Source organism: Rhizobium sp. HT1-10, from assembly GCF_049472505.1.
In the GTDB taxonomy this organism is placed as follows: Bacteria; Pseudomonadota; Alphaproteobacteria; order Rhizobiales; family Rhizobiaceae; genus Rhizobium.
On the sequence record NZ_JBCEBQ010000008.1, the window covers coordinates 113,656 to 170,980 of the forward strand.

General features: G+C 61.1%; 53 protein-coding genes and 1 tRNA gene (2 of these 54 running past the window's edge). 12 read left to right on the forward strand and 42 right to left on the reverse strand.

Annotation, left to right across the window (positions count from 1 at the left end; all coding sequences use genetic code 11):
- The 12 genes from glmS to pcsA all read right to left on the reverse strand — a co-directional run.
- Positions 1 to 1,034: the 5' portion of a glutamine--fructose-6-phosphate transaminase (isomerizing) gene (glmS, locus tag VH564_RS19265; RefSeq protein WP_423341480.1), read on the reverse strand. The gene continues 793 nt to the left of window position 1, outside the view; the window shows 1,034 of its 1,827 coding nt (coding positions 1-1,034); it begins with the start codon at positions 1,032 to 1,034; its stop codon lies beyond the left edge, outside the window.
- Positions 1,035 to 1,143: 109 nt separating this feature from the next.
- Positions 1,144 to 2,505, reverse strand: coding sequence for a bifunctional UDP-N-acetylglucosamine diphosphorylase/glucosamine-1-phosphate N-acetyltransferase GlmU (glmU, locus tag VH564_RS19270; protein ID WP_423341481.1), 1,362 nt, complete (start codon positions 2,503 to 2,505; stop codon positions 1,144 to 1,146).
- A 98-nt stretch (positions 2,506 to 2,603) separates the two neighbouring features.
- Positions 2,604 to 3,350 carry a FadR/GntR family transcriptional regulator gene (locus VH564_RS19275; protein ID WP_423341482.1) on the reverse strand — a complete coding sequence of 249 codons (747 nt, stop codon included), beginning with the start codon at positions 3,348 to 3,350 and terminating at the stop codon, positions 2,604 to 2,606.
- 12 nt (positions 3,351 to 3,362) lie between these two features.
- Complete coding sequence (yjfF, locus tag VH564_RS19280) at positions 3,363 to 4,331, reverse strand: galactofuranose ABC transporter, permease protein YjfF (RefSeq protein WP_423341483.1); 969 nt, start codon at positions 4,329 to 4,331, stop codon at positions 3,363 to 3,365.
- Entirely contained in the window at positions 4,328 to 5,371 is a 1,044-nt protein-coding gene (locus VH564_RS19285) for an ABC transporter permease (protein WP_423341484.1), read from the reverse strand. The genes yjfF and VH564_RS19285 overlap by 4 nt, the downstream gene beginning before the upstream one ends.
- Positions 5,368 to 6,891, reverse strand: coding sequence for a galactofuranose ABC transporter, ATP-binding protein YtfR (gene ytfR, locus VH564_RS19290; protein WP_423341485.1), 1,524 nt, complete (start codon positions 6,889 to 6,891; stop codon positions 5,368 to 5,370). The genes VH564_RS19285 and ytfR overlap by 4 nt, the downstream gene beginning before the upstream one ends.
- Before the next feature lie 119 nt (positions 6,892 to 7,010).
- Positions 7,011 to 7,973 (reverse strand): galactofuranose ABC transporter, galactofuranose-binding protein YtfQ, encoded by a 963-nt coding sequence (ytfQ, locus tag VH564_RS19295; RefSeq protein ID WP_423341486.1) that lies wholly within the window; start codon positions 7,971 to 7,973, stop codon positions 7,011 to 7,013.
- A 143-nt stretch (positions 7,974 to 8,116) separates the two neighbouring features.
- The gene (locus VH564_RS19300) at positions 8,117 to 9,190 is read right to left on the reverse strand and encodes a BMP family ABC transporter substrate-binding protein (RefSeq protein ID WP_423341487.1); all 1,074 of its coding nucleotides are present in this window, start codon (positions 9,188 to 9,190) and stop codon (positions 8,117 to 8,119) included.
- A gap of 45 nt (positions 9,191 to 9,235) precedes the next feature.
- The gene (locus VH564_RS19305; protein WP_423341488.1) at positions 9,236 to 10,156 is read right to left on the reverse strand and encodes an ABC transporter permease; all 921 of its coding nucleotides are present in this window, start codon (positions 10,154 to 10,156) and stop codon (positions 9,236 to 9,238) included.
- Positions 10,153 to 11,247: an ABC transporter permease gene (locus VH564_RS19310; protein WP_423341489.1), complete on the reverse strand. Its 1,095-nt coding sequence runs from the start codon at positions 11,245 to 11,247 to the stop codon at positions 10,153 to 10,155. The genes VH564_RS19305 and VH564_RS19310 overlap by 4 nt, the downstream gene beginning before the upstream one ends.
- Positions 11,237 to 12,811 (reverse strand): ABC transporter ATP-binding protein, encoded by a 1,575-nt coding sequence (locus tag VH564_RS19315; RefSeq protein WP_423341490.1) that lies wholly within the window; start codon positions 12,809 to 12,811, stop codon positions 11,237 to 11,239. The genes VH564_RS19310 and VH564_RS19315 overlap by 11 nt, the downstream gene beginning before the upstream one ends.
- 188 nt (positions 12,812 to 12,999) lie before the next feature.
- On the reverse strand, positions 13,000 to 13,725 hold the full coding sequence (pcsA, locus tag VH564_RS19320) for a phosphatidylcholine synthase (protein WP_423341491.1): 726 nt from the start codon (positions 13,723 to 13,725) through the stop codon (positions 13,000 to 13,002).
- Positions 13,726 to 13,928: 203 nt separating this feature from the next.
- On the opposite strand from pcsA, the gene VH564_RS19325 reads away from it, so the two are divergent.
- Positions 13,929 to 15,140, forward strand: coding sequence for a UbiH/UbiF family hydroxylase (locus tag VH564_RS19325; RefSeq protein WP_423341492.1), 1,212 nt, complete (start codon positions 13,929 to 13,931; stop codon positions 15,138 to 15,140).
- Here the strand turns inward: VH564_RS19325 and VH564_RS19330 are convergent.
- Complete coding sequence (locus tag VH564_RS19330) at positions 15,108 to 16,070, reverse strand: AEC family transporter (protein ID WP_423341493.1); 963 nt, start codon at positions 16,068 to 16,070, stop codon at positions 15,108 to 15,110. The two genes, VH564_RS19325 and VH564_RS19330, sit on opposite strands and share 33 nt — an antisense overlap.
- 47 nt (positions 16,071 to 16,117) lie before the next feature.
- Complete coding sequence (locus VH564_RS19335; RefSeq protein WP_423341494.1) at positions 16,118 to 16,870, reverse strand: cytochrome c biogenesis CcdA family protein; 753 nt, start codon at positions 16,868 to 16,870, stop codon at positions 16,118 to 16,120.
- A 193-nt stretch (positions 16,871 to 17,063) separates the two neighbouring features.
- Between VH564_RS19335 and VH564_RS19340 the strand changes: the two genes are divergently transcribed.
- The 5 genes from VH564_RS19340 to VH564_RS19360 all read left to right on the forward strand — a co-directional run bounded on the left by VH564_RS19340 (position 17,064) and on the right by VH564_RS19360 (position 20,963).
- Positions 17,064 to 17,139, forward strand: a tRNA-Lys gene (locus VH564_RS19340).
- Positions 17,140 to 17,724: 585 nt separating this feature from the next.
- Positions 17,725 to 17,880, forward strand: coding sequence for a hypothetical protein (locus tag VH564_RS19345; RefSeq protein ID WP_423341495.1), 156 nt, complete (start codon positions 17,725 to 17,727; stop codon positions 17,878 to 17,880).
- A 306-nt stretch (positions 17,881 to 18,186) separates the two neighbouring features.
- Positions 18,187 to 20,133 (forward strand): acyltransferase family protein, encoded by a 1,947-nt coding sequence (locus tag VH564_RS19350; protein ID WP_423341496.1) that lies wholly within the window; start codon positions 18,187 to 18,189, stop codon positions 20,131 to 20,133.
- A gap of 347 nt (positions 20,134 to 20,480) precedes the next feature.
- Positions 20,481 to 20,735: a GlsB/YeaQ/YmgE family stress response membrane protein gene (locus VH564_RS19355; RefSeq protein ID WP_423341497.1), complete on the forward strand. Its 255-nt coding sequence runs from the start codon at positions 20,481 to 20,483 to the stop codon at positions 20,733 to 20,735.
- Between the two features lie 24 nt (positions 20,736 to 20,759).
- Positions 20,760 to 20,963, forward strand: coding sequence for a hypothetical protein (locus tag VH564_RS19360; protein ID WP_423341498.1), 204 nt, complete (start codon positions 20,760 to 20,762; stop codon positions 20,961 to 20,963).
- A 112-nt stretch (positions 20,964 to 21,075) separates the two neighbouring features.
- On the opposite strand, the gene VH564_RS19365 is transcribed toward VH564_RS19360, so the two are convergent.
- The 5 genes from VH564_RS19365 to cysG form a co-directional block, all read right to left on the reverse strand.
- Positions 21,076 to 21,888, reverse strand: coding sequence for a ferredoxin--NADP reductase (locus VH564_RS19365; protein ID WP_423341499.1), 813 nt, complete (start codon positions 21,886 to 21,888; stop codon positions 21,076 to 21,078).
- Between the two features lie 203 nt (positions 21,889 to 22,091).
- Positions 22,092 to 22,604, reverse strand: a complete 513-nt coding sequence (locus VH564_RS19370; RefSeq protein ID WP_423341500.1) for a DUF934 domain-containing protein — start codon at positions 22,602 to 22,604, stop codon at positions 22,092 to 22,094.
- Positions 22,605 to 22,614: 10 nt separating this feature from the next.
- Positions 22,615 to 24,285: a nitrite/sulfite reductase gene (locus tag VH564_RS19375; RefSeq protein WP_423341501.1), complete on the reverse strand. Its 1,671-nt coding sequence runs from the start codon at positions 24,283 to 24,285 to the stop codon at positions 22,615 to 22,617.
- 8 nt (positions 24,286 to 24,293) lie between these two features.
- The gene (locus tag VH564_RS19380; protein ID WP_423341502.1) at positions 24,294 to 24,608 is read right to left on the reverse strand and encodes a DUF2849 domain-containing protein; all 315 of its coding nucleotides are present in this window, start codon (positions 24,606 to 24,608) and stop codon (positions 24,294 to 24,296) included.
- A 1-nt stretch (position 24,609) separates the two neighbouring features.
- A complete protein-coding gene (cysG, locus tag VH564_RS19385; protein WP_423341503.1) occupies positions 24,610 to 26,052 on the reverse strand; it encodes a siroheme synthase CysG in 1,443 nt (480 codons plus the stop codon).
- Positions 26,053 to 26,337: 285 nt separating this feature from the next.
- Here cysG and VH564_RS19390 point away from each other — a divergent pair, with 285 nt between their 5' ends.
- Both VH564_RS19390 and mazG read left to right on the forward strand, forming a co-directional pair.
- On the forward strand, positions 26,338 to 26,886 hold the full coding sequence (locus VH564_RS19390) for a nucleoside deaminase (protein WP_423341606.1): 549 nt from the start codon (positions 26,338 to 26,340) through the stop codon (positions 26,884 to 26,886).
- 28 nt (positions 26,887 to 26,914) lie between these two features.
- The gene (mazG, locus tag VH564_RS19395) at positions 26,915 to 27,748 is read left to right on the forward strand and encodes a nucleoside triphosphate pyrophosphohydrolase (RefSeq protein ID WP_423341607.1); all 834 of its coding nucleotides are present in this window, start codon (positions 26,915 to 26,917) and stop codon (positions 27,746 to 27,748) included.
- 271 nt (positions 27,749 to 28,019) lie between these two features.
- Here the strand turns inward: mazG and hflX are convergent, their stop codons facing one another.
- From hflX to dusB, 7 genes are all read right to left on the reverse strand, one after another.
- Complete coding sequence (gene hflX / locus VH564_RS19400) at positions 28,020 to 29,420, reverse strand: GTPase HflX (protein WP_423341608.1); 1,401 nt, start codon at positions 29,418 to 29,420, stop codon at positions 28,020 to 28,022.
- Between the two features lie 18 nt (positions 29,421 to 29,438).
- Entirely contained in the window at positions 29,439 to 29,681 is a 243-nt protein-coding gene (hfq, locus tag VH564_RS19405; RefSeq protein WP_003539403.1) for an RNA chaperone Hfq, read from the reverse strand.
- A gap of 264 nt (positions 29,682 to 29,945) precedes the next feature.
- Positions 29,946 to 31,310 (reverse strand): sigma-54-dependent transcriptional regulator, encoded by a 1,365-nt coding sequence (locus VH564_RS19410; RefSeq protein WP_423341504.1) that lies wholly within the window; start codon positions 31,308 to 31,310, stop codon positions 29,946 to 29,948.
- Positions 31,300 to 33,573 carry an ATP-binding protein gene (locus VH564_RS19415; protein ID WP_423341505.1) on the reverse strand — a complete coding sequence of 758 codons (2,274 nt, stop codon included), beginning with the start codon at positions 33,571 to 33,573 and terminating at the stop codon, positions 31,300 to 31,302. Before VH564_RS19415 ends, VH564_RS19410 begins: the two co-directional genes overlap by 11 nt.
- 256 nt (positions 33,574 to 33,829) lie before the next feature.
- The gene (ntrC, locus tag VH564_RS19420; RefSeq protein WP_423341506.1) at positions 33,830 to 35,281 is read right to left on the reverse strand and encodes a nitrogen regulation protein NR(I); all 1,452 of its coding nucleotides are present in this window, start codon (positions 35,279 to 35,281) and stop codon (positions 33,830 to 33,832) included.
- Positions 35,278 to 36,435 (reverse strand): two-component system sensor histidine kinase NtrB, encoded by a 1,158-nt coding sequence (locus VH564_RS19425; RefSeq protein ID WP_423341507.1) that lies wholly within the window; start codon positions 36,433 to 36,435, stop codon positions 35,278 to 35,280. Before VH564_RS19425 ends, ntrC begins: the two co-directional genes overlap by 4 nt.
- Entirely contained in the window at positions 36,432 to 37,427 is a 996-nt protein-coding gene (dusB, locus tag VH564_RS19430) for a tRNA dihydrouridine synthase DusB (protein WP_423341508.1), read from the reverse strand. Before dusB ends, VH564_RS19425 begins: the two co-directional genes overlap by 4 nt.
- Before the next feature lie 174 nt (positions 37,428 to 37,601).
- Here dusB and VH564_RS19435 point away from each other — a divergent pair, with 174 nt between their 5' ends.
- Together VH564_RS19435 and VH564_RS19440 are read left to right on the forward strand one after the other, a co-directional pair.
- On the forward strand, positions 37,602 to 38,810 hold the full coding sequence (locus VH564_RS19435) for a bifunctional 2-C-methyl-D-erythritol 4-phosphate cytidylyltransferase/2-C-methyl-D-erythritol 2,4-cyclodiphosphate synthase (protein WP_423341509.1): 1,209 nt from the start codon (positions 37,602 to 37,604) through the stop codon (positions 38,808 to 38,810).
- Positions 38,807 to 39,307, forward strand: a complete 501-nt coding sequence (locus tag VH564_RS19440; RefSeq protein ID WP_423341510.1) for a CinA family protein — start codon at positions 38,807 to 38,809, stop codon at positions 39,305 to 39,307. Before VH564_RS19435 ends, VH564_RS19440 begins: the two co-directional genes overlap by 4 nt.
- Here VH564_RS19440 and VH564_RS19445 read toward each other — a convergent pair.
- From VH564_RS19445 to VH564_RS19515, 15 genes are all read right to left on the reverse strand, one after another.
- Positions 39,298 to 39,744 (reverse strand): type II toxin-antitoxin system RatA family toxin, encoded by a 447-nt coding sequence (locus tag VH564_RS19445; protein WP_423341511.1) that lies wholly within the window; start codon positions 39,742 to 39,744, stop codon positions 39,298 to 39,300. The two genes, VH564_RS19440 and VH564_RS19445, sit on opposite strands and share 10 nt — an antisense overlap.
- A 9-nt stretch (positions 39,745 to 39,753) precedes the next feature.
- Complete coding sequence (locus VH564_RS19450; protein ID WP_423341512.1) at positions 39,754 to 40,347, reverse strand: AAA family ATPase; 594 nt, start codon at positions 40,345 to 40,347, stop codon at positions 39,754 to 39,756.
- A gap of 110 nt (positions 40,348 to 40,457) precedes the next feature.
- On the reverse strand, positions 40,458 to 41,429 hold the full coding sequence (gene lipA / locus VH564_RS19455) for a lipoyl synthase (RefSeq protein WP_423341513.1): 972 nt from the start codon (positions 41,427 to 41,429) through the stop codon (positions 40,458 to 40,460).
- Between the two features lie 31 nt (positions 41,430 to 41,460).
- Positions 41,461 to 41,706: a GlsB/YeaQ/YmgE family stress response membrane protein gene (locus VH564_RS19460; protein WP_423341514.1), complete on the reverse strand. Its 246-nt coding sequence runs from the start codon at positions 41,704 to 41,706 to the stop codon at positions 41,461 to 41,463.
- A gap of 10 nt (positions 41,707 to 41,716) precedes the next feature.
- Positions 41,717 to 41,977, reverse strand: coding sequence for a GlsB/YeaQ/YmgE family stress response membrane protein (locus VH564_RS19465; protein WP_423341515.1), 261 nt, complete (start codon positions 41,975 to 41,977; stop codon positions 41,717 to 41,719).
- 52 nt (positions 41,978 to 42,029) lie between these two features.
- Positions 42,030 to 43,478, reverse strand: coding sequence for a dihydrolipoyl dehydrogenase (gene lpdA / locus VH564_RS19470; protein ID WP_423341516.1), 1,449 nt, complete (start codon positions 43,476 to 43,478; stop codon positions 42,030 to 42,032).
- Positions 43,479 to 43,538: 60 nt separating this feature from the next.
- A complete protein-coding gene (locus VH564_RS19475) occupies positions 43,539 to 44,177 on the reverse strand; it encodes an SGNH/GDSL hydrolase family protein (protein ID WP_423341609.1) in 639 nt (212 codons plus the stop codon).
- 55 nt (positions 44,178 to 44,232) lie between these two features.
- Positions 44,233 to 44,466: a hypothetical protein gene (locus tag VH564_RS19480; protein WP_423341517.1), complete on the reverse strand. Its 234-nt coding sequence runs from the start codon at positions 44,464 to 44,466 to the stop codon at positions 44,233 to 44,235.
- A gap of 119 nt (positions 44,467 to 44,585) precedes the next feature.
- Positions 44,586 to 45,944 (reverse strand): pyruvate dehydrogenase complex dihydrolipoamide acetyltransferase, encoded by a 1,359-nt coding sequence (locus tag VH564_RS19485; RefSeq protein ID WP_423341518.1) that lies wholly within the window; start codon positions 45,942 to 45,944, stop codon positions 44,586 to 44,588.
- 15 nt (positions 45,945 to 45,959) lie between these two features.
- Positions 45,960 to 47,393, reverse strand: a complete 1,434-nt coding sequence (locus VH564_RS19490) for a pyruvate dehydrogenase complex E1 component subunit beta (RefSeq protein ID WP_423341519.1) — start codon at positions 47,391 to 47,393, stop codon at positions 45,960 to 45,962.
- Between the two features lie 16 nt (positions 47,394 to 47,409).
- Positions 47,410 to 48,450 (reverse strand): pyruvate dehydrogenase (acetyl-transferring) E1 component subunit alpha, encoded by a 1,041-nt coding sequence (gene pdhA / locus VH564_RS19495; RefSeq protein WP_423341520.1) that lies wholly within the window; start codon positions 48,448 to 48,450, stop codon positions 47,410 to 47,412.
- Between the two features lie 156 nt (positions 48,451 to 48,606).
- A complete protein-coding gene (locus VH564_RS19500; protein ID WP_423341521.1) occupies positions 48,607 to 48,918 on the reverse strand; it encodes an FtsB family cell division protein in 312 nt (103 codons plus the stop codon).
- Positions 48,919 to 49,305: 387 nt separating this feature from the next.
- Positions 49,306 to 50,580: a phosphopyruvate hydratase gene (gene eno, locus VH564_RS19505; RefSeq protein ID WP_423341522.1), complete on the reverse strand. Its 1,275-nt coding sequence runs from the start codon at positions 50,578 to 50,580 to the stop codon at positions 49,306 to 49,308.
- Positions 50,581 to 50,731: 151 nt separating this feature from the next.
- A complete protein-coding gene (gene kdsA, locus VH564_RS19510; RefSeq protein WP_423341523.1) occupies positions 50,732 to 51,577 on the reverse strand; it encodes a 3-deoxy-8-phosphooctulonate synthase in 846 nt (281 codons plus the stop codon).
- Entirely contained in the window at positions 51,574 to 52,458 is an 885-nt protein-coding gene (locus VH564_RS19515; protein ID WP_423341524.1) for a VOC family protein, read from the reverse strand. The genes kdsA and VH564_RS19515 overlap by 4 nt, the downstream gene beginning before the upstream one ends.
- Positions 52,459 to 52,621: 163 nt before the next feature.
- Here VH564_RS19515 and lexA point away from each other — a divergent pair, with 163 nt between their 5' ends.
- Positions 52,622 to 53,338: a transcriptional repressor LexA gene (gene lexA / locus VH564_RS19520; protein ID WP_423341525.1), complete on the forward strand. Its 717-nt coding sequence runs from the start codon at positions 52,622 to 52,624 to the stop codon at positions 53,336 to 53,338.
- Here the strand turns inward: lexA and VH564_RS19525 are convergent.
- The gene (locus tag VH564_RS19525; protein WP_423341526.1) at positions 53,319 to 55,778 is read right to left on the reverse strand and encodes a ComEC/Rec2 family competence protein; all 2,460 of its coding nucleotides are present in this window, start codon (positions 55,776 to 55,778) and stop codon (positions 53,319 to 53,321) included. The genes lexA and VH564_RS19525 overlap by 20 nt on opposite strands.
- 300 nt (positions 55,779 to 56,078) lie before the next feature.
- Here VH564_RS19525 and gltA point away from each other — a divergent pair, with 300 nt between their 5' ends.
- A protein-coding gene (gltA, locus tag VH564_RS19530; protein WP_423341527.1) for a citrate synthase crosses the window boundary here: on the forward strand, positions 56,079 to 57,325 show its 5' portion. The gene runs 43 nt beyond the window's last position; only the first 1,247 of its 1,290 coding nucleotides appear in the window; the start codon lies at positions 56,079 to 56,081; the stop codon falls past the right edge of the window.

Below are 57,325 nucleotides of genomic sequence, written 5' to 3' on the forward strand. Positions count from 1 at the left end.
GAAATGAAGAGCGCGGCCTGGCTCGGCAAGAGAGGCATTTCGCGGTAGCGGAACTCAGAGGCGACATCGATCTCGACCGGCAGGCGCGCATATCGCTCGAACCAGTATTTGCCGATCAGGCCTGCAAGAAAGGCAGTGCCGCAGGCAGAGATCGCCAGGCCGGTAATCTTGGTGAAATCGATGGCCGTAGCATTGGCATTGATCCGGTTGCTGGCGAAATCGACATAATGTCCGAGGGCGTGGGAAATGACTTCCGGCTGCTCGTAGATTTCCTTTTCCATGAAGTGCCGGTGATTGCCCTTGTCGACGACGAAAGCGGTCGCCTGGGAGATCTGGCGCGCCCGCTGCACCGGCTGCCCATCGAAGTCGAAAACGCTGGCCCCGTCGCGGGTGATGATCGCGAAATCGCCATCGACGAGATAGGCGATATCGTTGGTGAAGGGTGAAAGAGCGATGGCGTCGGAGCCGAGGAACATTTCGCCCTTGCCGAAGCCGATCGCCAGCGGCGGACCGGACCGTGCGGCCATCAGCGTGTCGGGATGGTCCTGGAACATGACGGCCAGGGCATAGGCGCCGGTCACCCGGTTCAGCATCTGCAGCATGGCCGCCCGCGGCTCCAAGCCCTCGCGGATAAACCGTGCCAGCAGGTGGGCAACGACTTCGGTATCGGTCTGCGTTGCAAAGACGGCGCCCTCGCCCTTCAGCTCCTCGCGCAATTCGGAGAAGTTCTCGATGATGCCGTTGTGGACGACCGCAACGCCCTCGACGAAATGCGGATGGGCATTGACCTCGTTCGGAATGCCGTGGGTGGCCCAGCGGGTATGGGCAATGCCGATTGTGCCGTCGAGCGGCTGGCGGTCGAGCAGGCTTTCGAGATTGAACAGCTTGCCCTCGGCCCTTCGACGCTCGAGCGCGCCGTCATGGATCGTCGCGACGCCGGCCGAATCGTAGCCGCGATATTCAAGGCGCTTCAGCGCATCGACCAGCCGGCCGGCAACACGCTTTGATCCGACAATACCGACAATACCGCACATGAAAAATCTCCATCTCAAATGTCCTTGAAATCTCTTCTAGCGACAAATGGCGGTGACTCAATCGCCGCCCCGGTCACGTTGGGTTTCCGGTCGTTACGCAAGGCGTGGGTCAGGGTTTCGCCTGCTTTGCCGCCTTGAGGGCAAGGGCTCGCTCGCGAATAGCCCTTGCACGCTCCGGCTTGATCTCCTGGCGTGCGCGGCCGAGCGCCAGAGCGTCGGCGGGCACGTCGCTGGTGATGACGCTGCCCGAAGCGACATAGGCACCGGCACCGATGCTGACCGGAGCGACCAGCGAGGAGTTGGAGCCGATGAAGCTGCCCTCGCCGATCGATGTGTGATGCTTGTTGATGCCGTCGTAGTTGCAGGTGACCGTGCCGGCGCCGATGTTGCTATCCGCACCGACGGTGGCATCGCCGATGTAAGTGAGGTGGCTGACCTTGGCACCGACGCCGATCGCCGCATTCTTCACCTCGACGAAATTGCCGACCTTGGCGCCCGCCGCCAGATCCGCACCCGGCCGAAGCCTGGCGAAGGGACCGACACTGGCGCCGGCGCTGACGCGCGCGCCCTCGACATGGGAAAAGGCGTGGATGACAGCACCGCCCTCGATCACCGCGCCGGGTCCGAACACGACATTCGGCTCGATCACGGCGTCCTGCCCGATGACGGTGTCGTAGGCCAGAAACACCGTCTCCGGCGCAATCATCGTGACGCCGGAGAGCATGAGCGCGTGGCGGCGACGCTGCTGCCAAAGGGTCTCGATGACGGCCAGTTCCGCGCGATTGTTGCAGCCGCTGAGCTCGGCCTCAGGCGCATCGACCGCGGTTACCCGGCCGCCTTGCGCCCGGGCAATCTCGACGAGGTCGGTGAGATAGTATTCGCCCTTGGCGTTGTCGTTGGTGATGCGCGAGAGAAGATCCAGCGCCTTGGCGCCATTGATCGCCATCAGCCCGCTGTTGCACCAGGTGACGGCGCGTTCCGCATCTGTGGCATCCTTTTCCTCGCGGATCGCCAGCAGCTCGCCGTCCTTGACCAGCAGCCGGCCGTATCCGGTCGGATTGGCGGTGTGGAAGCCGATGACGACGATGTCGTTCCCGGCAGCAAGACCGGCGCGGGCGGCGCGCAACGGCGCGTCGGTGATCAGCGGCACGTCGCCATAGGCGACCAGGATGTCGTCATAGCCAGCCTCGATGGCCTCCCTTGCCGCGAGCACCGCATGGCCTGTGCCCTTGCGCTCCTGCTGGACATAGGCATTCAGGCGCATGCCGTCGCGACGGGCGGCCTTGGTGACCGCCTCTGCGTCCCGCCCGACAACCAGCGCCGCGGCGTGGATGTCGGTCCTGGCAATCGCCTCCATCACATGGGCGATCAGCGGGCGCCCGGCCACCGGGTGCAGGACTTTCGACATCGACGACTTCATGCGGGTGCTATCGCCGGCGGCGAGGATGACGGCAAGGCAGGTGCGTTCCATTATGGGCTCCGGCAGAGTGATTTGGCGCGGCCTTGGCCGCCGTAGCGTCTCATAGCAGCTACAGCGAAACGGAACAAAGTGCAAAAAGCTGTTGGCAGTCAGGGCTGGCCGAGGTTTTCGAAGGCCTGCAGCACATGATCGCGGCCGTCTAGGATCACATATTCCATCGCCAGGCGGGCGGCCGCTACATCGCCGGCGCTGATCGCATCGACGATCTGCATATGGGTGACGGAAATGTTGCTGAAGCCTTCGCGTGAGGGCGGTGCGCTCATGCGGAACATGCCGACGAGCGCTGCGTCGATCAGGCTGCCCAGCGTGCGCATGAACGGATTGTGGGACATATCGGCGATCGCCATATGGAAACGCAGATCGGCGACCGCAAGACTGTCGCGCGTATGGCCCTCTGCCGCCATCTGCGTCGCCAGCAGACGCAACTCCTCGATCTCGTCCGGCTGCGCGCGCTCCGCCACCAGGCCTGCAGCGAAGGGCTCAAAAGCCAGGCGTACATCGTAGAGATGCAGCAGGAATTCCCGGTCGACGCCGCTGTCGAAGTGCCAGCTCAAAACATCGCTGTCGAACATGTTCCAGTGGATTTTCTCGGTGACCTTGGTGCCGACGCGCGCGCGCGGCACGACAAGACCCTTGGCGGCCAGCGTCTTCATGCTTTCGCGCAACACCGTGCGCGAAACCTTGAAGCGTTGCAGCAGCTCCACGTCTCCCGGCAGGATTTCGCCGACCGCAAAGGCTCCGGCAACGATCGCCTTGCCGAGATCGTCGACCACCTGCGAATGGCTGGTCCGCGACTTGCCGCTGGTATGCTCTCTCTCGATCAAACGGCTGCGCAACTCGCTCTCCCGTCAGGCATAACGCCGGTTAAGGCGCGACAGCAGGAGAAGCCCCTTTTGCAGCAGGATGAAGGCAAACAGCAGGAAGCCGATCAGGATCTTCGTCCACCAGCTGGAGAGCGTACCGTCGAAGGTGATGTAGGTCTGGATCAGGCCCTGGATCAGGATACCGATCAAGGTGCCGCCGACGAAGCCTGCGCCGCCGGTGAGCAGCGTCCCGCCGATCACAACCGCCGCAATGGCGTCGAGTTCGACACCGACGGTCGCCAGCGAATAGCCGGCCGAGGTGTAAAGCGAGAAGACGATCCCGGACAGACCCGCCAAAAAGCCGGACAGCGCATAGATCAGGATCGTCGTGCGCGCCACCGGAACGCCCATCAGCGCTGCCGTCTGAACCCCGCCACCGAGGGCATAGACATTGGCGCCAAAACGGGTGCGGTGGGCGATCATGATGCCGACGACGAACACCGCGAGCATGACGCCACCGATCAGGGTCAGACGCCCTCCGCCCGGCAGCAGCAGATAGAGCTCGTTGAGCTGGGAGTAAAAATCGTGGTTGATCGGAATGCTGTCGATCGACAGCACGAAAGCACAACCGCGCGCGAGGAACATGCCAGCCAGGGTGACGATAAAGGGCGGCATCTGCAGATAGTGGATGGTTGCCCCCATCGCTGCACCGAAAGCGCTGGTGATGACAAGGACCATGACAAAGGCGATAAGCGGGTGGATCGAGGTATCGCGCAGGACGACAGCCAGGAAGACGCCGGTAAAGGCGATCACCGAACCGATCGACAGATCGATACCACCGGACAGGATGACGAAGGTCATGCCGACGGCGGCGATGCCGAGAAAGGCGTTGTCGGTGAACAGGTTGCCGACGACGCGCGTCGACAGGATCGTTGGATATTGGACGGCGCAGAGCGCGTAGGCCAGGATGAAGATAACGATGGTGGCCAGCAACGGCAGGTACTTGGAGTTCACTTGGCGGCCTCCCTCTGGATCTCGGGCTTGGGCGCGTCAAGCTGCCGTTCGGGGCGACGGCTGAAGAAGACGCCAATGGATTTCAGCGCCGGGGATTGGATGACGAGGATGATGATGACGATCACCGCCTTGATCACCAGATTGAATTCCGGCGGAAAACCCGAGAGCAGGATGCCGGTGTTGACCGACTGAATGATCATGGCGCCCAGCAACGAGCCGACAATGCTGAACCGTCCGCCCAGCAGCGAGTTGCCGCCGACAACCACCGCGAGGATGGCATCCAGCTCCAGCCACAGGCCGGCGTTGTTGGCGTCAGCTCCCTTGATGTCGGCGGCGACGATGATGCCGGCAATCGAGGCGCATAGCCCGCTCAGCGCATAGACCGCCATCAGCAGGATCGGCGTCTGAATGCCGGACAAGGTGCTGGCACGGCGATTGATGCCGATTGCCTCGACCAGCATGCCGAGCGCTGTCCTGCGCACCAGCAGCGTGATGAGGATGCCGGCAAGGATCCAGATCACCACCGGCATTGGCAGACCTGCAACGGAGCCGCTGCCGAAGAAAATGAAGCCTTCATTGTTGAAGGTCATGATGATGCCTTCGGTGACCAACTGCGCAATACCCCGGCCCGCTACCATCAGCACCAGGGTGGCGATGATCGGCTGGATATCGAGGACGGCCACCAGAAAGCCGTTCCAGATGCCGCAGAGTAGACCTGTCCCGAGCGCAAGCACCAGGGTGTAGCCGACCGAGTTGCCGGCAACGATCGAAGACGCCGCAACGGCACCGCAGATGGCGATCACCGCGCCGACCGAGAGATCGATGCCCTTGGTGGCGATGACCAGCGTCATTCCGATCGCCAGCAGCGCGACAGGAGCGCCGCGATTGAGCACGTCAATCAAACTCCCGTACAGTCTTCCATTCTGAATTTCCAGATGAAAGAACTGCGGGAACATTATCGAATTTAATAGAAGAATGGCAGCGAGTGCAATGAGCTGCGGCGCTAACCTTAGGAGCGGCGCCCTGAACGAGGAAGTCATGCATCCTCCTTTTTGCTGGAGGTGCCGGCAATCGATTCGATGATGCGATTGGCTGAGATATCCGCCCCGGTCAGTTCCGCGATATGTTCGCGGTCCCGTAGCACAATGACGCGGGTGCTGTAGGCGACGAGTTCATCGAGTTCCGAGGAGATGACGATGAGCGACATGCCCTGTTTGCAGAGATCCTCGATCAGATGGATGATTTCCGCATGGGCGCCGACGTCGATGCCGCGGGTCGGCTCGTCGAGAATGAGGAAACTCGGATTGGTCGCCAGCCAGCGTGCGAGAATGGCCTTCTGCTGATTGCCACCAGACAACAGCCGGATCGGTTTTTCGCGATCGGTGGTGCGAATGTCGAGGGCCTTGATATAGCGGTCGGCAATGCTGTTTTGTTCGCTGCGGGACAAAGGCCGCGCCCAGCCACGCCGCGCCTGCAAGGCGACAACGATGTTCTCGCGTATGGAGAGATCGCCGATGATGCCGTCTGTCTTGCGATCTTCCGGGCAGAAGCCAAACCCGCCCTTAATGGCGGCCCGTGGGCTGGATAGCGCCAGAGGCTGGCCGTCGACGGTGGCCTCGCCGCTGTCGGCATGCTCGACGCCGAAAAGCACTTCAGCCGTTTCGGTGCGGCCCGAGCCCAGCAGCCCGGCAACGCCAACCACTTCACCGGCCCGCACATCGAGGTTGAAAGGCTTGATCTTGCCGCGCTTGCCGAAATTCTGGAACCGGTACTTGACCGGGCCGGCCGTATCCTGGGTCTGCCGTTCTTCGGCCTCTACGGCCGCAAGTTCGCGACCGAGCATCATCTCGATCAACCCCTGCCGCTCCAGCCCCGCGCGGTCGCGCGTGCCGACCAGCTTGCCGTTGCGCAAGACGGTGATCCGGTCGCTGATCTCGAACACCTGTTCGAGGAAATGCGTAATGAAAATAATACCTAGGCCGCGCTTCTTCAAGTCGCGGATGATGCCGAACAGCATCGCAACTTCCTGGGTATCGAGGCTTGCGGTGGGTTCGTCGAGAATAAGAACCTTGCCCGACAGATCGACGGCGCGGGCGATTGCAATCACCTGCTGGATGGCGACGGAGAACCGGTCCAACTGACGGCCGACATCGATATCCATGCCATATTGCGCGAGCAGCGCGCGCGCCTGCGCATTCATCTTGCGCGTGCTGACAAGGCCGAACTGTCGAGGCTGGCGCCCGAGAAACAGGTTTTCTGCAACGCTCAGATTCGGAAGGAGGTTCACTTCCTGATAGACGGTGCCGATTCCGAGCTTCTGGGCGGCCAGCGTGTCGTGCGGGTTGATCTCCGCGCCATCGAGTACGAGCGTGCCGGCATCGGGACGGTAGGCGCCGGTCATGCATTTGATGAGCGTCGATTTCCCTGCGCCATTTTCGCCGAGCAGCGCATGGACTTCGCCGCGCCGCAGGCTGAAATTGACGTGGTCCAGAGCCGTCGAGCCAGGGAAATATTTGCAGAAATCGGAGGCCGCGAGAATGTTCTCGAAATCGTGAGCCATAAAGGGATCTGTTTCCTGATATTGGGCATTCAGGCGGCGGCGTCGGACATGACGTCCGGGCATAGCCGCGGCCGCGCCGCACCGGCCCATGACGGGCCGGTGCGGTATGATCAATCAGATCAGTAGCCGAGGCCCTTCTTGGCTTCGTAGACCTTCTGCGGATCGTCAGACTGCGTGTAGAGCTTGGATTCGGTCTGGATCCACTTCGGTGGCTCCTTCTTGTCCTTCAGGTATGCGTCGAGCGCATCGAAGGCAGGACCGGCCATGTTCGGCGTCAGTTCGACGGTCGCATTGGCTTCGCCTGCTGCCATCGCCTTGAAGAGATCCGGCACGGCATCGATCGAGATGGTGAGGATGTCCTTGCCTGGCTTCAGGCCGGCTTCCTTGATTGCCTGGATAGCGCCGACAGCCATGTCGTCGTTATGAGCGTAGACGGCGCAGATGTCCTTGCCGCCGTTCTGGGCCTTCAGGAAGCTTTCCATGACTTCCTTGCCCTTGGAACGGGTGAAGTCGCCAGTCTGGCTGCGCACGATCTTGAAGTTGTCGTGACCGGTGATGGCCTGCTCGAAGCCCTTCTTGCGAGCGATTGCCGGGGACGAACCGGTGGTGCCCTGGAGCTCGACGATGTCGCACTTCTTGGTGCCGACCGTCTTCACCAGCCAGTCGCCGGCAACCTTGCCTTCATGAACCTGGTCGGAGGTCACGGCGGTCAGGTACAGGTCCTTCGGCGCGTCGATATCGCGGTCAAGCAGGATGACCGGAATCTTGGCTTCCTTGGCTTCCTTCAGGACAGAGTCCCAGCCGGTTGCGACGATCGGGGCGATCAGGATGGCGTCGACGCCCTGGGCGATGAACGAGCGGATAGCCTTGATCTGGTTTTCCTGCTTCTGCTGGGCGTCCGCAAACTTCAGGTCGATGCCGCGCTTCTTGGCTTCGTTCTTGGTAAGCGTCGTCTCGGCGGCGCGCCAGCCAGATTCGGAACCGATCTGCGAGAAGCCGACAACAAGCGGCTTGGCATAGGCCGAATGAAACATGCAGGCAGCCAGAATCGTTGCACTCGCGAGTGCGGTCTTCAATTTCATGATGTCCTCCCATTGGGCCGCCTCCACGCGGCCGAGGTCAAAAAATCATATAGTAATACTTTTGTAAATGCGGATTGTGTGACGCACTGCAACAAAAAGGGCGCCAAATTGGCGCCCTCCCTCACATCGTCAAAAGCGACTGATCATTTCGGCAGCTTGTCGTCGATGCCTTCGACGTAGAAGTTCATGCCGAGCAGCGTGCCGTCATCGGCCTTCTCGCCAGCCTTCAGCCAGGGCGTACCATCCTGCTTGTTGATCGGACCGGTAAAGGGTGCAAGCTCGCCGGACTTGATCTTGGCTTCGGTGTCCTCAGCCATCTTCTTCACGTCGTCAGGCATGTTGGTGAAGGGGGCCATGGTGAGATTGCCGGCCGCAAGTCCGTCGAAGGACTGCTCGGACTTCCAGGTGCCGTCCATCACCGCCTTGACGCGCTTGATGTAGTAAGGGCCCCAGGTGTCCTCGATCGCCGTCAGCTGGACCTTGGGGCCAGCCTTGATCATGTCCGAGGACTGACCGAAGGCATAGACGCCACGCTGTTCGGCAACCTGCATCGGTGCCGTCGTGTCGGTGTGCTGCGTCAGGACGTCGACACCCTGGTCGATCAGCGCCTTGGCGGCATCGGCTTCCTTGCCTGGGTCGAACCAGGTGTTGATCCAGATGACCTTCATCTTGAAGTTCGGGTTGACCGACTTGGCGCCCTGCTCGAAGGCGTTGATGCCCATGACCACTTCCGGAACCGGGAAGGTGGCGATGTAGCCAGCGATACCCTTCTTCGACATCTTGCCGGCGATCTGGCCGTTGATGTAGCGGCCTTCGTAGAAGCGCGAGTTGTAGGTGGCGAGGTTGTCGGAGGCCTTGAAGCCGGTCGCATGCTCGAACTTGACCTTCGGGAACTTTTTGGCGACGGCAACCGTCGAATCCATGAAGCCGAAGGATGTCGTGAAGACGATCGAGCAACCGGAACGGGCCATACGCTCGATGGCGCGCTCGGAATCCGGGCCTTCAGCGACGTTTTCGAGGAACGCTGTTTCAACCTTGCCGCCGAATTCCTTTTCCACCGCAAGACGACCCATGTCGTGCGCCTGCGACCAGCCGCCGTCGGTGTGCGAGCCGACATAGATGAAACACGCCTTGGTCTTGCCCGCCGCTTCGGCTGATGCGCCGAAGCTGACGATCATGGCTGCTGTCGCAGCAAGAGCAATTGCTATTTTATTCATAGGAACCCCTGTTGATTGTAAATGTCGAAACCCGTCTTTTGACTATCACCGATCCGGCACAAAAGATTTGCCGAGCGATGCCGGCGTATTGATGAGTGTCATACGCCGATTTTGAGAAATGATGATAAGCACAACCACCGTCGCCGCATAGGGCAGCATCGACAGGAACTGCGCCGGAACGCCGATGCCGAAGGCCTGGGCGTGGAGCTGTAGAATGGTCACCGCGCCAAACAGGTAGCCGCCCGCAAGGATCCTCCACGGCCGCCACGAAGCGAAGACCACCAGTGCCAGCGCGATCCAGCCCCGGCCGCCCGACATGTTCTCCGTCCACTGCGGCGTGTAGATCAGCGACAGCTGCGCGCCCGCCAGACCGGCACAGGCACCGCCGAACATGACGGCCAGATAGCGCGTCCTGATGACGCCGATGCCGAGCGCATGCGCCGAGCTGTGGCTATCGCCGATGGCGCGCAGTTTCAGACCGGCGCGGCTTCGAAACAGGAACCAGTTGACCGCAACGACCAGCAGGATGGACAGGTAGAAGACGATGTCCTGCTTGAACAGCACCGTGCCGACATACGGGATCTGCGAGAGCAGAGGGATCTCGATCGGCAGCAGCCGGATGCCGGGGACGCTGACATAGGACTCGCCGATCATGCCGGAGGCGCCGAGCCCCATGATGGTGAGCGCCAGTCCCGTCGCCACCTGGTTTGCCACCAGCGTCAGGGTGAGAAAGCTGAACAGCAACGAAAACAGCGCACCGCCGGCAATGCCCGCGAGCAGCCCGACATAGGCCGAGCCGCTGAGCTGCGCCGCTGCGAAGGCGCTGACCGAGCCGATGATGACCATACCCTCGACGCCGAGGTTCAGCACGCCGGCCCGCTCGGTCACCAGTTCGCCGATGGCGGCGATGACGAGCGGCGTCGATGCCGTGATGATGGTAAGCAGAACCGCTTCGAAGAATGTCATGACGTGGCTCCCGTCTTCGCCCGGAGGCGCGACCAGACGATCCGCACCTTGTAGTAGATCATCGTGTCGCAGGAGAGCACGAAGAATAACAGGAAGCCCTGGAACACGCGCGTCACCTTGTCGGACACGCCGATCGACAACTGCGCCGCCTCGCCGCCGATATAGGTGAGCGCCAGTACAAAGCCCGAAGCGATGATGCCGAGCGGATTGAGCCGGCCGAGGAAGGCGACGATGATCGCCGTGAATCCGTAGCTCGGCGATATATCGGGCTGCAGATGGCCGATAGAGCCGGACACTTCCGAGATCCCGGCAAGCCCTGCCAGCGCGCCCGAAAGGATGAAGCTGAACCAGACCATCTTGCGCGGCGAGAAACCGGCAAACCGCCCTGCCCGTTCAGACTGGCCGAGGACGACGACTTCGAACCCTCGCAGGGTGAAGCGCATCATGAACCAGATCAGAATTGCGGCAACGACCGCGAAGATCAGGCCCCAGTGGGCAGTGATGATGTCGTCCCATATCGGCGGCAGCACCTGATCGGGGGTAAAATCCCGCGTTCCGTAGAAGCCGTGACCATCCGGATTACGCCAGGGCCCGCGTGTCAGCCAATCGAGGAAAAGCTGGGCGATATAGGTCAGCATCAGGCTGGTGAGAATTTCATTGGTATTGAAATGCGTCTTCAGCAAAGCCGGGATTGTGGCGAATGCCGCGCCGCCCAGCGCGCCCATGACCAGCATCAGCGGCAGCACCATCGGCGATTGCCAGTCGTAGAAATAGACCGGAATGATCGAACCGACGATTGCCCCGACACTGTATTGCCCTTCGGCGCCGATGTTCCAGTTGGTCGAGCGGTAGCAGACCGACAGCCCGACCGCGATCAGGATCAGCGGTGCCGCCTTCTTGGCAAGTTCGTTGAGCGACCAGGGATCGAACAGCGGCTCGACCAGCAATGCATAAATGGCATCGAGCGGGGCCTTGCCGAGCAGCATGAACATGATGCCGCCGGCAATCAGGGTCAACAGCAGTGCCAGCAACGGTGACAGAATGCCCAGCAGCTTGGAAACGTCGGCCCGCCGTTCGAGTTCAATGCGCATGGGCTGGCTCCGCCTCGCTGGATAGGCCGTGGGTGCCGCCCATCAGCAACCCGATCCTCTCGCGGTTCATCTCGTCCGCCGGGTAGGAAACCGAAAGCCGGCCTTCCGAGATAACAGCGATATCGGTCGCAACCTCGAAGATCTCGTCGAGATCCTGGCTGATGACCAGCACAGCAGACCCGGCACGGGCGAGATCGACCAGCGCCTGTCGGATACGGCTGGCAGCACCCGCGTCGACCCCCCAGGTCGGCTGGTTGACGACAAGCACATCGGGCTGGCGGTCCAGTTCGCGACCGACGATGAATTTCTGCAGGTTTCCGCCGGAAAGCGATCCTGCGAGCGGATCTTCGCCGCTTTTACGCACGTCCATGGCCTCGGAAATGCGCTTGGTCGCCGCCTTGACGGTGGCGCGGCGGATGATCTGCAGCAAGCCGCCGCCCAGGAATGCCTTGCGGTCGGACTGGCTGCGTGCCAGCACCAGGTTGTCGGAAAGACGGAGTGTGGTGACGGCGGCGTGGCCATGCCGCTCCTCGGGCACGAAACCTGCCCCGAGCAGCCGCCGGGCGGTGATGCCCTTGGTCCCCACCGCTTCGCCGCGGATGAAAATGAGGTCGTCCGAGGCAACCGGAAATTCGCCGGAGACCACGTCGAACAACTCGCCCTGCCCGTTACCCGCAACGCCGGCAATCGCCAGGACTTCACCGGCGCGAACGCGCAGCGAGACGTCTTTCAGCGACACGGCGAAGGGCGTCCGCGCCGGCACGGAAAGGCCGGCGATTTCCAGCTGTATCTCGCCACGCTCGCCCCGGTCGTCGTGCTTGATACTGGCGACATCGCTGCCGACCATCATGCGCGCCAGCGAGCCGGTTGTCTCCTGCTTCGGATCGCAGGCGCCGGTCACCCGGCCGTGCCGCAACACGGTGGCGCGGTCGCAGATGCGCTGCACTTCCTCGAGACGGTGGCTGATGTAGAGGACCGAGCGCCCCTCTGCCCGGAGCTTGAACAGCGTTTCGAACAGCTTGTCCGCCTCCTGCGGCGTCAGCACCGAGGTCGGCTCATCGAGAATGATCAGTTTGGGATTTTGCAGCAAAGTCCGGACGATCTCGATACGCTGGCGCTCGCCAACCGAGAGATCGGCAACATGGGCATAGGGGTCGAGCGGCAGGCCATAGGCGACCGAAAGCGCTGCGGCTTCTTCGGCAATCTTGGCGATAGGGATTTTGTCGTCGAGCGAGAGTGCGATGTTCTCGGCGACAGTCAGTGCCTCGAACAGCGAGAAATGCTGGAATACCATGCCGATGCCGAGCCTGCGCGCCTCGCCTGGCGAGACGATCGACACGGGCTGCCCCTGCCAGACAATCTCTCCAGCCGTTGGTTCGAGAACGCCGAACAGCATTTTTACAAGCGTCGACTTGCCTGCGCCATTCTCTCCGAGCAGCGCATGAATTTCGCCGGGCTGGATACCGATGTCTATTTCGTTGCAGGCAGCGAAACTGCCAAAAAGTTTCGTCAGCTTTCGGACCGACAGTAACGCGCCGTCCAGCGGCGCATCGGATGACGACACGGTTTCCTCATTTTCCCTGCAGCCCTGTCCTCCAGGATCTTCTAGGCCTCAGCAGTCTCGTTCCACTCTTTTTTATTGGACCTGGCGACAGATGCCGCAGGTTGATCTGAGCGATATTGATACCGACTTTGTTGCTTTGCACAACAGCAAATATCGGTCAAACCTCACCCTGTGGATGAAGAACCTCTTCAGCGTCGCCCGAGCGATGGGAAGAACTGCAGCACGGCGCCGATGCAGTAGAGATAGATGCCCGATGCGACGAACAGGACGAGCGCCCAGTGGGGCATCAGGAAGTCCATCAGCAGAGAATAGATGCCGAGTGCCGACCAGAGCAGGAAGATGCCGAGGTTGAGCGGTCGCAACCGCTTGACCCGCACCGGATGAAGAAAATTGATCGGCAGAAAGGTGAGAACCACCGAAACGCCGACGATGACCATCGCCCAGGTCGCCCCCGGTTGGATGACGAAGAGCGTGAACACCACCATGTTCCAGACAACCGGGAAGCCCGAGAAGAAATACTCGTCGGTCTTCATGCCGGTGTCGGCATAATAGATAGCGCTGGAGACGACGATCATGCCGGCCGCCACGAATGACATCGGCTCGCCGATCATGCCGCTTTCATAGAGCGCGAATGCCGGCAGAAGCACGTAGGTCACATAGTCGATGATATTGTCGAGGGTGTCGCCGGACCAGTTCGGCAACACCTCCTTGACGCGCACCTTACGGGCAATCGGTCCGTCGATGCCGTCAACCAGCAAAGCAAGCCCCAGCCACCAGAACATCACCACGAAACGATGCTCTGCAGCCGCCACCACACCGAGAAAGGCGAGAAACGAACCGGATGCTGTCAAGATATGCACGGAGAAGGCACGGATCTCCGCATAAGGCACTCGCCTGTATTTAAAGATTTTCATGCGTCCCCGTGTCGCCCACCCGATAAGCCTGTCCCGGCAGGCCTGTTTTGCTCAATATGCATCCTTTGTCCAACGCTGCCAGCGCTAAACAACAAATAATAACCGTTGTGCCTGCTGAATTTCGGCACCTGCGCTATTTCATCCCATGGATTTCAGACCGACGAACCACTAGCTTCGGCCGCAACAGCCAGAAGGACGGTAGAATGAATCAGGCGGACATCACGATCGTTGGCGGCGGCCTTGCCGGCATGGTTGCGGCCATCGCGCTGGCGCGCGGCGGCCGGCATATCGCTTTCGTTGCGCCACCGGCAGCCAGGTCCGACGGGCGGACAACCGCCCTGATGGACCAGTCGATTCGTCTTCTCGGCCGGCTCGGCCTCTGGGACAAGATCGCCCCGGCAACTGCTGCTCTGTCGACAATGCAGATCATCGACGGCACGCATCGGCTATTGCGCGCGCCGACCGTGGCATTCCACGCCGCGGAAATCGGCTTGGATGCCTTCGGTTACAACATGCCGAACAAGGCGCTGCTGGCTGTGCTCGGCGATGCTGTTGCCACCGAAGGCAACATCCGCGTGATCGAGGCCTCGGCTGTGGCGATCGACATTCGCGACGACGGCGTGACCGTGACGCTCGACAACGGCGAGATGCTGCAGTCGAGTTTCGTAGTCGGCGCTGACGGCCGCAATTCGATGGTGCGCGAGGCCGCCGGGATCAGCGTCAGGACATGGTCCTATCCGCAATCGGCCATGGTCCTGAACTTCGCGCATTCGCTGCCGCATCAGAACATCTCGACGGAATTCCACACCGAAAGCGGCCCATTCACGCAGGTGCCCCTGCCCGGCGATCGCTCGAGCCTTGTCTGGGTGCAGAAACCGACAGAGGCTGCCGACCGGGCTGCAAGCACGCCCGAGGTGCTGAGCGTCCAGGTGGAGGAGCGGATGCAATCGCTGCTCGGCAAGGTCACCGTCGAGGACGGCGTTCAGGTCTGGCCGCTGTCCGGCATGACCGCATCTCGCTTCGGCAAGGGTCGGGCTGCCTTGATCGGCGAGGCGGCCCATGTCTTCCCGCCCATCGGGGCGCAGGGGCTCAACCTGAGCCTGCGCGATATCATGGCGCTGACCGACATTCTCTGCGACCGGCCACAGCAGGCGATTTCGGCAACTGCGGGCGATCAGTTCGACCGCAAGCGTCGCACCGACATTATCAGCCGGACAGCCAGCGTCGACGTCCTCAACCGCTCGCTCCTGTCGGACTTCCTGCCCGTGCAGGTTCTCCGAGCCGCCGGCCTGCACGTCCTTGCCTCGCTGCCGCCGTTGCGCGGCATCGTCATGCGCGAGGGCATCGAACCGGGTCGCGGCCTCGGCTTCATTCCGTCCATGCTAATGGAAAAGCTGCGCCGGAAGGCTTCCTGAGCGGATCAGATAGAGGATCCCCGACACCGAGACGATCGAGGCAGCGGTGGTGATCAGGATCGTTGCCGAGCTACGCTCCTGCCAAACGCCGTATTGCTGGCTCATGACGAAAACATTGGTGGCCGTCGGCAGCGCGGCAAGCAGAACCGCCGAATAGACCCAGATCGGCTCGAAGCCGCCGACCGCTTGGAGCACCAGATAGACCACAAGCGGATGCAGCAACAGCTTGGCCGGCACGATGTAGCCGATCTCGATCGGAATGCGCTTGAGCGGACGAAGCGCCAGCGTTACCCCCATGGCAAACAGCGCGCAGGGAGCCGCCGCCTGCGCGAGGTAATTGACGAAGCGCTGAAGGGGCAGCGGCTGATCCAGGTGCAAGGCCGCCGCCAGAAAGCCGAGCGCGGTCGATAGGATGAAGGGATGAAGAAGCACCTTGCGCGCGATGTCGGCCGCCAGCTGTCCTTTCGAGCGTCGATCCTCGCCCTCGACCGCCATCAACGCCGGGGCGACGATAAAGTGAAGGGCATTTTCCAGGCAGACGATCAGCGCCACCGGCACCGCCGCCTGCTCCCCCAGGGCCAGCAGTGCCAGTGCCGGTCCCATGTAGCCGATATTGCCATAGGCACCGGCAAAGGCCTGCATCGTGCATTCGGGAAGCGAGTTGCGCCTGACGAACCGACCGATGACGAACAACAGCGCGAAGATGGAATAGGTCGCGGCCAGATCCGCCGTGATGAATCCAACCCGCGTCAGCTGTTCGATCGGCGTCTGCGAGACGAGCTTGAAGAAAAGGGCCGGCAAGGCCGCATAGACTATAAACGTGGTGAGCCAGCCGAGTGCTTCGGCCGGTTGGCGGGTAATGCGGGCAGCAATGGCGCCGATGAGGATTAGGCCGAAGAACGGCAGGAGCAGACCGACAATGTCAGCCATGGACAATTCCAGTTCGAAGAAGCAAGGCGTGTTGATCGTTCGCTTTGCTATCCGATCTTCATCAGGATTGGGAAGGTCTGCTGGAACCAGATCGCGGCTTGACTGACGAAGCCGAATATGAAGGCAAGGCCGGTGACGACGAGAAAGGCGCCCATGACCTTCTCGACCAGTCCGAGATGCCGACGAAAGCGCGACAGGAACCGCATGAACGCGCCGGAGAAGCCGGCCGCGATCCAGAAGGGAACGGCAAGCCCGAGCGAGTAAACGGCAAGCAATCCGGCCCCCGCCCCAACGGTCTCCCGCGAGGCTGCGACACCCAGGATGGCGCCGAGAACCGGGCCGATGCACGGTGTCCATCCGAAGGCGAAGGCGAGACCCATGAGATAGGCCCCGGTCCAGGTTGCCGGCTTGCCGCCGCCTTGGAACCGCGCCTCGCGCGACAGCAGGCCGAACCTGAAGACGCCCAGAAAGTTGAGACCCATGATGATGATAATCAGGCCACCGACCTGCGCCAGCACGTCGAGATGCTGGCGCAGCAGCAGCCCGATGGTCGAGGCGCCGGCACCAAGCGCGACGAAGACGGTGGCAAAGCCGAGCGTGAAAAACAGCGCCGAAACCAAGACGCCGCCCCGAACCACAGCGGCATGCGTGGCAACGGGGGTCCCGCCGCGAAATTGCTCGACCGAAATCCCCGCCATATAGCAGAGGTAGGGCGGCACCAGCGGCAGGACGCAAGGGGACAGAAATGACAACGCCCCCGCCAACAGGGCGCTCAGCAGCGAGATATCGGCGATCGACACGAAGACACTCCGGACAAGACAGGATCGCCTAACTAGCCCCGGCACCGATGCAAAGCCAATCACCTTTTGCGGATGAGAATAAATCCCGACTTTCCTCAGAAAAGGGTGATTTTCCGGGTTGACCCTAACAGGTCGTCTGCCTATGTTCCGCGCACTTCAGGCCAGAGCGGTTTTTGCTCGCGGTCGTACGGTGGGGCGGGTAGCTCAGCTGGTAGAGCATTCGACTTTTAATCGAATGGTCATGGGTTCGAGTCCCATCCCGCCCACCAATATAGCCATTCAAAATATGCTTCGAAGCGTATCGATCCTCAATGACTTCGCTAGCATTTGCGCTGGCGTAGATCCAACGCCTAGCAGTTTTACAGCGATTGAATGTCTTGTGAACGCAGCACCGAGCGCTCACCTAATTGCAGATCTACAGTCCCGACGCCGGACTTTAGCTCTCCATTAAAGTCGTGGCAGCCCCTGGCGAATAGCATGCGACTTCATGCGGCATAGGGATCCCGTTGCGAAGGATGGTGCGAGGCCGACATGTCGCCTATGAGTTAGCTGTGGAGATACTCGCTCCAGGAGGCGGTGTCACGCGGCCGGGTCGTAATCTTCACCTGCAAATGCTGCAGCGTAAGCCCATGTGACCAGCAACGCGCTAACCTATATCTTCGGGGCGACCTACCCCAATCTCATAAGCTAGCGGCGCTGGTTATGCCCCGGTCGCAATGGCGCATCAGAGTTCAACCTGGATAGAAATCTGCGGCTCGTCAGTCGCGCAAACTGGCGATCGAACCGCATTCAAAACCTGCGATGCAAATCGTTACTCATCGCGCCAACGATTGGCGAAAGCTGGAAAACCAACCTTGGCGAATAGCGTCGATCAGGCGCGGAGAATGGGCACATGGGGTTCCATTGATCTAGCAAGCGAGAATGTAAATTTCTCTCAAACGCTGCCTGGCACCTCGGCCGACCAACTGGCTGACCACTTTGCCAATATTGATGAAATCAATGAAATATGAAGAGCTACGATATTTAGCTTCCGCGCATGTATCACTTAAGAGATAATTGCTTTTCGAGAGAAAATAACAATTTAATCGAGTAGTTATTGCGAGGAATAATTTAGATATATACAATATATGTATATAGATATCTGTGGAAGCTATGACAATGTATACTGCTTTTATGCGACCTAATATATTTCTCCTCAAAACCTGATAGAACTCGCTTTGCCAATCCCTCGTAAATTTCACTATTTTGGGTGCTAAAAATACTCAGCGCTTCAAAAGGCGGAGGATTGTTTTATAATTTATTTCAGGAATATTGAGATGATCCTCCCTAGTGCGTATCGTCCTGAAGTCGACGGTCTCAGGACAGTCGCAGTTTTGCTTGTCGTCTTTTTTCATGCCTTTCCCTCCATGTTGCCAGGCGGCTTCATCGGGGTTGACATTTTTTTCGTAATTTCAGGTTTTTTAATCACTGGCATATTGAGAAGAGAACTCGGCAGCGGCTCCTTCAGCATTGTGCGGTTTTACGCACGTAGGCTGCGTCGTATCGCGCCGGCTCTATTGCTGGTGTTGACGGCGGTCTTGCTAGCCGCAAGTTATTTGCTGGAATCGTCGGAACGACATGAAATTTACGGCCAGGCAATAGCTAGCGCCCTTTTCTCCGCCAATATACTTTTCTGGATGCAATCCGGTTATTTTGACCCAGCCGCCCTGACCAAGCCTCTCCTCCATATTTGGTCGCTCGGGGTCGAAGAGCAATATTATCTCATCTGGCCTCTGCTGCTATGGTTAGCTTGGTCGCGCAAGATCAACCTTACCCTATTGGCAACTCTTGTTGCCCTCGCATCTATGGTCTGCAATGTCATGCTCATCGAGCATCATGGATCGGCTGCTTTCTTTCTACCCATGTCCCGACTCTGGGAACTATCCATCGGTTCGATCATCGCGCTGACCGGTGCTCGTGCGACGACGAGGCTTCAAGCGGAAATAAGCACCGTTGCCGGTTTCGCGCTGATTGCAGCAGGCGTGGCCTTGTTGACAGAAACCAGCCTCTTCCCAGGCTGGTGGGCACTTCTGCCGACCGTGGGGGCGGCGTTCATTATCTTTGCCGGCCCGATGTCCGCGATCAATAAGTACGTTTTGATGTCGCCGCCATTCGTTTGGATTGGCCTCATCAGTTATCCGCTCTATCTATGGCATTGGCCAGTCCTGTCATTTCTTTCAACGCTCGCGGGTGGCATCCCCGTCGCCAGCGTCCGGGCTGGCGCGGTGCTCGCGAGCCTTGTCCTGGCTGCTCTAACATTTGGTCTATTGGAGTTGCCATTACGCCGCATAAAGTCACCCTTGCTTCCGCCGGCATTGGTGGTGGCTCTCCTATGTGTTGCGCTGGTCGGCACAGCCTCACTGCTGAGAGATCATCCCATGCCGCTGGAAAACGATCCTGCGATCGCCCAGAAAGCGGATTTGTCCTCCGCAGTGATGGGATCCGGCTTCGAATGGCGAGATTATGGCTGTGGTGGAACGCCTTCCCAGGAGGCTGACATCCGGGACTGCCTTAGGGATAGAAGAGAGCCGGCCCGGTTCGCCATATGGGGCGATAGTCACGCCAACGCTCTGATGCCGGGGTTGCTTCGGGAATCCACTCCAGGATCTCGCTGGATGCAGGTTGGAGCTGGGGGCTGCCCTCCTCTGGCCGGCGGCGTACTACGTACGTTTCCCGGGACTGCTAGCTATGACGCTCCCGTTATCTGCAAAAGAGCTAACGCAGCAATCTTAGACGTATTAAAAGCCAATCCCTCAATCAAAGCTGTCGTGTTCCTAACTGCTGCACGCATCGTGACGCCCCTGATGTACTCTAAATCATCCGACGAGCCCTACTATGACAATGCTGTTGTCGAGGGTATGAGCGCCGCTGCCAGGGAGCTAGACGATGCTGGCAAAACAGTTTATTTTGTGGTGGACAACCCGGTCTTCGCTCACCCGAAAGACTGCATAGAGCGCGCAATTTCGATCGCCAGGGAAAATATCCTCGCATGCGCCAAATCGCTTCAACAACATCTTGATGACAGCAAACGCTATTTCGAAATCGTCGCGGCCGTCAAGACGGCGAGCCCGTTCATCCGGATTATTGACCCCACCAGAGTCCTTTGTAGCCAAGATAATTGCGGCGTGAGTTTGAACGGCAAGTTTCTTTACACAGATGGCGATCACTTGTCTGATACTGGAAACGGATTGGTAGCCCGCTATCTCATCGATAAGATGGAGTAGATCAAAACTGACGCTTCCCCTGCAGCCAGCGCAATCCCAACTCTTTTAACCGATTGGATTTGACGATTCCTAGCGGAAGGCCGCGCATACCGCTCAACCAACCCTCAGCGCGGAGCGCAGTTACACCCTGCTTGGCGGGGACGGTGGCTGCTCTTCCATTTAGTCCCCGCGATCGATTTTTGCTTCAAGCTATTTTGATGCCGCTTGCTTCCTGACTGCCTGCTGCGAAAGCCGCTCCTCGGCACTCTCTAAAATTGCCAATCCGCAAGCCAAATTTCTCCCGGCGTCTGGGAACAATTCCGCGTGATCGGCATTGAGAGGGTGCGAATTTAATCGGAGAGAATATCATGCAGGACGCACAAGTGGGCTGGATTGCCGCAATCGTTATCGGGGGACTGGCGGGTTGGCTCGCTGAAATGTTCATGAAGAGCAACATGGGCATCCTGATGAACATCATCCTCGGGATCGTCGGCGCTATCGTCGCGAACTTCATCCTGGGCGCCCTTAACCTCAGCCTCGGCACGGGTTGGATTGCTTACCTCATCGCCGGCTTCATCGGCGCATGTATCCTGATCGCGATCGCACGGGTCGTCCGCCGCTAAGCAGTTTTGCGAACGGGGGAAAGCATGACTGAGATATCGACCTCTGCGAACCGCAAAGTCACGCGCGGCAAGCCATACAGCATCGGCGAGTTCGCCGAGAAGTACAGGCTCGAGGATGAAGAGGCAAAGCGCCTCTTCACCAAGTTCGGACCCTCTTCAACCGAGCTCGACCTGTTGATGGCTGCAAAGCGCATCCCGCCGAGCGCAGGCGTCGGGGACGAAGCGTAGGGACTTTGGGAGCACGACGTGGCAAAGGCCGGTTGCATTGCAGCCGGCCTTTATCTTTGCCCGATCGTAGGATCAAAAGGTCTGAGCGCCACGATGTTTCGGTGACGCTGCCCTACCCCACAAAGGCGCGCTCGATGACGAACTCGCCGGGCTTGTTGTTGGCGCCCTCGTTGAGGCCCGCCTGCTCCAACAATTCCTTGGTTTCCTTGAGCATCGCCGAAGAGCCGCAGATCATGCCGCGATCGGTGGACGGATCGAGCGGCGGAACACCGAGGTCTGTGTAGAGCTTGCCCGATGCCATCAGGTCGGTGATGCGTCCACGATAGGCGAAATCCTCGCGAGTCACAGTCGCATAATGCCGCAGCTTGCTGCCAACAATCTCGCTCAGCAGCTCGTCATGCTGGATCTCATGGACCAGATCGAAGCCGTATTTCAGCTCGGAGATTTCGCGGCAGGTATGGGTGAGGATGACCTCGTCGAACTTCTCATAGGTCTCGGGGTCGCGGATAAGGCTCGCGAAGGGCGCGATGCCAGTACCGGTCGAGAACATATAGAGACGATTTCCGGGCGTCAGGGCGTCGAGCACCAGCGTTCCCGTCGGCTTCTTGCGCATCAGCACCTGGTCGCCGGGCTTGATGCCCTGCAGATACGACGTCAGCGGACCTTCGGGCACCTTGATCGAGAAGAACTCCAGCTCGTCGGCCCAGGCAGGACTGGCGATCGAATAGGCACGATAGATCGGCTTCCCATCGACCATGAGACCGATCATGGCGAATTCGCCCGAGCGAAACCGAAAGCCCTGCGGCCGCGTCATCGTAAATCGAAACAGCCGGTCGGTATAATGGGTGACGCTCAGCACCGTTTCGGCAAAAACGCCAGCGGGAACTGTGGAAGCGAATTCGTCTGTTGTCGTGGGGGCGTTCATGCGATGTCGGATCCCATATTGCTACTGCGACCTGTCGTGCTCGCAGGCTGATATTCCAAAAAGCCCGCCAATTAAAGGCATAGCGTTTCGCAATGCGAAAAGAACGGGAAATATGCATTTCCCGGTCAAGTTTCAAATGTGATTCCTGGGCATTCAGGCAATGCACAGAAGCGATTGGAGCCGCGCAAGAGAGCGTGTGGCCGTCAGGCCGACTTCGGCGAAACACGACGCCAGCTATAGCCCTGCCCGACCTCGGCGCTGCGCGCGGTCGGCTGATAATGATGCGGGATGCCGGGAAGCCGATTGTCCGCGAGCCGCTTGAGAGCGGTCGCGTTAGTGACGGAGAAGCTGTCGAAGCCGCAGCGCAGCATCAGCGGAATCTGGTCGATCAGCACATCGCCAACCGCGCGAAGCTCGTTCGCGTAACCCAGACGCTGGCGCAGCAGCGAGGCTTGGCTGAAGCCACGACCATCGTTGAACGCCGGGAAAGACACCGCAACGATCTCGAGACGATAGAGATAGGGCTCGAGCCGCGATACATCGTCCGCTGGCTTCAGCACAACTCCGAGACCCACGTCATTGCTCTCCTCGGCCCGGACGATCAGCGTGTCCAGGTCGAGCAGAGTCTTCTGGTCTTCGCCCGCCGTGAGGTCGTCCGTCTCGACAATCCAGGGATCGTTTTCGACGAAGCCTGTTTCTCTCCAAATCCTGGTCATGGTCATTCCCTTATGCCGCTTCCGCTGCCGAGCCGTAGAGCGCATCCTTGAACGGTTGCGGTCCGACCCGGCGATAGGCGGCAAGGAAGATTTCAGACGGGTCCAGCCGCAGCCCCAGATAGGTATTGACGATCGTCTCTATCGCGTCCGTCACCTTGTCCGGATCGAAACCGCGACCGACGATTTCGCCGATCGACGTATGTTCGTCGCCGGAGCCGCCGAGGGTGATCTGGTAGAGCTCTGCCCCCTTCTTCTCGACGCCGAGCAGACCGATATGGCCGACATGATGGTGGCCGCAGGCGTTGATGCAGCCGGAGATCTTGATCTTCAGCTCGCCGATCTCAGCCTGGCGCTCGGCACTGCCGAACCGGCTGGAAATCTCCTGCGCCAGCGGGATAGAGCGCGCATTGGCCAGCGCGCAATAGTCGAGGCCGGGACAGGCAATGATATCGGTGATCAAGCCGGCATTGGCAGTCTCGAGACCCGTCCCCTGCAGACGGCGGAAGACCGATTCCAGATCTGCCAGCGCCACATGCGGCAGGATCAGGTTCTGCTCGTGACTGACGCGGATCTCGTCGAAGGCAAACTCTTCGGCGATATCGGCAACGATTTCCATCTGCGCATCCGTGGCATCGCCCGGGATGCCGCCGATAGGCTTCAGCGAGATGGTCACCATGCCGTAGTCGGGGTTCTTGTGCGGCTGTACGTTCTGCTGCACCCAGCGGGCGAAATCCTCGTCGGCCTTCTTCCAGCGCGCCAGGCTTTCCCAGCCCTCCGGACGCTCCGGCATGTCGGGAAGCGCAAAGTAGCGGGTGATCGCCTGGACGTCTGCATCCGGCAGCTTCAGCTCGCTATCCTTCAACTGCGCGAACTCGACTTCGACCTGGCGAGCCAGTTCCTCGGCGCCGGTCTCGTGAACGAGGATCTTGATGCGCGCCTTGTACTTGTTGTCGCGGCGGCCATGGAGATTATAAACGCGCATGACGGCGGTGGTGTAGGACAGCAGATCTTCTTCCGGCAGGAAGTCGCGGATCAGCTTGGCGATCATCGGGGTGCGGCCCTGGCCTCCGCCAACATAGACCGCAAAACCAATCTCGCCCTTGTCGTTCTTCTTCAGATGAAGGCCGATGTCGTGCACCTGGATCGCGGCGCGGTCGCGCTCGGCGCCGGTGACGGCAATCTTGAACTTGCGCGGCAGCAGCGAGAATTCCGGGTGAACCGACGACCACTGGCGCAGAATCTCTGCATAGGGGCGCGGATCGGCGACTTCGTCGGCGGCGGCACCGGCGAAATGGTCGGCGGTGACGTTACGGATACAGTTGCCCGAGGTCTGGATCGCGTGCATCTCGACCGTCGAAAGATCGTGCAACACTGCCGGCATGTCGGACAGTTTCGGCCAGTTGAACTGCAGGTTCTGGCGGGTGGTAAAGTGGCCGTATCCGCGGTCGTATTTCCGCGCCACATGGGCCAGCATGCGCATCTGCTTCGAATTCAGCGTGCCATAGGGAATAGCGATACGCAGCATGTAGGCATGCAGCTGAAGATACACGCCGTTCATCAGCCTGAGCGGCTTGAACGCATCTTCCGCCAGCTCGCCGGAAAGGCGGCGCTCGACCTGATCGCGGAACTGCGCGACACGCTCGGCGACAAAGGCATGGTCAAATTCGTCGTAGCGATACATCGTCTTCCTCAGGCATCAATGAATTTCGGATCGGCGATCGGATAGCCCGGCGCGTATTCCATGGTCGGACCTTCGGCGCGGATGCGTTCGCGCAGGCGCAGCGGCCACAGCACACCTTCTGTTTCTTGGACGTCGATGACGTTGACGTCAACGACCTTGTTTTCAGCATAAGCGCGCTTGCCGATGGCCTCCAGCGCCGCCACGGCTTCCGGGTGGCGCGCGACCAACGCCCCCTGGAGGGACGTCGACCATTGGCCGTTGGCATCGAGCCAGACGGAGATGCCATCGGTCAGGCGGTTGGCGGTCAAAACCTTGTCTACCATCTCAGCTCCTTGCACGTTCGGGAGCCACGGTCAGCTGATGGACCAGCGGCTCGGAATGGTCGAAATTGGCACCGGCCACGGCATCGCCGATGATCACCATGACCGGACCGGTCAGCTCATCGCGAAACTCGAGATCGGGGAGGTCTTTCAGCGTGCCGTGCAGTAGGCGGCGATCGGCCCGGCTGGCATTCTCGATGACGGCAACCGTCGTTTCGGCGGGCAGTCCCGCCTCCATCAGGCGGCCGGCGACGGACGCCGCAACCGTCCGGCCCATGTAGACGGCGATGGTCGCGCCCGAGATCGCCAAGCCAGCCCAATCCGGCAGGACATCGCCGGTCAGATCATGGCCGGTCGTGAAGACCAGCGAAGAAGCGACACCGCGCAGCGTCAACGGCAGCTGGAAATCGGCGGCGGCGGCGAGTGCCGAGGTGATGCCGGGAATGATTTCATAGGAAATGCCAGCAGCGCGAAGCGCCGCCATTTCCTCGCCGGCCCGCCCATAGATCAGCGGGTCGCCGGACTTCAAGCGGACGACGCGCTTGCCGTCGCGACCGAGCTGCACCAGGAGATCGTTGATCTCGCTTTGCGACTTGGAGTGACAGCCCTTGCGCTTGCCGACCGACAGACGCTCTGCGTCGCGGCGCCCCATGTCGACGATCGCCTGCGGGACGAGCGCGTCGTAGACCAGCACGTCGGCTTCCATCATGGCGCGCTGCGCACGCAGCGTCAGCAGGTCTTCCGCGCCGGGCCCTGCCCCGACCAGCCAGATATGACCCTCGGCCTTGCCCGACGCCTGCAGGAGAGCATCGGCCGCGCGTTGCGCCTGCGGGATGTCACCGACGGCAACGGCGTCGGCGACGCGCCCGGAGAAGAACCCACGCCAGAAAATCCGCCGGGCCACGCCCTTCGGCAGGTGCTCTTCCACGGCTTTGCGGTAGCCGATGGCCAGCTGCGCGAGCCGCCCGAGCGAGGGCGCCAGCAGCTGGTCGACCTGCGCTCGGATCATCTGCGCCAGCACAGGGCCGGCGCCTTCTGTGCCGATGGCGACGGCAAGAGGCGCGCGGTTGACGATGGCGGGGGTGTAGAAATCGCACTGGTCCGGCTGGTCGACGGCGTTGACCGGGATCTTCGCGGCCCTTGCCGACGTCGCGATATGGCGATCGAGTGCTGCATCGCCGGTCGCGGCAAAGACCAGCACGGCGCCATCCATGTATTCGGGCGAAAAGGGCTGCGGTACCGTCTCTATCTGGTGCAAAGCCAGGAACGCGGCGTAGTCGGCGGCCGGATCGTCGGCATAGGCGACGATCCGGGCACGGGTGTTCGACAGCAAGCGGACCTTGGCAAAAGCCTCGTCACCATTGCCGAAGACAACCGTCGTCCGCCCTTCCACGCGCATGAAGGCCGGAAACACGGAAAGCTGGTCATTCCAGGAAAGCATTATCATTCCACTTTGCGAGCGGCCGAATATGGCTTTTGTCAGCTAGTAAATGAAGAAACAGAAATTCCAATCGCGCCGGTCCCGCGTATTCTTTTACCCGACAAGCGCCACCCTTGAGTATAACTGACCGGAAGCGGCGGCTGAAGTCGGCGATTTTTATTCTCTGTGACAAAGAATGTCCATTCGCCATTTTCGCTTTCGTCGCAGCGATTTGTGAGGCTAAACTCGCCAAACGATATCTGAGGAGTGTGCCACTTGTCGTCCGAAATCACCGCGCGTCTGCTCGACGTGATGGAACAGACCATCCTTCCCCTGACCGAGAAAGGCGTTGCCGACGGCAACAAGGTGTTCGGCGCAGCGATTCTGCGCAAGTCCGATCTGTCGGTGGTGGTTGCCGCCACCAACAACGAGCTTGAAAATCCTCTCTGGCATGGCGAGGTCCATACGTTGAAGCGGTTTTACGAGATGGGACAGACGCCTGATACCAAGGAGCTGATCTTTCTCTCGACCCATGAACCCTGCAGCATGTGCATGTCGGCCATCACCTGGGCCGGCTTCGACAATTTCTATTACTTCTTCAGCCACGAGGATTCGCGCGATGCCTTTGCCATTCCGCATGATTTGACGATCCTGAAGGAGGTCTTCGGCCTCGAGCCCGGCGGCTACCGCAAGCACAACGCCTTCTGGCAGAGCTTCGCCATCGCCGACCTGGTGGCGATCGAACCGGAGCCGACCAAAGCCGCCCTCGAGGCGCAAACGGCACGGATCAAGGAAGCCTATGCCCAGCTTTCAGACAGCTATCAGGCGACGAAGGGCGACAACGCCATTCCGCTCAACTGACGCCATGACAAACGACCGAGACGCCGTGATGGAAGCTTCCAAGGATATTTCCCGCCTGATCGAAATCATGGCGGCGCTACGCAACCCCGAAACCGGCTGCCCTTGGGACATCGTTCAGACCTTCGAGAGCATCAAGCCCTACACGATCGAAGAGGCCTACGAGGTCTCCGACGCGATCGAGCGTAGGGACATGGACGATCTTTGCGACGAACTCGGAGATCTGCTCCTGCAGGTGGTGTTCCACGCCCGTATGGCCGAGGAGGCAGGCGACTTCTCCTTCGGGGACGTTGTCGAGGCCATCACCTCCAAGATGATCCGTCGCCACCCCCATGTCTTTGCCGTCTCGGATGCAGCGACACCAGGCGCGGTGAAGCTGCAGTGGGACCAGATCAAGACGGAGGAAAAGCGGCTCAGGGCCGAGCGTCGGACCAGGCGCGGACTGGAGGCTGATCCCAACGGCGGCCACCTCGGCTCGGTACAGCGCAGCTTTCCGGCCCTGACCGAAGCACTGAAGTTGCAGGAGCGGGCTGCCAAGGTCGGATTCGACTGGTCGACAGCCGAACCGATCCTCGACAAGATCGAGGAGGAGATCGGCGAGTTGCGCGTGGCGCTGAAGGATGGCGATCCGGCCAAGGTCCGGGACGAACTCGGCGACCTGATCTTCGCCGTCGTCAATGTCGGCCGGCACGTCGACGCCGATCCGGAGCAGGCCCTGCGCGGAACCAATACGAAATTTCGCAGACGTTTCGGTCACATAGAGCGGACACTGGAAGCAGAAGGTGAGACCCTGCAGGCGGCGACGCTGGAGCGGATGGAGGAGCTTTGGCAGGCCGCAAAGGCGATCGAACGACAGCTGGATTGAGGCCGCACTGCCCTGCTCGCAGCCGCAAATGCCGGCTGACACCCACGCGGGACCGGCGCATCACCCGAGACCGGTCGCCGGCGAGGCACCGATTCACCGCGCGTCATCCTCGGGCTTGTCCCGAGGATCTGCAGGCGTCTCATTTTCGGAACGGGTTAGATCCTCGGCACAAGGCCGAGGATGACGAGAGCGCGGCTCCAGCCCGAGGATGACGTAAAGCGTATTGAAATGATCCCAGGACGCGACTGGCCAGACGCGTCCAAGCAGCATCCTACCAGTCGGCGTCCTGCGCCTTCTGGCCATTACCCATGCGGCGCTCCAGCTCGGCAGATTCAGCTTCGGACAGTCGAACGTCGAGCGACACGGTGCCGTCTTCGTTGTCCTCGCGTCCGTCGACAATGCCGTGGCTGTAGAGCCAGGGCAGCAGGGCCAGCTTGTCGAGCGGGACGACAATCGTCGCTTCCACCAGCACGCCCGACAACCGGCCGCTGATCTCGTCCATCAGCGTCTCGACGCCCTCACCCGTGATCGCCGATACGGCAATGACGTTGCGGGCCGTCGAGGCCTTCTGCATCATCGCGTCATGAGCTTCGGGCTCGAGCCGGTCGATCTTGTTCCAGACCTCGATGATGCGCTTTTCGGCCTCCGCCTCGTCGATGCCGAGATCGGAAAGAATGCGCATGACGTCGACGCTCTGGGCGGCATTGTCCTCGTCCGACATGTCGCGCACGTGAAGAATCAGGTCGGCCTCGAGCACCTCTTCCAGCGTCGCCCGGAAGGCGGCGACCAGATGGGTGGGCAGGTCGGAAATGAAGCCGACGGTGTCGGACATGATGACGGTGCGGCCCTGCGGCAGCTTCATCCGGCGCAGCGTCGGATCGAGCGTCGCAAACAGCATGTCCTCGGCCAGCACGCCGGCGCCGGTGATGCGATTGAACAGCGTCGACTTGCCGGCATTCGTGTAGCCGACGAGGGCGACGATCGGATGCGGCACCTTGCGGCGCTTGGCGCGGTGCAGCTGGCGCGTACGGACCACCTGCTCCAGCTCCTTCTCGAGCTTGATGATCCGGTCCTGCAATTGCCGACGGTCGGCCTCGATCTGGGTTTCACCCGGACCACCCATGAAGCCCGCGCCACCGCGCTGGCGTTCAAGGTGGGTCCAGCTGCGGACCAGGCGGCCCTTCTGGTAGTTGAGATGGGCGAGATCGACCTGCAGCGTGCCTTCCTTGGTGGAGGCGCGGCGACCGAAGATTTCGAGGATGAGGCCCGTCCGGTCGATGACCTTGGCGCCCCATTCCTTTTCGAGATTGCGCTGCTGCACCGGCGTCAGCGGATGATCGACGATCACGAGGCCGGCGTTGAACTCATCCAGCAGGCCGCCGATCTCTTCGATCTTGCCGCTGCCGAGCAAGGTCCCGGGGCGGGGCTCGTTGACCGGCACGATGGCGCCATAGACGACTTCGAGGTCGATGGCGTGGGCCAGACGTCGACCCTCTTCAAGACGGCTTTCCGGCGTGCGCGTCGAGGTGACGGTGCCGTCGGACTTGGACGCTCTTCCGCGCGCCTGCTTCAGGACAGGAACGATGACGACGGCTCGCATGTCATCCCGGTGCTTCTCGGCTTCCGGGATGATGCTGTCATTTTTGGTATCGCGTGTGGTGATGTGAAGAATTCCTATTGAGAATGCGGTTTAGGAAGCGGCTTCTTCGCTTTCAAACATCTGCATCGGCTGGCCAGGCATGATTGTTGAAATAGCATGTTTGTAGACAAGCTGAGAATGGCCGTCGCGACGCAACAAGACGCAGAAGTTGTCGAAGGAAGTAACAACGCCAGTCAGTTTGACGCCGTTGATAAGAAAAATTGTCAGTGAAATCTTTTGTTTGCGAACAGTATTGAGAAATAAGTCCTGCAAATTCTGAGAACGTTCCGCCATGGCGCCGCTTCTTTCTTTCATGCCGACCATTTCGGCCGGTTCAATATCATCATAGACTAGGGGCTGCGACAGGAGATACCCTCGCCTCTCCTCCAGCAAATCTTGGTATCAAATCACAGTCTTTTTCGCAATGTCGAAAACGTTATCAGCGGTACTCCCCAAAACCATCGGCCGCAGGCCTGATCTCCTCGACCCACGACCGGTTGCATTGCTCATGGAGCGATCCACCGGCAAACCAAGGCTGGCAGTGGTCCGCAGGTGCCACTAGACACCCAGCGACTTCAGCTTGCGATGCAACGCCGAACGCTCCATGCCGACGAACTCGGCCGTCCTCGAGATGTTGCCGCCGAAGCGATTGATCTGCGCGATCAGATAATCGCGCTCGAACATTTCGCGGGCTTCGCGCAACGGCAAGGTCATGATGTGATAGTCATTCTGGGCTGAGACCTTCGGCAGCATGTCGCCTAGATCGGTTGGCAGCATTTCCGCGGTGATCGGGGTATCGGGACCGTCGGTGCGGGCAAGGATCATCAGCCGCTCGATGTTGTTGCGCAACTGGCGAATGTTGCCCGGCCAGTCATGCGCCTGCAGTACGGCCATCGCGTCATCGCCGATGCGGCGCGGACGAATGCCGGCCTGCTCCGAAATCTGGCGCATCAGCTGGTCGACAAGGAAGGGAATGTCTTCGCGGCGCTCGGCCAATGCCGGCACACGCACCGGAACGACTGCCAGGCGATGGTAGAGGTCTTCACGGAACAGGTTTTCGGCAATACGGCTTTCGAGATTGTAGGCCGTCGACGAGATGATGCGGACATCGACCTTGACGCGCTTCGAACCACCGACACGCTCGAACTGCTGGTCCACGAGCACGCGCAGGATTTTATTCTGCGTCTCGCGCGGCATTTCGCCGACTTCGTCGAGATAGAGCATGCCGCGGTGCGCCTCTTCGAGAGCGCCGATCTTGCGCGCCTGCCCTGGCGAACCCTCGGTGCCGAACAGCGCCACCTCCATCCGATCCGGCGTGATGTTGGCGGCGTTGAGCGCGACGAAGGGGCCGTTGGCGCGGCTCGACTTCTTGTGCACCATGCGTGCCACCAGCTCCTTGCCGGAGCCGGAAGGGCCGAAGATCATGACGCGACTGTTGGTCGGCGAGACCTTGTCGATGGTCTGGCGCAGCTGCGATACGGCGACAGACGTGCCGATCAGCTCGATGGTGTCGCCGGTGCGGCGCTTGAGATCGACGACTTCCTTCTTGAGCTTGGAATTTTCAAGCGCCCGTTCAGCGATCAGGATCAGCCGGTCGGCCTTGAACGGCTTCTCGATGAAGTCGAAGGCACCGCGCTTGATGGCGGAGACGGCCGTCTCGACATTGCCGTGGCCGGAGATCATGACGACGGGCAGGTCCGGGTGTCTGGCTTTGATCTCGTCGAGCAGTGCCAGACCGTCGAGCTTGCTGCCCTGCATCCAGATGTCGAGAAAGATCAGCCGCGGGACACGCTCGGAGATCGTCGCGAGCGCGCTGTCGCTGTCATGGGCGGTGCGGGTCTCGTGGCCCTCGTCGGAAAGAATGCCGGAGACAATCTCGCGGATGTCTTCCTCGTCGTCCACCACCAGAATATCAGATGCCATAAGCTGCTTCCTTGTCGTTGGCTTCGGGAGCGATGGTCGCCAGTTCGCGGCGTGGCAGATGCACGCGGATCATGGCTCCCCTTCCCTGGTCGAATTCGGCGGGGGCATCGTGCAATTCCAGCTGCCCGCCATGGTCTTCAATAATCTTCTTGACGATTGCCAAACCCAGGCCCGTGCCCTTTTCCCGCATCGTCATGTAGGGCTCAAGAATGCTGTGGCGGTTTTCCACCGGCAGGCCGCGACCGTTGTCGATGACATCGACCGTGAACCTGTCGCGCTCCGGATCGAGCGACGCGCGCAGAACGACCGTCGGCGCGCCGCGCTCCTCGCCGCTCGGAACGGCGTCGATCGCCTCGACGGCATTCTTGATGATGTTGCCGAAGGCCTGGCCGAGCATGCGCGTATCGAACATGCCGACCAGCGGATCGCTGCCCAGTTCCCGCTGGAACTTGACGTGGTTGTTGCCCATTTCGCGCAGGAAAGCGGCGTCACGGATGATGCTGCGCAGGTCGGTCGGCTCCATCGTCGGCTTCGGCATGCGGGCAAAGGAGGAGAATTCGTCGACCATCCGGCCGATGTCGCCGACCTGGCGAATGATCGTATCGGTGCACTGGTCGAATACCGCCCGGTCGTTCTCGTCGATCTGCTTGCCGTAGCGCCGGCGGATGCGCTCGGCCGAGAGCTGGATCGGCGTCAACGGATTCTTGATCTCGTGGGCGATGCGCCGCGCGACGTCGGCCCAGGCGGTCGAGCGCTGGGCGATCACGAGGTCGGTGATGTCATCGAGTGTGATGACATAGGATTCCTTCATGTCGCGCGTTTCCTCGCGCGTCACCTGAACGCTCAGCGTCCGCACGGTGCCACCGCGCACGAGGCTGATCTGCTTGCGGAAATCGTTGCGATGGCGCGTCGTTGCCTCCGTCACCACCTGATCGACTTCGGGCGCGATTTCTTCGAGGCTCCGACCCAGCAACTCGCCGCTCGACAGGGTCAGCAGGACTTCGGCCGAGGTATTGACGATGGTGATGCGACGGTCGTGCTCGACGCCGATAACGGCAGCGGTGACGCCCGATAGCACCGCTTCGATAAAGCGGCGGCGGTCGTCGACTTCGTCCTTGGCCTCGAGGATCTCGTCGCGCTGGGTGCGGATTTCGGAGATCATCTTGTTGAAGGTGCGCGACAGGCTGCCGACGTCGCCATCCGCCGCACGCACCGGCACCAGGACGTTCATATTGCCCGATGCGACATTGTCGGCGGCGCTGATCAGCAGGCGGATCGGGCGCACGATCCGGTCGGCTACCGCGATCGCTGTCCAGATAGCGGCGAGCAGCACGATCAGCGCGAAGCCGATGTAGAGCACCGCAAAGGCGATCTGCAGGGACATGCGTCCCTCTTCCATGCCCTTGTACTCGGCGGTGTTTTCCTCAACCATCCGCATCGCGTTCATCACCCGCGGATCGACGGCACGCACAGTGTAGAGATAGGCGCCGGGAATTTCGTCGAGCTTGATGATGGCGCCGACAAGATTGGTTACCCCAGGCGGAATAAGCGTCGGCTGCCCTCCGGCCGATGCCGCAAGCGCATCCTTCGGGATGGCGGGCAGCGGTCGTTCCGTCTTGATGTCCGCCTGGACGATGGCCGAGCCATCGCCGCGCACCAGGAAGGCGCCGAGCAGGCCACGACCCTTCGCCTGGCGTGTCATCAGGTCGCCAAAACCGGTCCGATCGAGGCTGTAGAGGGTGTGGTTGCGCTCGAGGTCGTTGCCCATCGAGGCCGTCTGTCCCTGCAGATAACTGGCATTCTCCATCAGATAGGCCTGGGCGACGTTCTGCGAGGAGCGAATGATCTGCTGGGTCCTGAGCGCAAACCAGCGGTCCAGCCCGACGTTCAGCGTCAGCGATGCGAAGATCGCGACCAGGATGGCAGGGGTGATGGCGACGATCGAGAAGAGGACGACGATCCGGATATGCAGTCGGGCCGCCGCCCGCCCCCGGCTTCTCGCCTTCAACAGACGAAAGACCTCGCGTCCGATCAGGATGATCAGGGCTGCGACAAACAGCGAATTGACGATAACCGATGCGACGACGACGTGGGAGGTCGGAGGAACCGGGGTGAGGCCCAAAAGAATTATCAGGGTGACGCCGGCGCACAGGAGCGCACCGCCTGCCAGCAACAGGCCGGGCAAGGCAAATGTCGCCCGACGATCCGTCACCTTGACGATCGCCTGACCGTTCGCCGACGGCGACACCGCGTCCTCGTTCATGCATTCGTCTCCTGGCCGAAGCGCTTCAGCGCTGGGCCGCGTGATCAACCGATTTTTCGGAGAAGGTCCGTCCGTTGCAAACAGGGCAATAATCCCGCAGGCAGCGCAAGCTCACGGACACCGGCCGCGCGACGGCAAGCGATGTCCACCAACCTCACATGACCCAGTCGCCACGAGATCGTTCAAAACCCCAAATCGGCTGCGTGACCTTTAAGCAACGCATTGTGGCGAAAATGCAACGGTTGCACGGCGGTTGTCAAGCCGTGCGGGAGCTCCGATACACGGAGACGCCCAATTCCCGGATCTTCTTGCGCAGAGTATTGCGGTTGAGGCCAAGGAGATCGGCAGCCTTGATCTGATTGCCCCGGGTGGCGGTCAGGGCTGCGAGGATCAACGGATATTCCAGTTCGGTGAGGACGCGGTCATAGAGGCCGGGCGGGGGCAGATTGTCCCCGAAACTGGTGAAGTAGGCCCGCATGTTTTCCTCCACCGCCTGAGCGATGGTCATCGTGCCTGTGCGAACGGGCCCCTTGTCAATCGGGCTATCCGGAACGTCCGCCCTCAGCTCCGAATCGATGATCTCGCGGGTGATGACTTCCTGCGGATAGAGGGCCATCAAGCGACGGATCAGGTTTTCGAGTTCGCGCACGTTGCCAGGCCAGGGATAGGCCTTCATCAATTCCAGCGCTTCGGTGTCGAATCGCTTGGTGCCGAGCCCCTCCTTTTCGGCCTGCTGGATGAAGTGGCGGACGAGATCCGGAATATCCTCGGCACGATCGCGCAGCGGCGGCAGACGCAGCGGCACGACGTTGAGGCGATAATAGAGGTCCTCGCGGAAGACACCCTGGTTGATCGCCTGCTTCAGGTCCTTGTTGGTGGCGGCGACGATGCGCACATCGGTGCGGATCGGCGTCCGGCCGCCGACGGTGGTGTATTCGCCCTGCTGCAGCACGCGCAGCAACCGCGTCTGCGCATCCATCGGCATGTCGCCGATTTCATCCAGGAACAGCGTGCCGCCCTCGGCCTGCTCGAATCGGCCTGTCGAGCGGTTCTGGGCGCCGGTAAAGGCACCCTTCTCGTGGCCGAACAGCTCCGATTCGATCAGGTCGCGCGGAATGGCCGCCATGTTGATGGCGACGAAGGGGCCGTTGCGGCGCTTGCCGTAGTCATGAAGCGCCCGCGCGACAAGCTCCTTGCCGGTGCCCGATTCGCCGGTGATCATCAGCGTCAGGTCGGTCTGCATCAGCCGCGCCAGCACCCGGTAGATTTCCTGCATGGCGGCGGAACGGCCGACCAGCGGCATGCCGTCCTGCATGTCGTCCTCGATCTTCATCGGCCGGCGCTTCGGCTCCGCCAGCGCCCTGCCGATGATCGCGATCAATTCGGTGAGGTCGAAAGGCTTCGGCAGATAATCGTAGGCACCCTTTTCGGAGGCCTTGATCGCCGTCATGAAGGTATTCTGGGCACTCATCACCAGGACCGGCAGTTCCGGGCGGGCCTTCTTGATGCGCGGCAGCAGATCGAAGGCGTTTTCGTCCGGCATGACCACGTCGGTGACCACAAGATCGCCCTCGCCCGCAGAAATCCAGCGCCAGAGCGTGGCGGCATTGGAGGTTATGCGCACATCGTAACCGGCCCGGCTCAAGGCCTGGTTGAGCACGGTACGAATGGCGGCATCGTCGTCAGCGACAAGAATAGTGGCAGTCATCTGAGAGATCCTGTGGTGTTCGCGGGAAGAGAATCTTCGGGAGTGGTCCCTTTGGAAGCCGGCATCAGGACGCGGAAGGTCGTCTTGTGATTCTGGCTGTCGCACTCGACGATGCCGCCGTGATCGCCGATGATCTTGGCGACCAGCGCCAGGCCTAGGCCGGTGCCGTTGGTCTTGGTGGTGATGAACGGATCGAAGAGGTGCGGCAGCAGATCGGCCGGCACGCCGGGGCCATTGTCGATGACGCAGAACTCAAGCGGCAGGGAAATCTTCTCGCGCGAACCTGCAACCGACAGGCGGATGCCCGGCCGGTAGGCGGTGGTGAGGATGATTTCGCCATCCGGACGTTCGGCGACGGCCTCCGCGGCGTTCTTGATCAGGTTCAGAAAGACCTGAACCAGCTGGTCGCGGTTGGCATAGACCGCCGGCAGCGACGGATCGTAATTCTCGGTGATCTTGATGTTGCGTCCGAAGCCGGCCTTGGCGACGGCCTTCACCCGATCGAGCACGGAATGGATGTTGACCGGCGTCCGGTCGACCGGCCGCTCGTCGGAGAAGACCTCCATGCGATCGACCAGCGAAACGATCCGGTCGGTCTCGTCGCAGATGAGCCGGGTCAACGCCCGGTCATCGTCCTCGGCCGATTGCTCGAGCAACTGGGCGGCACCGCGAATGCCGGAGAGCGGGTTTTTGATCTCATGGGCGAGCATCGAGGCAAGGCCCGTTACCGAACGGGCGGCCGCCCTGTGCGTCAGCTGGCGGTCGATCTTGTCAGCCATCGAGCGCTCCTGGAAGACGACGACGACGCAGCCGGGCTCGCTCACCACAGGCGCCACGTAGATATCGACCAGCTTGTCCTGGCCAAGGCGCGGTGAACTCAGGTCGACCCGGTATTCGCTAACCGGCGCTCGGCGCTCGCGCACTTGATCGATGAGACCGATCAGGGGGCTGCCGAAAGGAATGAATGTCGAGATGTTGTAACGGGCAAGGTGGGAGGCGCTGGCGCCGAAGAAGGCTTCCGCCTCCCAATTGGCAAAGACCATCAGGCCGCGCTCGTCGACCATGACGACGGGGTTCTGAATGGCGTTGAGAACCGCCATGGCAACAGCGTTGCCGGCATGATCCCCCGGCGGTTTGTAGGACTCGGAAGTCATGCTGCCTCCTGCGTCTGCTGCAAATATTGCGAAGCTTCGGAAAGGGCGGAACGCAAAAGTGTCGCGACCTCGCCCGCATCCTTGGATGTCATGATCCGCGCCTTGTCGAAACCGGGCGCATGTCGGTCGAGATACCAGCCGAGATGCTTGCGCGAATGGCGAATGCCGACATCGGCGCCATAAAATTCAAGCATGGCGTGGTAGTGTTCAACGGCGATATCGGCAATTTCCGAGGCCGCCGGCCCTGCGCCCCCTGCCAGCACGCCCGCATGCCACGGACGCCCCTGACAGCCGCGACCGACCATGACCGCATCCGCTCCGGAGCGACGAAGGATGTCGGTGACATCCTCAGCTGTCTCGACATCGCCATTGGCAATCAACGGAATGGAGACGGCGTCACGCACGGCACGGATCGCATCCCAATCCGCTTTGCCCTCATAAAACTGCATGCGCGTGCGCCCGTGGATTGTCACCAGCTTGATGCCGGTCTCTTCCGCACGGCGCGCAATATCGGGGGCATTGATGGACTTCTCGTCCCAGCCGAGCCGCATCTTCAGCGTCACAGGCACGTCGACGGCCTTGACCGTCGCCTCGATCAGCGACAGCGCATGATCCGGCTCCCGCATCAAGGCGGATCCGGCATAGCCGCCGATCACCTTCTTGGCGGGGCAACCCATGTTGATGTCGATGATATCGGCGCCATTGCCGGCGGCGATCTTGGCGGCCTCCGCCAGCCAATAGGCTTCCCGGCCGGCAAGCTGGACCATGTGTGGCTTGAGCCCCGCATGCTTCAGGCGCGACCAGGATTCGGCAGCGTCCTGAACCAACTCACGGCTTGCCACCATCTCCGTTACTACCAGGCCCGCACCGAAGCGCATGGCAAGCTGGCGAAAGGGGAGATCGGTGACACCGGACATCGGTGCGAGCACGACTCGGTTTCTGATCTGGACGGGCCCGACGGACAAAGGTGATGCAATGTCGATGGCAGACAAAAGGTTATCTTTCGGGCACGCGAGGAATTTGCACTATTTTTAGCCACATTTTTTGAGCTTGCCAAGCGCTTTCGGCAGGGCTCGATATTTTTTGGGCAAATGCTGGAAAAGCCCTGGTGGAGACGCTAGACCCGCTTCCAGTAAATAACTTTGGATCCGGGGTTTAGGACGCAAATGCACGCAAAGCAACCGATGTCGCTCGGAATTCTGGTGGTGGCGGCCGGTCGCGGCGAGCGCGCCGGATCGCCGCAAGACGGCCCAAAACAATATCGCACCATCGGCAGCAAGGCGATCATCGCCCATACGCTTGAAGGGTTCATGACATGGCCGCACCATTCGGCAATTGTCGTTGTTATTCATCGCGATGACGAGGCGCTTTTCTCGACGGCTTCGGCCGGGCTTGCTGAGAATGTGTCGGTCGCGAGTACCTTCGGCGGCGCCACGCGCCAGCAGTCCGTTCTGGCCGGGCTGCGATCGCTCAAGGGATCCGACGTCACCCACGTCCTGATCCACGATGCCGTCCGCCCGTTTTTTAACCATGCGCTGCTCGACGATATCCGCTCGGCGCTGGAGGGCGGAGCGCTGGCGGTGCTGCCGGCAACGCCGGTGACGGATACGCTGAAACGGATCAACGCCGATCGTCTGGTGACGGAAACCGTCGCCCGCGCCGGGCTCTATGCCGCCCAGACACCGCAGGCTTTCGAATTCACCGCGATCCTGGAGGCGCACGAAAAGGCAGCCCTCGACGGCCGCACCGATTTCACCGACGATGCATCGATTGCCGAGTGGGCGGGCATCCCGGTAAGGCTCGTGGCCGGCATTGCGGACAATATCAAGCTTACGGTTGCAAGGGACATCAGCATGGCGGATGACAGACTATCGGCCCACCTTCCCGACGTCAGGACGGGCAACGGTTACGACGTGCACCAACTGGAACCGGGTGATGGCGTGACACTTTGCGGCGTCTTTCTGCCGCACGACCAGCGGCTCAAAGGCCATTCGGATGCCGATGTGGCCCTGCACGCGCTGACCGACGCGCTACTCGCCACCTGCGGTGCCGGCGATATCGGCGACCATTTCCCGCCGAGCGACCCCCAATGGAAGGGCGCGGCCTCGCGCATCTTCATCGAGCACGCGGCAAAGATGGTGCGCGAAAACGGCGGCACGATCATGAATGCCGACGTGACACTGATCGCCGAAGCACCCAAGATCGGACCGCGCCGCCTCGAGATGCGCCAGGCGCTTTCGACCTTTCTCGGCATCGGCATCGACCGCTGTTCGGTCAAGGCCACGACGAATGAAGAAATCGGCTTCGTCGGCCGCCGTGAGGGCATCGCAGCCATCGCCACGGCGACGGTCGTCTACCGGGGAGGCAAAGCATGAGCACCTTCGACAGTCCCGTTGCCACCCTGGCCGAGCAGCTCGTGACGCTCTGCAAGGCGCGCGGCCTGATGGTGGCGACGGCCGAGTCCTGTACCGGAGGTCTGATTGCAGGCGCCCTTACGGATATCGCCGGATCGTCCGCCGTCGTTGATCGCGGTTTCGTCACCTATACCAACACGGCCAAAATGGAGATGCTCGGCGTCCAGGCCGCAACGCTGGCAGCCTATGGCGCGGTGTCGCGCGAGACGGCGTTGCAGATGGTCCAGGGTGCCCTCTTCCGCTCGCGCGCAGCCTTGGCTGTTGCGGTCACCGGCATTGCCGGACCCGGCGGCGGCTCCGTCGACAAGCCGGTCGGGCTTGTCCATCTCGCCGCGCGATCGCTTGACGGCAAAATCCTGCATCGGGAAATGCGCTACGGCGATCTGGGTCGCGATGAAGTCCGGCTGGCAACGGTTGCGACCGCACTGGAAATGCTGCTGGAACTGGCTCAGGCGTAGATCTTGCCGGCCCGCGTCTCGAAGGCTTCGGTGAACATGCGGAAGGCGCGGTCGAACATCGATCCCATCAGCGCGCCGAGGATGCGGCTCTTGAATTCGTAGTCGATGAAAAAGTCGATGGTGCAGCCGCCATCGGCGGTCGGCTGGAAGGCCCAGCGGTTGTTCAGGTATTTGAACGGGCCATCGACATACTGCACGTCGATGACATGCTCCGCCCGGTTGAGCAGAACCTGCGTCGTGAAGGTCTCGCGGATGGCCTTGTAGCCCACCGTCATGTCGGCAACCAGCAGGGTCTTGCCGTCGCGCTCCTTGCGGCTGCGCACGACAAGGCCGTTGCACAGCGGCAGGAACTCCGGATAGCGCTCGACGTCGGCGACGAGGTCGAACATCTGATCGGGGGTATGGGGAACCGGGCGGTGGGTTTCGAACTTTGGCATCAGCCGCAATTAAGCGGGCGCGCCGATAAGATCAAGAAGCACGCCCATCTGTCGCCGTGATTTCAGTTGAAAAACCGGCACATTTGGGCCGTCTTCAACAAGGGCGGCGACGATACGCGGCGAAAAGCGATTCTCGAATGTCCAGATGAAGCGCAGGAACTCCCAGTCCAGTTTCTCTGGGCAACCTGGCGCCATCTCCGGGCGCGTCCTTCCCAACCAGCGTAGCCAGCGTGTGGTCACACCCAGCAGGCATACACGGCGCGACATCCGAACCCAGACGACGATATCCGTACGTGGTAGGCGGATATCGAATGTCGATGGGCTTGTCCCATCCATCACCCAGCGCTCGGCAGATGTCATTGCGGCCGTAAGCGTCCGCTGCTCCTCTTTGTCGCGCTGAACCCAGCCGGGAAGCCAGAGAATGTCGCGATCAACCGAAATATACTGAAGGTCGAAATGTGCCGCAACGATCTGGGAAAAGGTCGACTTGCCGCCTCCGGAGCATCCGATCACGAGGATCCGATCGGCGGCTTTTATCCTGTTTGCGGCATCCGTGATGTCCGTCACGTAGTTGGGGCCTTGAGGATTCGACGCTTCCCGCATTGTCCGCCTCCCTCTTTTTCCGCACAGCCGCGTTCTGAGGTCAGGACCTGGAATTAAGCGCGGGCCCACGGCATCACCAAATGACGGCCGGGCCCACCTTATTGCCCGCCCTACTCAGCAGCCATCAGCACCTTTCGCTCGCGCGCCGCCCGCAGCCGCGCGAAATCGTCGCCGGCATGGTGGGACGAGCGGGTGAGCGGGCTGGAAGCGACCATCAGGAAGCCCTTGGTGTAAGCGACCGTCTCGTAGGACTTGAACTCGTCAGGGGTGACGAAGCTCATGACCGCATGGTGCTTGCGGGTTGGCTGCAGATACTGGCCGATGGTCAGGAAGTCGACGTCGGCGGTGCGCAGGTCGTCCATCAGCTGCAGCACCTCATTACGCTCCTCGCCGAGGCCGACCATGATGCCGGACTTGGTGAACATCGTCGGATCGAGTTCCTTGACCCGCTGCAGCAGGCGGATGGAGTGGAAATAGCGGGCGCCGGGGCGGACGGTCAGGTAGTTGCCGGGTACCGTTTCCATGTTGTGGTTAAAGACATCGGGTTTGGCGGCAACGACCCGCTCCAGCGCGCCGGGCCTCTTCAGGAAGTCGGGGGTGAGGATTTCGATGGTGGTGAAGGGCGATGCGGCGCGGATCGCCCAGATGACCTTCTCGAAATGCTCGGCGCCGCCATCGGCGAGGTCGTCTCGGTCGACCGAGGTGATGACGACGTGGCTGAGGCCCATTTCCTTGACGGCCTTGGCGACGTTTTCCGGTTCGGCCATGTCGAGCGCGTTCGGCTTGCCCGTCGAGACGTTGCAGAAGGCGCAGGCGCGGGTGCAGATCTCGCCCATGATCATGAAGGTCGCGTGCTTCTTGTCCCAGCACTCGCCGATGTTGGGGCAGCCGGCCTCTTCGCAGACCGTGACCAGCTTGTGTTCCTTGACGATGGCGCGCGTCTCGGCATAGCCCTTCGAGGTCGGCGCCTTGACGCGGATCCACTCCGGCTTGCGCAGCACCTCGGTATCGGGCTTGTGGGCCTTCTCCGGATGGCGGATGCGCAAGGCCGATGGATTGATGGTGTCGAGAATCGTGACCATAACGTTCTTTCTGCTGCCTCAGGCGGCAAACCTATCGCTGGACGAGCCGGGCGAAGAATATCAGGATGCAGGCACCGATGAAACCGGTGATGAAGAAGCCCATGCGCGTGTCTGCGACCGCCACATGGAACTGGCCGAGGATGGCGTTCGCAACCACCGAGCCGACGATGCCGAGAACGATATTCAACAGGATGCCATAACGCGCTTCCATCAGCTTGCCAGCGAGCCAGCCGGCAAGTCCGCCGATGATGATTGCGCCAATCCAACCTACGCCCATGACCCTGTCCTTATCCCCAGGCTATCGCTCGCGCCAGCAACACCACAATGATGGCGCCGACGGTTGCATGAATGATCTGCACGACCAGCAGATTTTGGATGCCGAGCGAAATGCCCAGCGCGTGAAACAGAAAGCCGCCGACAAAAGCGCCGATGACGCCGCTCAGCAGGCAGCTGAGAAGACCGCCGCCGCCGACCACGAGGCTGGCCAGAAAGCCGGCAACGAGGCCGATCAGCAGGAATATGACCCAAGGCTGCGATAGAATTTCCATGATAATCTCCTGTGTATTGACGCCCCCGAATAGAGGGCGCGTGCGGCGATTATCAAGCGTTCAGCGCGCGGCCGTAGGCATCGAGGGATGCTTCCTTCATCGTTTCCGACACGGTCGGATGCGGGAAGATCGTGTGCATCAGCTCTTCTTCCGTCGTCTCCAGGTTCATGGCGATGACGAAGCCCTGGATCAGTTCGGTGACTTCGGCGCCGACCATGTGGGCACCGAGGAGCTCACCGGTCTTGTTGTCGAAGATCACCTTGCAGAGGCCCTGGTCTTCGCCGAGCGCGATGGCCTTGCCGTTGGCTGCAAAGGGGAAGCGGCCGACGCGGATGTCGCGGCCGAGTTCCTTGGCCTTGGCTTCGGTGAGACCGACGGAAGCGACCTGCGGGTTGCAGTAGGTGCAGCCCGGAACCTTGCTCTTGTCGGTGGCATGCACATTGGGCAGGCCGGCGATCTTCTCGACGCAGACGACGCCTTCGTGCTCGGCCTTGTGGGCGAGCATCGGCGGACCGGCGACGTCGCCGATGGCGTAGAGGCCGGGAACGTTGGTCTTGCCGTAGCCGTCGATGACGACGCAGCCACGGTCCGTCTTCACGCCGAGAGCCTCGAGGCCGAGATTTTCGATGTTGCCGACGACGCCGACGGCCGAGATCATCCGGTCGGCGGTGATCTGCTGGCTCTTGCCATCCTTGGTCTCGATGGTGGCTGTGATGCTGTCGGCCGACTTGTCGACCTTGGTGACCTTGGCGTCGAGAATGAACTTCAGGCCGCGCTTCTCGAGCTGCTTCTTGGCGATGCCGGAGATTTCGACATCCTCCACCGGCATGATCGACGACATGACTTCAACAACGGTCACGTCGACGCCCATGGAGCGATAGAAGCTGGCAAATTCGATGCCGATGGCGCCGGAGCCCATGACGAGCAGAGTCTTCGGCAGGAAGTCAGGCTTCATCGCCTCGAAATAGGTCCAGATCAGCTTGCCATCGGGCTCTATGCCGGGCAGCGCACGCGGACGGGCGCCGGTCGCGACGATGATGTGCTTGGCGTTATAGGTGCCGTCTTCGCTCTTGATGTTCTTCGGCAGAGGGTTCTGCGGCTGCACGGCCGGCTTCTTCGACTTGGTAACGACGATCTCGCCGGGCTTGGTGATCTTCGCCTCGCCCCAGATCACGTCGATCTTGTTCTTCTTCATCAGGAAGGCGACGCCGCCGGTCAGCCGCGCGGAAACGCCGCGCGAACGGGCGACAACAGCCGTGACGTCAGGCTTGACGGTGCCTTCCAGCACGAGGCCATAGTCCTTGAAGTGATTGGCGTGGTCCATCACCTCGGCCGAGCGCAGCAGCGCCTTGGTCGGGATGCAGCCCCAGTTCAGGCAGATGCCGCCGAGATGCTCGCGCTCGACGATCGCCGTCTTCAGGCCGAGCTGGGCCGCGCGCACTGCTGCCACGTAGCCGCCGGGACCAGAGCCGATGATAATGACGTCGTAGTTCTCTGCCATCTTAGTTCCTGTTTTGTCGTGGGCGGCCGCAGGTATCCCCATGGCCAGCCGAGATATCAATCAAAGTCCGAGCATCATCCGCACCATCGGCTCAAGGCCGCGGCCGAGCGCCCGGGTGTTTTCAACGTCGAGATGAACACCGTCGAGCGGTGTGGTGACGGCAACCGAGGCTCCGTCGAAGAAGCCGCAGCCCGTCTCGTCCGCTAGATCGCGATAGAGCGTTGCCAGCTTTGCCGATTCCTCGATGCCGCCGGCAAACATGGCCGCAAACGGCGCATTGGCCGTTTCGCAGAGGATCGGCGGCGCGACGATCAGGATTTCCGGTGCGTCGTAATCGAAGGACCAATCGTGATGCCGGATCAGAGCGATCAGCCGTTCGATGCCCTGGCAGGCCGCAAAGGCCGAACCCGCGACCACCGGCTTCATGTCGTTGGTGCCCAGCAGAATGACAACGAGATCGATCGGCGCATGGGTTTCCAGCAGCGTCGGCAGCACGCGGGTACCGTTGCGATCGCAATCGGCGAGATTGTCGTCGAAGGCGGTTGTGCGGCCATTCAGGCCTTCCGCGATAACGCGGACCTTGCCGCCGAGGGACTCTTGCAGAACGCTCGGCCAGCGGTTCTCGAATTGATGGCGGCCGAGGGTTTCGGCGTCATAGCCCCAGGTCAGGGAATCGCCGTAGCAGAGAACAGTTTTCATGGCGCTCATCGAGCTTCATTCCCCAATGTCAGTCCGAGCCAGGCGAAACCCATTTTCACTTGCCCTTCATCAGCATGTCGATCTTGCGTTCGAGCTCGAATATCCGATCCTCGAAATCGCCGGCGACCAACCGCGACATCATCGTATCCGCCGTCAGAGCCTGCCGGACGGTCTTTTGTCTGCTTTCCAGCTTGTCCAGCCGCTCTTTTACGTCCTGAAACTGCTCCCGCATTTCAGCGCGCATCTCGCGCAGCATAGGCATAATCACATCTTTCGGATCATCTGCCATAGCCTATCTCCCGGGCACCCTTACGCCTGGAACAAATATGGAGATGCGTCCGCCAAATGTCACGGCCTGCCTTCGACGCGGTCGGCAGACGGCCGCAACAGTGTTGCGGCCGGTTTTCCTTAGACGAGCATGCCCATCGGGTTCTCGATGTAGCCCTTGAACGCGCCCAGCAGCTGTGCCCCAAGCGCGCCGTCGACGCTACGGTGATCGGTCGACAGCGTGACGCTCATCACGGTCGCAATCGCCATCTCGCCGTTCTTTACGATGACGCGCTGCTCGCCGGCGCCAACGGCCAGGATGGTCGAGTGCGGCGGGTTGATGACGGCGGCAAATTCCTTGACGCCCATCATGCCCATGTTCGACACCGAGGTGGTGCCGCCCTGGAACTCTTCCGGCTTCAGCTTGCGATCCTTGGCACGCTTGCCGAGGTCCTTCATCTCGTTGGAGATGACAGACAGGGTCTTAAGCTCAGCCTTGCGGATGATCGGCGTGATCAGGCCGCCCGGGATGGAAACGGCGACGCCGACATCCACGTGCTTGTGCTTGACCATGGCATTCTCTGTCCACGACACGTTGGCATCAGGCACATCGCGCAAGGCAAGCGCCATGGCCTTGATGATCATGTCGTTGACCGACAGCTTGTAGGCCGGCGCGCTGTCCTTGCGCGGTGCGGCATCGTTGAGCTGCGCGCGCAACGCCATCAGGGCGTCGAGATTGCAATCCACCGTCACGTAGAAATGCGGAATGGTCTGCTTGGATTCGACCAGGCGCTTGGCGATGATCTTGCGCATGTTGTCATGCGGCACGAGATCGTAGGAGCCAGCTTCGAACAGCTTCATGACGGCTTCGTCCGACGCACCCTTGGGGGCGCTGGCAGCCGGTGCAGAAGCCGGCGTTGCAGCAGGCGCGGATGCCGTCTTGGCACCGCCACCGGCGACAGCGGCTTCGATGTCGCTCTTGACGACACGACCATACGGACCGGAGCCCGAGACGGCCGACAGATCGATGCCCGCTTCCTTGGCGAGGCGACGGGCGAGCGGCGAAGAGAAGGTCCTGTTACCGCTAGCAGCGACCGGCGTTGCTTTTGGTGCGGCAGGTGCTGCGGGAGCCACGGCCGGCGCATCCGCCTTAACCTGTTCCTCGGCCTTGGCAGCGGGCGCTGCTTCCGGCTTCGCTGCCGGTTCTGCAGCTGGAGCAGCGGATCCGGCACCGCTGGCAGCAGCACCGACATCCTCGCCATCGGCGGCAAGCACGGCAATCAACGCGTTGACCTTTACGCCCTGGGTGCCGGCGGCAACGACGAGCTTGGCAACGGTGCCTTCGTCGATCGCCTCGACTTCCATGGTGGCCTTGTCGGTTTCGATCTCGGCCAGCACGTCGCCGGACTTTACCTGATCGCCTTCCTTGACCAGCCACTTGGAGAGAGTACCCTCCTCCATGGTCGGCGACAGGGCAGGCATGGTGATGTTAATAGGCATCGAGAGACCTTCCCCTTATTTGTAGCAGACGGCTTTCACCGCATCGACCACTTCGCCGACGTTCGGAAGCGCGAGCTTTTCGAGGTTTGCAGCGTAGGGCATCGGAACGTCCTTGCCGGCGATCGTCAGGATCGGCGCATCGAGATAATCGAAGGCCTGCTGCATGACGCGGGTGGCGATTTCCGTGCCGACCGAGTTCTGCGGATAGCCTTCCTCGACGGTGACCAGGCGACCGGTCTTCTTCACCGATTCGATGACGGTCGGCAGATCCATCGGGCGCAGCGTGCGCAGATCGATCAGTTCGACGTCGATACCGAGCTGCTCGAGTTCGGCAACCGCCTTGACCGCATAGGTCATGCCGATGCCGAAGGAGACGACCGTCACGTCCTTGCCGGTGCGGTGGATACGCGCCTTGCCGATCGGCAGCACGAAATTGTCCATCTTCGGCACGTCGAAATGCTGGCCGTAGAGGATTTCGTTCTCGAGGAAGACGACCGGGTTCGGATCGCGGATGGCGGCCTTCAGCAGTCCCTTGGCGTCGGCTGCCGTGTAGGGCATGACGACCTTGAGGCCTGGGATCTGGCTGTACCAGGCCGAGTAGTCCTGGCTGTGCTGGGCGCCAACGCGGGCTGCAGCGCCGTTCGGGCCGCGGAAGACGATCGGCGCACCCATCTGGCCGCCGGACATGTAGAGCGTCTTGGCGGCAGAGTTGATGATCTGGTCGATGGCCTGCATGGCGAAGTTGAAGGTCATGAATTCGACGATCGGCTTCAGGCCCGACATGGCGGCACCGACGCCGACGCCGGCAAAGCCGTGCTCGGTGATCGGGGTGTCGACGACGCGGCGCGGGCCGAATTCCTGCAGCAGACCCTGGGTCACCTTGTAGGCGCCCTGGTATTCCGCCACTTCCTCGCCCATGACGAAAACATTTTCGTCAGCGCGCATTTCTTCGGCCATGGCGTCGCGAAGCGCGTCGCGCACCGTGGTCGAGACCATTTCGGTCCCGGCCGGGATGTCGGGATCGGCAGCGACGTGGGCCTTCGGCTGGGCCGGGACCTTGCTGTCGGCACGGGCGGTCGGCTCGTCGGCAGACTGGCGGGCCTTGCCGCCGGCATCGTTGCTGGCTGCAGCCGGAGTATCAGCATCGGCCTTGGGTGCTGCAGCCTGCTGCGTCTCGGCACCGGCGTTCATCGCATCGGCGCTCTCACCTTCGGCAAGCAGGATGGCGATCTTGGCGTTGACCTTCACGCCCTGGGTGCCTTCGGCGACCAGGAGCTTGCCGATCGTGCCTTCGTCAACGGCTTCGACTTCCATCGTCGCCTTGTCGGTTTCGATTTCGGCAATGACGTCGCCGGAGACGACCTTGTCGCCTTCCTTCTTCAGCCATTTGGACAGTGTGCCTTCTTCCATCGTCGGAGAGAGGGCGGGCATCAGGATATCGATAGGCATTGGGTTCCCTCCCCGATCAGAGCAGAATGTCTGTGTAGAGCTCGGATGCATCCGGCTCCGGCGTGGATTGGGCGAAATCAGCGCTGTCGGCGACGATATCGCGAACATCCTTGTCGATCGCCTTCAGATCGTCTTCGGAAGCCCAGCCCTTTTCGACGAGACGCAGCCGAACCTGTTCGATCGGGTCATGTTCCGAGCGCATCTTCTGCACTTCGTCCTTGGAGCGATACTTCGCCGGGTCGGACATGGAGTGACCGCGATAACGATAGGTCAGCATTTCCAGGATGATCGGGCCCTTGCCGGAACGGCAATGCTCGAGCGCCTCATCGGCGGCAGCCTTGACGGCGCGCACATCCATGCCATCGACCTGGATACCGGGAATGCCGAAGCCAACGCCGCGCAGCGAATAGTTGGACTGTGCGGTGGCGCGGGCCGTGGACGTCCCCATGGCGTAGCGGTTGTTCTCGACGATATAGATGATCGGCAGCTTCCAGAGGGCTGCCATGTTGAAGCTCTCGTAGACCTGGCCCTGGTTGGCCGCACCGTCGCCGAAATAGGAGACGGCAACGTTGTCATTGCCGCGGTACTTGTTGGCGAAGGCGAGACCCGTGCCGAGCGAGACCTGCGCGCCGACAATGCCGTGGCCGCCATAGAAATGCTTCTCTTTCGAGAACATGTGCATGGAGCCGCCCTTGCCGTGCGAATAGCCGGTGCTGCGGCCGGTAAGCTCGGCCATCACGCCGCGGGCTTCCATGCCGCAAGCCAGCATGTGGCCGTGGTCGCGGTAGGCGGTGATCACTTGATCACCTTCCTTCTGCGCCATCTGCATGCCGACGACGACAGCTTCCTGGCCGATATAGAGATGACAGAATCCGCCGATGAACCCCATACCGTACAACTGTCCGGCCTTTTCCTCGAAACGCCGGATCAACAGCATTTCGCGATAGGCTTTCAGCTCCTCATCACGATCGAAATCAGCGATAGGACCGCCGTTTGATTCGTTGCGTGGCAGCTTGGACGTTTTCCGGTTGGAAACGGACGCGGTTTTCGGCGCCATTCAACCCTCCCCTGTGTGATTAGCATCGATCAATGGTGCCGCGTAACATAGGGAAGATTAACAGATGCAGCAATGCCATAAACGCATGGCTAGTATTCAATATAAGTCACTGAAAAATAAATAAAAACGTCGATTAACCGAAATTCGGTTAATCGTCTATTTGGTGAAGATGACGATTTCGTTGTCCTTGGAATAGTCAAGCTGATAGCGCGCCTTTTCGTCGAGCATGTCCTTGTCGAGCGAGCCGTCGCTAAGCAAGGCGACCTCTTTTTCAAGGTGCTGGCGCTTGGCTACCAGCTCCGACAGGTCCTTGGCCCGCGCCAGACGCTGCTTCTCCAGAACCTCCGTCGCCCGCAACCCGTAATCGCCATGCACGCAGTGATAGCCGAAGTAGGAAACGAAGGCGATCGTGATTGCCGGGAGGACCAGATGTCCGAGACGCTTCTTCTTATGATATTTAGTCCACATGGTCGCCTGCCCGTACGCTGTACCTTGGCTCAGACACTAGACGGTAGAGATTAACCGTCCGTTGACCGTGTTTGGAGAACGTGAGGAAACTGCGGACGGAGACGCCAAGCGGGGATGCCGAGGAGCTCAACCGGCTGTTCCACATCTTTCTGTGGCCCGGACACATGCGCCCGACATGTCTCCCCTCACTCTTATGCTTGTCAAAGGAATCCAGCTGCGGCGCATCTGCGCGGTAAGAAACCGTGTCCTGGCGACAAAGAAGGTCCGGCGCGCCCAAGTCTGGGCGCACTGGATCCCTGCGACGAGCACAGGGATGACGGAAGCTGCATTCCGCAACAAAAAACCGCGCCCGAAGGCGCGGTTGGTGGCAAGCGGTGCGGTGATGAATCAGCCGCGCAGGATGGATGTGCCGGCGTAGCGAGCCTGCGGGCCGAGCATTTCTTCGATGCGGATCAGCTGGTTGTACTTGGCCAGACGGTCGGAGCGCGACAGCGAGCCGGTCTTGATCTGTCCGCAGTTGGTGGCAACAGCGAGATCGGCAATGGTCGAGTCCTCGGTTTCGCCCGAGCGGTGCGACATGACGGCGGTGTAGCCGGCCTTGTGCGCCGTTTCGACGGCATCGAGGGTTTCCGTCAGCGTGCCGATCTGGTTGACCTTCACGAGGATCGAGTTGGCAACGCCCATCTTGATGCCGTCGCGCAGACGCGAGGAGTTGGTGACGAACAGATCGTCGCCGACCAGCTGGGTGGTCTTGCCGGCAAGCTCCGTCAGGGTCTTCCAGCCTTCCCAGTCGTCTTCCGACATGCCGTCTTCGATCGACAGGATCGGGTACTTGGCAGCCAGTTCGGCCAGGTATTCGGCCATGGCGCCCGGCTCCAGCGTGCGGCCTTCGCCTTCGAGAACGTACTTGCCATCCTTGAAGAATTCCGTCGCGGCGCAGTCGAGGCCGAGGTAGATGTCTTCGCCCGGGGTGTAGCCGGCCTTTTCGATCGACTTCATGATGAAGTCGAGGGCTTCAGGCGCGCTCTTCAGGCCCGGTGCGAAACCGCCTTCGTCACCGACGTTGGTGTTGTGACCCTGGGCCGACAGTTCCTTCTTCAGAACGTGGAAGACTTCCGAACCCATGCGAACCGCGTCGCTGAAGGTTTCGGCGCCGACAGGCATGATCATGAATTCCTGGAAATCGATCGGATTGTCGGCATGGGCGCCGCCGTTGATGATGTTCATCATCGGAACCGGCAGCAGGCTGGCATAGGCGCCGCCGACATAGCGGTAGAGCGGCAGGTCGGCGCTCTGGGCAGCGGCCTTGGCCACGGCGAGCGACACGCCGAGAATGGCGTTGGCGCCGAGGCGGGACTTGTTGGGGGTGCCGTCCAGCTCCATCATCAGGTTGTCGATCAGGATCTGGTTCTCGGCGTCGAGGCCGCCGATGGCTTCGAAGATTTCGGTGTCGACGGCTTCGACGGCCTTCTCGACGCCCTTGCCGTGGTAGCGCTTGCCACCGTCGCGCAGTTCGACGGCTTCGTGAGCACCGGTCGAGGCGCCCGATGGGACGGCAGCGCGGCCCATGCTGCCATCTTCCAGGTAGACATCGACTTCAACGGTCGGATTGCCGCGGCTGTCGAGAATCTCGCGGGCGATAATGTCGGTAATTGCGGTCATGGCTGGTTCCTGCTCGCTGGTTATAAATCGATTGAAATCTCTTAATCGAAGGCGTGGAAATTACAATGGTACCCACGCGCTTCGAATGAGGGAGCGTTAAGGCCGACTAAACTAGGTTCATGTCAGCCTGTTGAACGCTCTCCTCAGGATGTCAGGCCTTGGCGATGGCGTCGAAAGCCAACAGCTTTTCGAGAAGCCGCGGCATGTCCTTGAGATGGACCATGTTCGGGCCATCCGATGGTGCGTGGTCGGGGTCTTCATGAGTCTCGACAAAAACGCCGGCCACGCCAACGGCAACAGCCGCGCGTGCAAGGGTCTCGACGAATTCGCGCTGGCCGCCGGACGAGCCACCCTGCCCACCCGGCTGCTGCACGGAGTGAGTCGCGTCGAAGATCACAGGGGCGCCCATCGCCGCCATGATCGGCAGCGAGCGCATGTCGGACACAAGCGTGTTGTAGCCGAAGGAGGCGCCTCGTTCGCAGAGCAGGATGTTCGGGTTGCCGCTGTCGTTGAGCTTGGCGAGCACGTTCTTCATGTCCCAGGGCGCAAGGAACTGGCCCTTCTTGACATTGATGATCCTGCCGGTCTTGGCGGCGGCAACAAGAAGATCGGTCTGGCGCGACAGGAAGGCCGGGATCTGCAGGACATCCACGGTCTTGGCAACGATGGCGCACTGCTCTTCCGTATGGATGTCGGTGAGAACAGGAAAGCCATATTCTTTCTTCAGGTCGGCGAAGATCTCGAGCGCCGCCTCCAGTCCCAGGCCGCGCTGGGCGGAGAGCGACGTACGGTTGGCCTTGTCGAAGGACGACTTGTAGACGAGACCGATGCCGAGCGAAGCACACAGCTCCTTGAGCTTACCGGCCATCGTGAAGGCATGGTCGCGGCTCTCCATCTGGCAGGGACCGGCGATCAGCGACAGGCGCTTGCTGTTGGAAAAGACGACCTTGCCGGGACCTTCGCCGGCGACCACGTCTGAATTTGTCGGATGGCTCATGCTGTCTCCTCGAAGGCGAACAATGCCCCCTGCCCGGGAGCCGACTTCACCAAGATAGTGTTGCTCTTGCGCGTGTAGGTCACGCCGTTAGCAGCCAAATGCGCCTCTGTCACGGAAAGATCAAGCACCGCAAAGACGATCGCTCGTCCGAAAAGGCCCGCGTCGGCGCCTCCCGTACCCGTCTCGTAAAAGGCCTGCATACCCTCCTCGTTCAAGATGTCGATCCGCCCGTTCGCCGCCTCGACAGTGGTGCCGAAGGAATGCGGAGGCAATGCGGCGCCCCGCGCCACTTCGCTGACAAAGTCCGAAAATGCCGACGGATCGCGCGCCGACAGCACCACGCGAGAGATGCCGACGACCCCGTTGGCATGCTGCTCCAGGACCGCGCGGTCAGACGGCAAGGGATTGATGCGCTGACAGGTAAAGGCGAAGAAGTCGGGCGCGCGCAGATCGGCGGCGAAGGCAAGACGAAAGCCGGCCACCGATTCGCTCCCATCGGGCATCCGCATCGGCCGGCTGAATTCCAGCATCTGGCCGGCCGACAGCGCCATTGCCCGAAAGCGGTTGTCGTCGGCCTCTGCATCCTCGGTCCCGAATACCATCGCCGAGAAGCCGTCATCTCCAACCCGGAAGCGGAAAGCCTGGTCCCGGGCCGTGAACACATTGCCATCAACGGCCGTATCTTCGCATTCCGAGAGACTGGCGACCGCAAGCGGCTCGAGATAGGTCTTGTCGGCAAAGAAAACGCAGGCATTTTCGGTGCCGAAGGGGTGACGGGCCTCTGCGGCGACCGTGAACCCCAGCTTTCCGAGACGCTCCCGCACCGATGCGAGGTCGCAGGTCGGTAGCACCAGATGATCGATCGGATAGGCAGCTGTCATAGGCATGTCCCCCTGGCGGCAAGACTTCGCAGCCGACTGCCCGATGATCGGGCAAAATGATGCGATTTCCAACCTCTTCACCGAAATTTAGTCCCTTGCGGAACACATATGGAACATATAGTGTCTGTTCTGGCTTTGTTTCGCACTTGGAGCTCGAAAATCAATGTTGACGCGCAAGCAACAGGAACTGCTTCTCTTCATTCATGAACGAATGAAGGAATCCGGTGTCCCTCCCTCCTTCGACGAGATGAAGGATGCGCTCGACCTCGCCTCCAAGTCCGGCATCCACCGACTGATCACGGCACTGGAAGAGCGCGGCTTCATACGCCGCCTGCCGAACAGGGCAAGGGCGATCGAGGTCATCAAACTACCCGATGCCTACAATGCCAGCCTGCAGCCGCGACGCGGCTTCTCGCCGAGCGTCATCGAGGGCAGCCTTGGCAAGACACAGCCTGCATCGACGCCGCCAAAGCCGGTGGCCGAGGATCGCAGCGGATCGGTATCGCTGCCGGTGATGGGGCGGATCGCGGCCGGTGTGCCGATTGCCGCCATCCAGAACAACACCCATGACATCATGGTGCCGTCTGACATGGTCGGCGCCGGTGAGCACTATGCGCTCGAAGTGCGCGGCGATTCGATGATCGAAGCCGGCATCTTCGATGGCGATACGGTCATCATCCGCAATGCCAGCACCGCAAGCCCAGGCGACATCATCGTTGCCCTGGTCGACGACGAGGAAGCGACGCTGAAGCGGTTTCGCCGCAAGGGCGCATCGATTGCGCTCGAGGCGGCCAATCCGGCCTATGAGACGCGCATCTTCGGACCTGACCGGGTCAAGATCCAGGGCCGGCTGGTGGGGCTTATTCGCCGCTATCACTGACCGGTGACGTTGCCGAAGCATCCGAGTAGGACGCCTTGCGCCAGTCATAGGCGCGATGGCGCTCCCATGGACGGTTTAAGCTGGTGAATGCAGGCAGGACGCGTGGCCTGTCGGGCGCAAGGTCGATTTCGACCGATCCCGATTTGCGCAGGGACGCGCCGGTATAGAGCGTCCCGCCGGAGCGGCAGCTTTGGGTCCGCAGTTTTATGGGGGTGACGACGATATCGGCGGTATCGCAGGCCGGCCCGAGATAGGCGGCATCGGAAATTGTCGAGACGATCTGCCCGTTGGCGAGCATGGCGACACACCAATCCCTTGCGTGACAGGCAAAGCCGCCGTCCGCCACACTCTCCAGTGCGGTTTCCATGGCCGTCCGCAGGATCTTTTGCTGTTGGCCGTCGAGGCGTGTCCGCGGGCTTCCGCGCGGCGCACGGGCGGGGGTCGATTGATCCGGCGCCAGCATCTTCGGCGGTGTTTCTCCTGAGATCGGCAGCGCCTTCAGCCATTGCTGGTAGATGAAGTCAGGCGGACGCTCGCGGTTCGGCTCCAAACGCCCGTCCTGCAGCAATGCAACCAGTTCGCCATCTTCCGAAATCAAGAGTTCGGACATTGGCTTCGGCGGCATGACAGCTGCAGCAAGGACCGAGGCTGCTATCAACACCGCTCCGGCGTGGCGCAGCGCGGTGCGCAGCAGGGTCATCAGCAGGAAGCCGACAATGATGGTCGGAAACAGCCAGAACGGCAGTCGCGCAAATGGCACATTTCCGCCCCAGCTGGCGACGGTACGGGCGATGTCCATGACGAGATCAAGTCCCCATCCGGTGACAACCCAGAAGATTCCATCGAAGCCGAAGGGCATCAGTAGCATCGCGATCATGCCGACGGGCATGACGAGGAACGAGACAATCGGCATGGCCGCAAGATTGGCGACCAAGCCATAGGTCGCCAAGCGATGAAAATGTTCGATCGAGAAGATGGCGGTCGAAGCACCGCCGATGAAGGACGTCGTGGCGATGCCGGCAAAGAAGCGGCCGATGAAGCGCACCGGCATGGGCGGCCGGAACGCGGCGAAGCGGCGCTCGCGGGCCGGCCGCCGCTTCCAGAGTGAATAGCCGGAGACAAGCGCAATCGTGGCCGCATAGGACATCTGAAAGCTCGGGCCGAGGATCTGGGAGGGCGAGAGAATGAGGATGGCGATCGCCGATAGCGCGACGTTGCGCAGGCTAAAGGACGGCCGGTCGAACAGCACAGCGACCAGCATGATCGCCATCATGATGAAGGCGCGCTCGGCCGAGACGCCGAAACCCGAAATGAAGTAGTAGGCGGTCACCGTTGCCAGTGCGCCGATGGCGGCGATCTTCTTGGTCGGCCAGGCCTGCGCCAGGCGGGGGAAGAGGCTCAGCCCATGCCGCAGCCCGACATAGAAGATACCGGCTGACAGCGCCATGTTCAGCCCCGAAATGGCGATGATGTGGGCGAGGCCCGAGACCCGCAGCGCCTCCGTCGTCTCCGGCGAAATGGCGCGACGCTGATCGTTGACCAGCGATGCTGCAAAGGCGCCGGTATCGCCTGGCAGCAGCATGCGGATGCGATCGCCGATGCGCCCCCTGAGAGCGGTCAGCCAACGGTCGGCGCGGTCGAGCACAGACCGCTCGCTGCTATCTTCTTCCGCCGACATCAGGCGCTGCGGCTGACCATAGAAAAATCCGTTGGCGCCTGTGCCGTCGAAATAGGCAGTGAAGGCGAAATCATGGAGGCTTGGCAATGCCGGGCCGGCCGGCGGACTGAGCCGCGCCCTGCCCTCGATGATGTCCCCGAGGTCGAATGGCACATCCTGGCCGCGCACCAGGACGGATATCTGATCGGGCGGCCGGCCCACGATCGGCCCCTCCGTCGCCAGCAAATCGAGCGTGTAGCGCCAGCGGCCCTGATCATCCACCTCACGCCGCTGCACCTGCCCGGTCACCGTCGTCGTCACAGGCGAATCCAGCATGATCGTCGAAGCGCGCCAGCTCTCCCATTGCGCCAGCAGCATGCCGGCCAGCACGAGGGTTGCGGCATAGGCCGCGTGCCGCATGTGGGGATGAAGATCCGGCTTGAAGGAAAGGACGAGGGCAGACACCAGACATGCGGCGGCGATACCGGTAACGGGCGAATCCATCGGCAACTCGAACCAGAGGATCGCCCCGAGCCCCATATATACGGGGGCGACCAGCACCCCCCGCCCATGCGACGCCTCTTCCGCCAGCATCCGAGCGGCGGCGATTCGCCCTGTCCAGGCAACGAAGATCGCGCGCTTCGGCCAGGGCACCGCCTGTTGGGTTCGCACAGGCGGTGTGCGCGGCGATAGGACAGCGACGAGACCGTCGCGCGACTGCTCGGCCAGCGAGAAAAGCGTTCGCTGCTGCGATTTTTGCTCCCGCGTTTCGAACTCAGCCATGCGCACTCAGCTCCGCCCGCAACGCTCACGCCAAGAGCATTTTTGCAACCTTTACTCGAATATCGCAACAAAAATCGATTGAAATGAGCTGATGCCCAAAGCCACGCACCGCACTTCAGAAACGCGCCCTTAACCGCGTTAAGCAGCGTCTGCCGATGGTGCCCAAAAGTTGATATCGCGATGCACAAATAGCGGACAGGGTAACTTGGCATTAGCGTCTGGATCATATAGCTAATCTTCAGACGCTTAACCCTTTGGTGCTTTTTTAAGGCACCAACCCGCCAAATCTTGGAGGATCTCATGACGGAACAAAGCGCGAAATTGACTTGGGGTGAAAAGACCGTCGACCTGCCGGTCAAGGTCGGCACCATCGGCCCCAGCGTCCTGGATATCGGCGCCCTCTACAAGAACACCGCCTCGTTCACCTACGACCCGGGCTTCACATCGACGGCATCCTGCGAGTCCAAGATCACCTATATCGACGGTGACGAAGGCGTGCTGCTGCACCGCGGTTATCCGATCGAACAGCTGGCGGAAAAGGGCGACTTTCTCGAAGTCTGCTATCTCCTTCTCTACGGCGAACTGCCGACCGCAGCGCAGAAGAAGGATTTCGACGATCGCGTCGTTCACCACACGATGGTGCATGAGCAGATGTCGCGGTTCTTCACCGGCTTCCGCAGGGATGCGCATCCGATGGCCGTCATGTGCGGCTGCGTCGGCGCACTTTCGGCCTTCTACCATGACTCGACCGACATCACCGATCCGCATCAGCGCATGGTCGCAAGCCTGCGCATGATCGCCAAGATGCCGACGCTGGCGGCAATGGCCTACAAGTATCATATCGGCCAGCCCTTCGTGTACCCGAAGAACGATCTCGACTATGCGTCGAACTTCCTGCGCATGTGCTTTGCCGTTCCTTGCGAAGAGTTCGAGGTCAATCCTGTCCTCGCCCGCGCCATGGACCGCATCTTCATCCTGCACGCAGACCACGAGCAGAACGCATCGACCTCGACCGTTCGTCTCGCCGGCTCGTCGGGTGCGAACCCGTTTGCCTGTATTGCGGCTGGTATTGCCTGCCTCTGGGGTCCCGCCCATGGCGGCGCCAATGAAGCGGCCTTGATGATGCTTCAGGAGATCGGCACGGTCGATCGCATTCCCGAATATATCGCTCGCGCCAAGGACAAGAACGATCCGTTCCGCCTGATGGGCTTCGGTCACCGCGTCTACAAGAACTACGATCCGCGCGCCAAGATCATGCAGAAGACGATGTATGAAGTCCTGGAAGCAACCGGCAATGCCGGCGATCCGCTGATGCAGGTAGCGCTCGAACTCGAGAAGATCGCTCTCAACGATCCCTATTTCATCGAGAAGAAGCTCTATCCGAACGTCGACTTCTATTCGGGCATCACTCTGCGTGCGCTCGGCTTCCCAACGGAAATGTTCACCGTGCTCTTCGCGCTTGCTCGCACCGTCGGCTGGATCGCCCAGTGGAACGAAATGATCGAGGATCCGCAGCAGCGCATCGGCCGTCCTCGCCAGCTCTACAC

Coding starts and splice junctions, on each gene's coding strand:
- mazG (WP_423341607.1), top strand. CDS start 26,915: ATGGAAGCTTCCAAGGATATTTCCCGCCTGATCGAAATCATGGCGGCG.
- VH564_RS19355 (WP_423341497.1), top strand. CDS start 20,481: ATGCAGGACGCACAAGTGGGCTGGATTGCCGCAATCGTTATCGGGGGA.
- VH564_RS19285 (WP_423341484.1), bottom strand. CDS start 5,371: ATGACTTCCTCGTTCAGGGCGCCGCTCCTAAGGTTAGCGCCGCAGCTC.
- VH564_RS19500 (WP_423341521.1), bottom strand. CDS start 48,918: ATGTGGACTAAATATCATAAGAAGAAGCGTCTCGGACATCTGGTCCTC.
- pdhA (WP_423341520.1), bottom strand. CDS start 48,450: ATGGCGCCGAAAACCGCGTCCGTTTCCAACCGGAAAACGTCCAAGCTG.
- ytfR (WP_423341485.1), bottom strand. CDS start 6,891: ATGGCTCACGATTTCGAGAACATTCTCGCGGCCTCCGATTTCTGCAAA.
- VH564_RS19425 (WP_423341507.1), bottom strand. CDS start 36,435: ATGACTTCCGAGTCCTACAAACCGCCGGGGGATCATGCCGGCAACGCT.
- lpdA (WP_423341516.1), bottom strand. CDS start 43,478: ATGGCAGAGAACTACGACGTCATTATCATCGGCTCTGGTCCCGGCGGC.
- VH564_RS19435 (WP_423341509.1), top strand. CDS start 37,602: ATGCACGCAAAGCAACCGATGTCGCTCGGAATTCTGGTGGTGGCGGCC.
- ntrC (WP_423341506.1), bottom strand. CDS start 35,281: ATGACTGCCACTATTCTTGTCGCTGACGACGATGCCGCCATTCGTACC.
- VH564_RS19490 (WP_423341519.1), bottom strand. CDS start 47,393: ATGCCTATCGATATCCTGATGCCCGCCCTCTCTCCGACGATGGAAGAA.
- VH564_RS19515 (WP_423341524.1), bottom strand. CDS start 52,458: ATGACAGCTGCCTATCCGATCGATCATCTGGTGCTACCGACCTGCGAC.
- VH564_RS19525 (WP_423341526.1), bottom strand. CDS start 55,778: ATGGCTGAGTTCGAAACGCGGGAGCAAAAATCGCAGCAGCGAACGCTT.
- VH564_RS19440 (WP_423341510.1), top strand. CDS start 38,807: ATGAGCACCTTCGACAGTCCCGTTGCCACCCTGGCCGAGCAGCTCGTG.
- VH564_RS19375 (WP_423341501.1), bottom strand. CDS start 24,285: ATGTATCGCTACGACGAATTTGACCATGCCTTTGTCGCCGAGCGTGTC.
- VH564_RS19300 (WP_423341487.1), bottom strand. CDS start 9,190: ATGAATAAAATAGCAATTGCTCTTGCTGCGACAGCAGCCATGATCGTC.
- eno (WP_423341522.1), bottom strand. CDS start 50,580: ATGACCGCAATTACCGACATTATCGCCCGCGAGATTCTCGACAGCCGC.
- VH564_RS19475 (WP_423341609.1), bottom strand. CDS start 44,177: ATGAAAACTGTTCTCTGCTACGGCGATTCCCTGACCTGGGGCTATGAC.
- pcsA (WP_423341491.1), bottom strand. CDS start 13,725: ATGAAAATCTTTAAATACAGGCGAGTGCCTTATGCGGAGATCCGTGCC.
- lexA (WP_423341525.1), top strand. CDS start 52,622: ATGTTGACGCGCAAGCAACAGGAACTGCTTCTCTTCATTCATGAACGA.
- VH564_RS19410 (WP_423341504.1), bottom strand. CDS start 31,310: ATGGCATCTGATATTCTGGTGGTGGACGACGAGGAAGACATCCGCGAG.
- VH564_RS19480 (WP_423341517.1), bottom strand. CDS start 44,466: ATGGCAGATGATCCGAAAGATGTGATTATGCCTATGCTGCGCGAGATG.
- cysG (WP_423341503.1), bottom strand. CDS start 26,052: ATGATAATGCTTTCCTGGAATGACCAGCTTTCCGTGTTTCCGGCCTTC.
- ytfQ (WP_423341486.1), bottom strand. CDS start 7,973: ATGAAATTGAAGACCGCACTCGCGAGTGCAACGATTCTGGCTGCCTGC.
- VH564_RS19465 (WP_423341515.1), bottom strand. CDS start 41,977: ATGGAAATTCTATCGCAGCCTTGGGTCATATTCCTGCTGATCGGCCTC.
- lipA (WP_423341513.1), bottom strand. CDS start 41,429: ATGGTCACGATTCTCGACACCATCAATCCATCGGCCTTGCGCATCCGC.
- glmU (WP_423341481.1), bottom strand. CDS start 2,505: ATGGAACGCACCTGCCTTGCCGTCATCCTCGCCGCCGGCGATAGCACC.
- VH564_RS19380 (WP_423341502.1), bottom strand. CDS start 24,608: ATGGTAGACAAGGTTTTGACCGCCAACCGCCTGACCGATGGCATCTCC.
- VH564_RS19325 (WP_423341492.1), top strand. CDS start 13,929: ATGAATCAGGCGGACATCACGATCGTTGGCGGCGGCCTTGCCGGCATG.
- kdsA (WP_423341523.1), bottom strand. CDS start 51,577: ATGAGCCATCCGACAAATTCAGACGTGGTCGCCGGCGAAGGTCCCGGC.
- VH564_RS19330 (WP_423341493.1), bottom strand. CDS start 16,070: ATGGCTGACATTGTCGGTCTGCTCCTGCCGTTCTTCGGCCTAATCCTC.
- VH564_RS19485 (WP_423341518.1), bottom strand. CDS start 45,944: ATGCCTATTAACATCACCATGCCTGCCCTGTCGCCGACCATGGAGGAG.
- VH564_RS19460 (WP_423341514.1), bottom strand. CDS start 41,706: ATGGGCGTAGGTTGGATTGGCGCAATCATCATCGGCGGACTTGCCGGC.
- VH564_RS19310 (WP_423341489.1), bottom strand. CDS start 11,247: ATGCGCATTGAACTCGAACGGCGGGCCGACGTTTCCAAGCTGCTGGGC.
- VH564_RS19370 (WP_423341500.1), bottom strand. CDS start 22,604: ATGACCAGGATTTGGAGAGAAACAGGCTTCGTCGAAAACGATCCCTGG.
- VH564_RS19450 (WP_423341512.1), bottom strand. CDS start 40,347: ATGCGGGAAGCGTCGAATCCTCAAGGCCCCAACTACGTGACGGACATC.
- VH564_RS19350 (WP_423341496.1), top strand. CDS start 18,187: ATGATCCTCCCTAGTGCGTATCGTCCTGAAGTCGACGGTCTCAGGACA.
- VH564_RS19415 (WP_423341505.1), bottom strand. CDS start 33,573: ATGAACGAGGACGCGGTGTCGCCGTCGGCGAACGGTCAGGCGATCGTC.
- VH564_RS19360 (WP_423341498.1), top strand. CDS start 20,760: ATGACTGAGATATCGACCTCTGCGAACCGCAAAGTCACGCGCGGCAAG.
- VH564_RS19445 (WP_423341511.1), bottom strand. CDS start 39,744: ATGCCAAAGTTCGAAACCCACCGCCCGGTTCCCCATACCCCCGATCAG.
- VH564_RS19365 (WP_423341499.1), bottom strand. CDS start 21,888: ATGAACGCCCCCACGACAACAGACGAATTCGCTTCCACAGTTCCCGCT.
- VH564_RS19390 (WP_423341606.1), top strand. CDS start 26,338: ATGGAACAGACCATCCTTCCCCTGACCGAGAAAGGCGTTGCCGACGGC.
- hfq (WP_003539403.1), bottom strand. CDS start 29,681: ATGGCGGAACGTTCTCAGAATTTGCAGGACTTATTTCTCAATACTGTT.
- VH564_RS19305 (WP_423341488.1), bottom strand. CDS start 10,156: ATGACATTCTTCGAAGCGGTTCTGCTTACCATCATCACGGCATCGACG.